The sequence below is a fragment of the Flavobacterium sp. TR2 genome, from assembly GCF_025252405.1.
Lineage (GTDB): Bacteria > Bacteroidota > Bacteroidia > Flavobacteriales > Flavobacteriaceae > Flavobacterium.
Genome location: NZ_CP104307.1, coordinates 2,709,634 through 2,767,304, shown reverse-complemented (window position 1 = coordinate 2,767,304; position 57,671 = coordinate 2,709,634). Strand labels below are relative to the sequence as shown.

At 33.4% G+C, this 57,671-nt stretch carries 49 protein-coding genes and 1 pseudogene (1 of these 50 running past the window's edge); 16 read left to right on the top strand and 34 right to left on the bottom strand.

Going from position 1 to position 57,671, the window contains the following annotated elements; genetic code table 11:
* On the top strand, positions 1-1,069 hold the 3' portion of the coding sequence (locus tag N4T20_RS12150; RefSeq protein WP_260669417.1) for a TonB-dependent receptor. Its footprint begins 392 nt before the window's first position; only the last 1,069 of its 1,461 coding nucleotides appear in the window; its start codon lies off the left edge, out of view; the stop codon is at positions 1,067-1,069.
* A gap of 327 nt (positions 1,070-1,396) precedes the next feature.
* On the opposite strand, the gene bcp is transcribed toward N4T20_RS12150, so the two are convergent.
* Positions 1,397-1,849 (bottom strand): thioredoxin-dependent thiol peroxidase, encoded by a 453-nt coding sequence (gene bcp, locus N4T20_RS12145; RefSeq protein WP_260669416.1) that lies wholly within the window; start codon positions 1,847-1,849, stop codon positions 1,397-1,399.
* 276 nt (positions 1,850-2,125) lie between these two features.
* Here bcp and nth point away from each other — a divergent pair, with 276 nt between their 5' ends.
* Positions 2,126-2,788 carry an endonuclease III domain-containing protein gene (gene nth / locus N4T20_RS12140; RefSeq protein ID WP_260669415.1) on the top strand — a complete coding sequence of 221 codons (663 nt, stop codon included), beginning with the start codon at positions 2,126-2,128 and terminating at the stop codon, positions 2,786-2,788.
* A gap of 139 nt (positions 2,789-2,927) precedes the next feature.
* Here the strand turns inward: nth and N4T20_RS12135 are convergent, their stop codons facing one another.
* The 3 genes from N4T20_RS12135 to N4T20_RS12125 all read right to left on the bottom strand — a co-directional run bounded on the left by N4T20_RS12135 (position 2,928) and on the right by N4T20_RS12125 (position 5,312).
* The gene (locus N4T20_RS12135) at positions 2,928-3,992 is read right to left on the bottom strand and encodes a tetratricopeptide repeat protein (protein WP_260669414.1); all 1,065 of its coding nucleotides are present in this window, start codon (positions 3,990-3,992) and stop codon (positions 2,928-2,930) included.
* Between the two features lie 540 nt (positions 3,993-4,532).
* Positions 4,533-4,676: a hypothetical protein gene (locus tag N4T20_RS12130; RefSeq protein ID WP_204251791.1), complete on the bottom strand. Its 144-nt coding sequence runs from the start codon at positions 4,674-4,676 to the stop codon at positions 4,533-4,535.
* A gap of 51 nt (positions 4,677-4,727) precedes the next feature.
* Positions 4,728-5,312 (bottom strand): RNA polymerase sigma factor, encoded by a 585-nt coding sequence (locus N4T20_RS12125; protein ID WP_260669413.1) that lies wholly within the window; start codon positions 5,310-5,312, stop codon positions 4,728-4,730.
* A 524-nt stretch (positions 5,313-5,836) separates the two neighbouring features.
* Here N4T20_RS12125 and uvrA point away from each other — a divergent pair.
* Positions 5,837-8,632: an excinuclease ABC subunit UvrA gene (gene uvrA / locus N4T20_RS12120; protein WP_260669412.1), complete on the top strand. Its 2,796-nt coding sequence runs from the start codon at positions 5,837-5,839 to the stop codon at positions 8,630-8,632.
* A gap of 183 nt (positions 8,633-8,815) precedes the next feature.
* On the opposite strand, the gene N4T20_RS12115 is transcribed toward uvrA, so the two are convergent.
* The 6 genes from N4T20_RS12115 to N4T20_RS12090 form a co-directional block, all read right to left on the bottom strand.
* Positions 8,816-9,064, bottom strand: a complete 249-nt coding sequence (locus tag N4T20_RS12115) for a hypothetical protein (protein WP_236940403.1) — start codon at positions 9,062-9,064, stop codon at positions 8,816-8,818.
* Between the two features lie 278 nt (positions 9,065-9,342).
* Positions 9,343-10,992 (bottom strand): mechanosensitive ion channel family protein, encoded by a 1,650-nt coding sequence (locus tag N4T20_RS12110; protein ID WP_260669411.1) that lies wholly within the window; start codon positions 10,990-10,992, stop codon positions 9,343-9,345.
* 96 nt (positions 10,993-11,088) lie between these two features.
* A complete protein-coding gene (locus N4T20_RS12105) occupies positions 11,089-12,558 on the bottom strand; it encodes a lipopolysaccharide biosynthesis protein (protein WP_260669410.1) in 1,470 nt (489 codons plus the stop codon).
* A 34-nt stretch (positions 12,559-12,592) separates the two neighbouring features.
* Positions 12,593-13,879 carry a glycosyltransferase family 4 protein gene (locus tag N4T20_RS12100; RefSeq protein ID WP_260669409.1) on the bottom strand — a complete coding sequence of 429 codons (1,287 nt, stop codon included), beginning with the start codon at positions 13,877-13,879 and terminating at the stop codon, positions 12,593-12,595.
* A 50-nt stretch (positions 13,880-13,929) separates the two neighbouring features.
* On the bottom strand, positions 13,930-16,368 hold the full coding sequence (locus N4T20_RS12095; protein WP_260669408.1) for a YfhO family protein: 2,439 nt from the start codon (positions 16,366-16,368) through the stop codon (positions 13,930-13,932).
* A 49-nt stretch (positions 16,369-16,417) separates the two neighbouring features.
* Complete coding sequence (locus N4T20_RS12090) at positions 16,418-16,711, bottom strand: DUF4834 family protein (protein ID WP_111378714.1); 294 nt, start codon at positions 16,709-16,711, stop codon at positions 16,418-16,420.
* 123 nt (positions 16,712-16,834) lie between these two features.
* On the opposite strand from N4T20_RS12090, the gene N4T20_RS12085 reads away from it, so the two are divergent.
* Positions 16,835-17,803, top strand: a complete 969-nt coding sequence (locus tag N4T20_RS12085) for a transporter (RefSeq protein WP_260669407.1) — start codon at positions 16,835-16,837, stop codon at positions 17,801-17,803.
* Between the two features lie 43 nt (positions 17,804-17,846).
* Entirely contained in the window at positions 17,847-18,965 is a 1,119-nt protein-coding gene (locus N4T20_RS12080) for a GTP cyclohydrolase (protein WP_260669406.1), read from the top strand.
* 82 nt (positions 18,966-19,047) lie between these two features.
* Here N4T20_RS12080 and N4T20_RS12075 read toward each other — a convergent pair whose 3' ends face one another.
* The 4 genes from N4T20_RS12075 to N4T20_RS12060 all read right to left on the bottom strand — a co-directional run bounded on the left by N4T20_RS12075 (position 19,048) and on the right by N4T20_RS12060 (position 22,158).
* The gene (locus N4T20_RS12075; protein ID WP_260669405.1) at positions 19,048-19,536 is read right to left on the bottom strand and encodes a hypothetical protein; all 489 of its coding nucleotides are present in this window, start codon (positions 19,534-19,536) and stop codon (positions 19,048-19,050) included.
* 123 nt (positions 19,537-19,659) lie between these two features.
* Positions 19,660-20,919 carry an aminotransferase class I/II-fold pyridoxal phosphate-dependent enzyme gene (locus tag N4T20_RS12070; RefSeq protein WP_008462520.1) on the bottom strand — a complete coding sequence of 420 codons (1,260 nt, stop codon included), beginning with the start codon at positions 20,917-20,919 and terminating at the stop codon, positions 19,660-19,662.
* A 240-nt stretch (positions 20,920-21,159) separates the two neighbouring features.
* Positions 21,160-21,687, bottom strand: coding sequence for an azurin (gene azu / locus N4T20_RS12065; protein WP_260669404.1), 528 nt, complete (start codon positions 21,685-21,687; stop codon positions 21,160-21,162).
* A 21-nt stretch (positions 21,688-21,708) separates the two neighbouring features.
* Positions 21,709-22,158: an RrF2 family transcriptional regulator gene (locus N4T20_RS12060; RefSeq protein ID WP_260669403.1), complete on the bottom strand. Its 450-nt coding sequence runs from the start codon at positions 22,156-22,158 to the stop codon at positions 21,709-21,711.
* A 200-nt stretch (positions 22,159-22,358) separates the two neighbouring features.
* Here N4T20_RS12060 and N4T20_RS12055 point away from each other — a divergent pair, with 200 nt between their 5' ends.
* Both N4T20_RS12055 and N4T20_RS12050 read left to right on the top strand, forming a co-directional pair.
* Positions 22,359-23,138 (top strand): NYN domain-containing protein, encoded by a 780-nt coding sequence (locus tag N4T20_RS12055; RefSeq protein WP_260669402.1) that lies wholly within the window; start codon positions 22,359-22,361, stop codon positions 23,136-23,138.
* Between the two features lie 34 nt (positions 23,139-23,172).
* Positions 23,173-24,687 (top strand): FMN-binding glutamate synthase family protein, encoded by a 1,515-nt coding sequence (locus N4T20_RS12050; protein WP_260669401.1) that lies wholly within the window; start codon positions 23,173-23,175, stop codon positions 24,685-24,687.
* A gap of 46 nt (positions 24,688-24,733) precedes the next feature.
* On the opposite strand, the gene N4T20_RS12045 is transcribed toward N4T20_RS12050, so the two are convergent.
* The 3 genes from N4T20_RS12045 to N4T20_RS12035 all read right to left on the bottom strand — a co-directional run bounded on the left by N4T20_RS12045 (position 24,734) and on the right by N4T20_RS12035 (position 27,023).
* The gene (locus N4T20_RS12045) at positions 24,734-25,162 is read right to left on the bottom strand and encodes a hypothetical protein (RefSeq protein WP_260669400.1); all 429 of its coding nucleotides are present in this window, start codon (positions 25,160-25,162) and stop codon (positions 24,734-24,736) included.
* A 267-nt stretch (positions 25,163-25,429) separates the two neighbouring features.
* Complete coding sequence (locus N4T20_RS12040; RefSeq protein WP_260669399.1) at positions 25,430-25,837, bottom strand: hypothetical protein; 408 nt, start codon at positions 25,835-25,837, stop codon at positions 25,430-25,432.
* Between the two features lie 7 nt (positions 25,838-25,844).
* A complete protein-coding gene (locus N4T20_RS12035; protein WP_260669398.1) occupies positions 25,845-27,023 on the bottom strand; it encodes a glycoside hydrolase family 88 protein in 1,179 nt (392 codons plus the stop codon).
* A gap of 212 nt (positions 27,024-27,235) precedes the next feature.
* Here N4T20_RS12035 and N4T20_RS21815 point away from each other — a divergent pair.
* The 4 genes and pseudogenes from N4T20_RS21815 to N4T20_RS12015 all read left to right on the top strand — a co-directional run bounded on the left by N4T20_RS21815 (position 27,236) and on the right by N4T20_RS12015 (position 31,451).
* A pseudogene (locus tag N4T20_RS21815) lies at positions 27,236-27,603 on the top strand (DUF2809 domain-containing protein).
* A 134-nt stretch (positions 27,604-27,737) separates the two neighbouring features.
* Positions 27,738-28,316 (top strand): non-canonical purine NTP diphosphatase, encoded by a 579-nt coding sequence (locus N4T20_RS12025; protein WP_260669397.1) that lies wholly within the window; start codon positions 27,738-27,740, stop codon positions 28,314-28,316.
* 203 nt (positions 28,317-28,519) lie between these two features.
* Positions 28,520-30,421: a DEAD/DEAH box helicase gene (locus tag N4T20_RS12020; protein ID WP_260669396.1), complete on the top strand. Its 1,902-nt coding sequence runs from the start codon at positions 28,520-28,522 to the stop codon at positions 30,419-30,421.
* Positions 30,422-30,674: 253 nt separating this feature from the next.
* Positions 30,675-31,451, top strand: coding sequence for a carboxypeptidase-like regulatory domain-containing protein (locus N4T20_RS12015; protein ID WP_260669395.1), 777 nt, complete (start codon positions 30,675-30,677; stop codon positions 31,449-31,451).
* 113 nt (positions 31,452-31,564) lie between these two features.
* Here the strand turns inward: N4T20_RS12015 and N4T20_RS12010 are convergent, their stop codons facing one another.
* Positions 31,565-33,028 carry an aminoacyl-histidine dipeptidase gene (locus N4T20_RS12010; protein WP_260669394.1) on the bottom strand — a complete coding sequence of 488 codons (1,464 nt, stop codon included), beginning with the start codon at positions 33,026-33,028 and terminating at the stop codon, positions 31,565-31,567.
* A gap of 178 nt (positions 33,029-33,206) precedes the next feature.
* Here N4T20_RS12010 and N4T20_RS12005 point away from each other — a divergent pair, with 178 nt between their 5' ends.
* From N4T20_RS12005 to N4T20_RS11995, 3 genes are all read left to right on the top strand, one after another.
* The gene (locus N4T20_RS12005; protein WP_260669393.1) at positions 33,207-34,268 is read left to right on the top strand and encodes a DUF3810 domain-containing protein; all 1,062 of its coding nucleotides are present in this window, start codon (positions 33,207-33,209) and stop codon (positions 34,266-34,268) included.
* A gap of 156 nt (positions 34,269-34,424) precedes the next feature.
* Positions 34,425-34,919, top strand: coding sequence for an RNA polymerase sigma factor (locus N4T20_RS12000; RefSeq protein ID WP_008462500.1), 495 nt, complete (start codon positions 34,425-34,427; stop codon positions 34,917-34,919).
* A gap of 8 nt (positions 34,920-34,927) precedes the next feature.
* Entirely contained in the window at positions 34,928-35,560 is a 633-nt protein-coding gene (locus tag N4T20_RS11995; RefSeq protein ID WP_260669392.1) for a hypothetical protein, read from the top strand.
* Between the two features lie 232 nt (positions 35,561-35,792).
* On the opposite strand, the gene N4T20_RS11990 is transcribed toward N4T20_RS11995, so the two are convergent.
* Together N4T20_RS11990 and N4T20_RS11985 are read right to left on the bottom strand one after the other, a co-directional pair.
* Positions 35,793-36,602, bottom strand: coding sequence for a lysophospholipid acyltransferase family protein (locus N4T20_RS11990; protein ID WP_260669391.1), 810 nt, complete (start codon positions 36,600-36,602; stop codon positions 35,793-35,795).
* Positions 36,603-36,728: 126 nt separating this feature from the next.
* Positions 36,729-37,379: an NUDIX hydrolase gene (locus tag N4T20_RS11985; RefSeq protein ID WP_260669390.1), complete on the bottom strand. Its 651-nt coding sequence runs from the start codon at positions 37,377-37,379 to the stop codon at positions 36,729-36,731.
* 93 nt (positions 37,380-37,472) lie between these two features.
* On the opposite strand from N4T20_RS11985, the gene N4T20_RS11980 reads away from it, so the two are divergent.
* Positions 37,473-37,910, top strand: coding sequence for a DUF4268 domain-containing protein (locus N4T20_RS11980; RefSeq protein ID WP_260669389.1), 438 nt, complete (start codon positions 37,473-37,475; stop codon positions 37,908-37,910).
* A gap of 128 nt (positions 37,911-38,038) precedes the next feature.
* Here N4T20_RS11980 and N4T20_RS11975 read toward each other — a convergent pair whose 3' ends face one another.
* The 4 genes from N4T20_RS11975 to mnmA are packed head-to-tail and all read right to left on the bottom strand — an operon-like array spanning position 38,039 to position 42,259.
* On the bottom strand, positions 38,039-38,449 hold the full coding sequence (locus tag N4T20_RS11975) for a hypothetical protein (RefSeq protein WP_260669388.1): 411 nt from the start codon (positions 38,447-38,449) through the stop codon (positions 38,039-38,041).
* Between the two features lie 20 nt (positions 38,450-38,469).
* Complete coding sequence (locus tag N4T20_RS11970; RefSeq protein ID WP_260669387.1) at positions 38,470-39,414, bottom strand: NAD(P)H-dependent flavin oxidoreductase; 945 nt, start codon at positions 39,412-39,414, stop codon at positions 38,470-38,472.
* Between the two features lie 5 nt (positions 39,415-39,419).
* Entirely contained in the window at positions 39,420-41,027 is a 1,608-nt protein-coding gene (locus N4T20_RS11965) for a S8 family serine peptidase (RefSeq protein WP_260669386.1), read from the bottom strand.
* Between the two features lie 44 nt (positions 41,028-41,071).
* A complete protein-coding gene (gene mnmA / locus N4T20_RS11960) occupies positions 41,072-42,259 on the bottom strand; it encodes a tRNA 2-thiouridine(34) synthase MnmA (protein WP_260669385.1) in 1,188 nt (395 codons plus the stop codon).
* Positions 42,260-42,401: 142 nt separating this feature from the next.
* Here mnmA and N4T20_RS11955 point away from each other — a divergent pair, with 142 nt between their 5' ends.
* A complete protein-coding gene (locus N4T20_RS11955; protein ID WP_260669384.1) occupies positions 42,402-44,279 on the top strand; it encodes a PEP/pyruvate-binding domain-containing protein in 1,878 nt (625 codons plus the stop codon).
* A 158-nt stretch (positions 44,280-44,437) separates the two neighbouring features.
* On the opposite strand, the gene N4T20_RS11950 is transcribed toward N4T20_RS11955, so the two are convergent.
* The 10 genes from N4T20_RS11950 to N4T20_RS11905 form a co-directional block, all read right to left on the bottom strand.
* Complete coding sequence (locus N4T20_RS11950; protein ID WP_260669383.1) at positions 44,438-44,995, bottom strand: DUF4956 domain-containing protein; 558 nt, start codon at positions 44,993-44,995, stop codon at positions 44,438-44,440.
* Between the two features lie 87 nt (positions 44,996-45,082).
* Positions 45,083-45,808 carry a toxin-antitoxin system YwqK family antitoxin gene (locus tag N4T20_RS11945; RefSeq protein ID WP_260669382.1) on the bottom strand — a complete coding sequence of 242 codons (726 nt, stop codon included), beginning with the start codon at positions 45,806-45,808 and terminating at the stop codon, positions 45,083-45,085.
* A 92-nt stretch (positions 45,809-45,900) separates the two neighbouring features.
* Positions 45,901-47,823: a membrane protein insertase YidC gene (gene yidC, locus N4T20_RS11940; RefSeq protein ID WP_260669381.1), complete on the bottom strand. Its 1,923-nt coding sequence runs from the start codon at positions 47,821-47,823 to the stop codon at positions 45,901-45,903.
* 81 nt (positions 47,824-47,904) lie between these two features.
* The gene (locus tag N4T20_RS11935) at positions 47,905-49,518 is read right to left on the bottom strand and encodes a CTP synthase (protein ID WP_260669380.1); all 1,614 of its coding nucleotides are present in this window, start codon (positions 49,516-49,518) and stop codon (positions 47,905-47,907) included.
* 253 nt (positions 49,519-49,771) lie between these two features.
* Complete coding sequence (locus N4T20_RS11930; RefSeq protein WP_260669379.1) at positions 49,772-51,097, bottom strand: HlyD family secretion protein; 1,326 nt, start codon at positions 51,095-51,097, stop codon at positions 49,772-49,774.
* Complete coding sequence (locus tag N4T20_RS11925; protein ID WP_260669378.1) at positions 51,090-53,276, bottom strand: peptidase domain-containing ABC transporter; 2,187 nt, start codon at positions 53,274-53,276, stop codon at positions 51,090-51,092. Before N4T20_RS11925 ends, N4T20_RS11930 begins: the two co-directional genes overlap by 8 nt.
* Before the next feature lie 34 nt (positions 53,277-53,310).
* Positions 53,311-53,889, bottom strand: coding sequence for a hypothetical protein (locus N4T20_RS11920; protein ID WP_260669377.1), 579 nt, complete (start codon positions 53,887-53,889; stop codon positions 53,311-53,313).
* A 55-nt stretch (positions 53,890-53,944) separates the two neighbouring features.
* Positions 53,945-55,279, bottom strand: a complete 1,335-nt coding sequence (locus tag N4T20_RS11915) for a glycoside hydrolase family protein (RefSeq protein WP_260669376.1) — start codon at positions 55,277-55,279, stop codon at positions 53,945-53,947.
* Positions 55,280-55,360: 81 nt separating this feature from the next.
* Positions 55,361-56,941 (bottom strand): DUF6734 family protein, encoded by a 1,581-nt coding sequence (locus N4T20_RS11910; RefSeq protein WP_260669375.1) that lies wholly within the window; start codon positions 56,939-56,941, stop codon positions 55,361-55,363.
* Between the two features lie 229 nt (positions 56,942-57,170).
* Positions 57,171-57,404: a DUF3820 family protein gene (locus N4T20_RS11905; RefSeq protein WP_260669374.1), complete on the bottom strand. Its 234-nt coding sequence runs from the start codon at positions 57,402-57,404 to the stop codon at positions 57,171-57,173.
* Between the last annotated feature and the right edge of the window lie 267 nt (positions 57,405-57,671).

Below are 57,671 nucleotides of genomic sequence, written 5' to 3'. Positions count from 1 at the left end.
AGGTCACGGATGGGTTGGAATTAGATACCAAATTGAACCAGACGAAGCTTACAACGAAATTATCCTTCATATTCGTTTTAAAGAAACCGACGCAAGGTTACAGCAAGAAACACTTGGTATTTTAGGAGTTAACTTAATTTACGGTGCTTTTTACAAATACAATGATCCAAAACGATTACTTCGTTATTTATATGATCACTTAGACAAAGATCAATTAGAAATCGATACCATTAACTTTTCTGGACCGCGTTTTGCCGATGTAGACAATCGTTTGATGAGTTTGCAATTGGTTAAAAACGGAATGACAGATGCCGTAATGTTTAACCCAGAGGGAAAAAACATTCTGCCGGCTGCTATCTTATACAAAAAGAACCTTTTAGCTTTAAGAGGAAGTTTTCGTCCTGTTACTAAGGTAAATATGGATATGTACGAGAAATCATTAAAAATGTTCCTTGAAGAGAATAAAGTTGAAAAAAACAATACTCTTGTTATTTTTGAAATTACGCTTTCGAATTTGCGCTCTGATGGCGAAATCGATGAACGCGACTTTATGGACAGAGCCGAATTGCTTTGCTCTCTTGGCCAAACCGTAATGATTTCGAATTTCCAAGAATACTATAAAGTTGTTGAATACTTCGCAAATTATACCAAAGCCCGTATGGGATTGGCTATGGGCGTAAACAACCTTGTTGATATTTTTGACGAGAAATACTATCGCCACTTAAGCGGAGGAATCCTAGAGGCTTTCGGAAAATTATTTTACCGCGACATGAAAGTATTCTTATACCCAATGTTAGATGAAGACGGCACATTAATGAATTCTAATAACTTGAAAGTTCATCCTAGAATGAAAGAATTGTATAAATTCTTTAAATTCAACGGAAAAGTGGTTGACATTGAAGATTATGATCCAAATATCCTAAATGTTTTCTCTCGAGAAATTCTAAAAATGATCAATCAAGGCAAAACAGGATGGGAACCAATGCTTCCTCCTGGTATTCCAGAAATCATAAAAGAACATCATCTTTTTGGCTATCATCCGCAGAAAGAATTAGAACAAAATACGTAATAAGAAAAGTCCCAAAAAAAAGGGGCTTTTTTTGTTTCATGTTTTTTTTTGTTTCAAGTTTTCTTTGTTTCAAGTTTCAAGTTATTATCGAAATCTATAAAAATTTTAACGCAAAGCACGCTAAGTTTTTTTTACCTGTGTTAATGCCTAAAAGCAAAGTTCGCAATGCTTTATATGAATTCAGCTTTGCGAACTTTGCGTTAATCATCATTGTTACTATTCTCTGGGTGGCAACTTGAAACTTGAAACTTGAAACTCGAAACTCGAAACTCGAAACATGAAACTCGAAACATGAAACTCGAAACAAAGAAAACTTTGAATAAAATTTTACTTCAAAATCTGCGAGGCGTGTTCTTTTGTTTTTACTTTTTCGATTACTTCTTCGATGATTCCTTTTTCGTTGATTACAAAAGTTGTTCTGTGGATTCCGTCGTATTCTCTCCCCATGAATTTCTTTGGACCCCAAACTCCAAAAGCATTGATAACCGATTTGTTTTCATCTGCAATTAGCGGGAAAGGCAATTCATATTTTTCTTTAAACTTAATTTGCGCTTTTGCGCTATCAGCACTTACTCCCAAAAGTTCGTAATTATTGGCTTGAAAACGGTGAAAATTATCTCTTAGATCGCAAGCTTCGGCTGTGCATCCTGGCGTACTAGCTTTTGGATAAAAGAAAACAACCAATTTTTTCCCCACATAATCTGCCAGTTTATGTGTTTTACCTTCTTGATCTGTTCCCGAAAAATTTGGCGCTTTATCTCCTGCTTTTAATGTTGTCATATCTTTTATATTTTAGATTGTCGATTTTAGATTTATACACAAAGATAACTCACAACTCTTAACTCATAACTTATAATTCATAACTTTTTTATGCCCCAGATTGCAGTGAAAACCCCGGAATTATGATAGCTTGCATTTTTTGTATTTAAAAAGCGACCGAAGGAAGCTCTTTTAAATACTTAAAAATGCTGCTAGCATAATGAGGAGTTGAAACGGAAAGCTGGATTAGGCACATCATTAAAATTATACTATTTTTACAGCATTAAAAACACGGAAATGAATAAAGAAGCTCGCGTACAATTTGTTATCGACACCTTAAAAGAACTCTACCCTACCATACCTGTTCCGCTTGATCATAAAGATCCATACACGCTTCTGATTGCAGTTTTATTGTCTGCACAATGCACCGATGTTCGCGTGAATCAGATTACGCCTTTATTGTTTGCAAAAGCTGATAATCCGTATGATATGGTTAAAATGTCGATAGAGGAAATCAAAGAAATTATTCGTCCATGCGGTTTATCGCCAATGAAATCAAAAGGAATTCATGGTTTATCTGAAATTTTAATTGAAAAACATAATGGTGAGGTTCCGGAGAGTTTTGAAGCTCTTGAAGCATTACCAGCTGTTGGCCATAAAACAGCTAGCGTGGTAATGTCGCAGGCTTTTGGCGTTCCAGCTTTTCCTGTTGACACACATATCCATCGTCTGATGCACCGATGGAATTTATCGAACGGGAAAAATGTTGCGCAGACTGAAAAAGATGCGAAACGATTATTTCCTAGAGAATTATGGAATGACTTGCATTTGCAGATTATTTGGTACGGCCGAGAATATTCTCCTGCGCGCGGATGGAATTTAGAAAAAGACATCATCACAAAAACTGTCGGAAAGAAGTCTCTTATTGAAGAAATGCAAAAAGCAGCAGCAAAAAAATAAGGCACAGAGATTAAAAAACCTCTGTGCCTTTGCCTCTTTACATTTTTTTAATTAGTCAATTTGCCAACTAGAAATTAGACAATGTTTTAATGTCGTGCATGGCAATTATCTAATTATCACATTTTCTCGTTATTTCATTTTACATTCCTGCTTTTAGAGCATTATATTCTGCTGTCATATCAAGCGATCTGTAAACGCCTAACAATGTTTTTGTCGCATCTGAATTTTTAGGTTCAAGCGTAAGCACTTTTTTCAGATACGGAATCGCACTTCTTGTAATGTCATCCTTTCTTGCATTAAGCTTATCGTATTTCTGCATTTCGGCTGGAGTAGTTCCTAACGAAGATATTTCTTCGGCTAAATCTTTCTTCATTTGCAGTTTTAAATAAGCCAAATTAATGTAGGCGTCTACGTAATTCGGATTCAATTCTAAAACATAATTGTAAACCGATTCGGCTTTAGAATAATCTTTTCTTTCAAGATACGCATAAGCAAGATTATTGTTTACCTCAATTTTTTTAGAAGGTACAGATTCTGTTCTTGGCTTTTCGTAAAATCCCTGCTGAATTGCCGATTCTCTAGCCTTTGGAGAAACAAAAGCATCTTCTTCTTTTGTTTTTTTATTTGTAGCATAGTACAAAACGCCTTTTCCAGAATAATTAATCTTTTTAAGAAGCTCGTAATAAGTCACAGCTGAGTTGTAGTCTTTTGCATTTATAGACGAAGACGCGGCATTGAACAAGTTTAAAGTATCTTTCTTATCAAATAAGTAAACCTTATAACTTTTTTCTGCGCTTTCTTTAAATTTTCCAGCAGTAAAATCAGCCATTGCACCATTTACAAGACTGGCTTTCATATCTTTTAAAGCCATATTGGCCTTAACTGTCCATTTAAATTTTCCTGACTCATTCTCATACAAAAATACGTCTTGGTACGATTGTGATGCCAAGGTAAAATTATTGGCAGCATCAATATTTTTTACCGCCAAATCTTTTAAGACATTGCCTTTCAAATAATAATAATCAGACTTATCTTCATCAGATGCGTTAAGAATAAGGTATTCTGTTTTGGTTAAAATTGCCAAAGCTTCCTGGCTATTTCCTTTATCAAACAAAGACTGGGCTTCTTTAATTTTGTCTTTTTGAGCAAATGCGCCAATACTCATCATCAATAAGCATGACAATACTCTAATATTCTCTTTCATTTTGCGGTTAAGTTTTGGTGATTAAATGATTTTCTTAATTCTTTTGAGGCATAGCAAAAGATAATTAAACTGGTTACAAAACTATCTTCATCGCTATTTTGTGATCAAACATCTGCTGGTACAAATATTTTTCTCAAAAATCAAGCATCTAACTTAACAAAATAAAGCAGGGTAATTTTTCTTCATAAACAATCTGTTTTGGGTTAAATATTTAATTCTTAGTTCTTTATTTTTTAGAATCTTAGGCACAAACTATTTCATAATACGAATAACACTTAACAAAAGCATTTTTAACGACGAAAAAATTAGTTTTTTAACTAAAATAGAATTAAAAACTAAATAAACATATAAAATCTCATCAAAATATTAAATTTTAACAAAACAAGAGAAAAAATGATGTAAAAACCTTATACTTTTTACTAAAAAGAATAAATAAAAAAAACTCACTACTTGTACATGAATATACAAACAGTGAGCTCTTAAACCAAAACGACCATTTGGTTTGTTTTTTATAAACATCCGACAGGAGCAGTGGGCTGTTTAGTTAGCTATTATCTCAAAATTTTTATCGTCAATCTTAACTACTGTCAAGGCTTTTGAATAATTCAATAAAAAAGAAACGACTTCTTTTTTAGGTTTAAGATTTTTAGAAGCTATAGCTTTTTTTGAGTAAATTTTCCCCATACTATCACAATGTTTTTATACTAGTATAACGGGCCAATTATCAAAATAGTATTAGTTAGTTAAAATAATTTGGTGTTTATCTATTATTTTTCGCAAATTCATTAGCGCATAACGCATTCTTCCTAGCGCCGTATTAATGCTTACGCCTGTAATTTCTGAGATTTCTTTAAAACTCATATCCTGATACATACGCATTACCAATACTTCTTTTTGGTCATCTGGAAGCTCTTCAATAAGCTTCTTTAAATCAAGTTCTACCTGATCTACAATCATTTTGCCTTCAATTGTCAGCGCGTCGTCTGACATGATAGAAAAAATAGAAAACTCTTCTGTTTCTCTATACATCGGCATTTTTTTGGTTTTGCGAAAGTGATCTACAATTAAGTTATGAGAAATACGCATAACCCAAGGCAGAAATTTACCTTCTTCGTTATAAGAATTGCTTTTTAAAGTTCTAATAACTTTAATGAAAGTGTCTTGAAAAATATCATTTGAAATATCTCTATCAGCAATCTTAGAATATATAAATCCATATATCTTAGATTCATGCCTTTTTATTAATGTTGCCAGCGCAGCTTCGCTTCCGTCAACATAATTTTTTACTAATAGAGCGTCTGGAGTATGCAGATCAGCCATAATAACTACTTTTTTTAGTTTTATTTTAAAATTTGGAGTATTTTCTAAAAAGTAGTTTTTTTATATAGGCCTATCGTTTTTGAGTTATGTTAATATTGTGACCAAATTTAACAAATTTTAATTTTAAAAAGCAAATAAAATCATTTATTATTGTTAATAAAACTTTTATTAATGTATAATAAACATAAAATTTACGCAAAAAGAGCTAAAAATCCGTAAAACAAAAGCGCTCAAAAAGTGTTAAAAACAAAACATAAACACCTTATAATTAGTAAGATAAAATTTATTTATTGTTTGAAATCGAAATTTAAATTACAATTTTTCTCGAAATAAAACGATAATTCCTCGATATTTTTCTAAAAAAGACTTTAAAATGCATCATTTCACATTCTGAAAATAGTTTTTCTATAGAAAAAAGCTACCTAAAAGCATTTTAATTAGGATGAAAATAGTTAAGATTTGGAACTAAATCCGTAACTAAATCCAATTCAAAATTGATTACTTTTGTAAAAATTGACTTTTTTATGCAAATTGACCTTTCTAAAATAGACCCAAAATCAAATATTATAATTAAAGGAGCGCAGGTACATAATTTAAAAAATGTAGATGTAGTCATTCCAAGAAATAAACTGGTTGTTATTACAGGTCTTTCAGGATCAGGAAAATCGAGTTTAGCTTTTGACACTTTATATGCCGAGGGGCAAAGACGTTACGTAGAAAGTTTATCTTCGTATGCGCGTCAGTTTTTAGGCCGATTAGACAAACCAAAGGTAGAATACATTAAAGGTATTGCTCCTGCAATTGCTATTGAGCAAAAAGTAAATACAACCAATGCTCGTTCGACAGTTGGAACTTCTACAGAAATATACGATTACATCAAACTTCTGTTTGCCAGAATTGGACGCACGTATTCTCCCATTTCTGGGCAGGAAGTCAAAAAAAATACGGTCACAGATGTTATTTCTGACGTTAAGAGCCTTCCTCTTGACAGCAGATGGCTGCTTCTAGCTCCTATTCACCTAGAAGAAGGCAGACAGCTTGAAGACAAACTAAAAGTACTTCTGCAGCAAGGTTTTGCACGTATTTTAGTTGACAACGAAATGGTTCGTTTAGATGAGTTTTCTGCTTCAGATCTACATCAATTTGACAATAAAGATATTCTTCTAATTATTGACCGTATTGTTGTAAAGGAAGAAGAAGAATTTTACAATCGTCTTGCCGATGCAGTTCAGACTGCTTTTTTTGAAGGAAAAGGAATCTGCTTTCTCCAAGAATTAAATGGAGAAAAGAGATTTTCTTACTCCAATAAATTTGAGCTTGACGGAATAACTTTTTTAGAACCAAACGTTCATTTATTCAGTTTCAATAATCCATACGGAGCTTGCCCAGTATGCGAAGGCTACGGAAATATAATAGGCATTGATACCGATCTGGTGGTGCCAAACACTTCATTGTCAATTTTTGAAAGTGCCATTTATCCGTGGCGCGGCGAAAGCATGAGCTGGTATAAAGATGAATTGGTAAAACACGCTTACAAATTTGATTTTCCAATTCATAAACCTTATTTTCAATTAACAGAAGAACAAAAAGATTTAATTTGGACTGGAAATCAGTATTTCCAAGGGTTGAATGATTTCTTCAGAGAATTAGAGGAAAAAAATTATAAGATCCAAAACCGTGTAATGCTGTCACGCTACCGCGGCAAAACCAAATGCCACGCGTGTAAGGGCAAACGCTTACGCGAAGAAGCATCATATGTAAAAATCAACGGAAAAACGGTTTCTGATTTGGTTGATTTACCAATTAAACACTTGGTAACTTTCTTCAAAAACATCGAATTAAACCAATACGAGCAGCAAATAGCCAAACGATTGATGATAGAAATCAATAATCGTTTGTCTTTCTTATCAGAAGTTGGATTAGATTATCTTACTCTGAATAGAAATTCTGCCACTCTTTCTGGTGGAGAATCTCAGCGAATTAACCTGGCCACTTCTCTTGGAAGCAGCTTGGTGGGATCGATGTACATTCTAGACGAACCAAGCATCGGACTTCACCCAAAAGATTCTGAAAGACTGATCAAAGTACTGCTTTCTCTTCGTGATCTTGGCAATACCGTAATTGTGGTTGAACATGATGAAGATATCATGAAAGCCGCCGATATGATTATTGATATTGGTCCGGAAGCTGGAACTTTTGGAGGAAAACTGGTTGCTCAGGGAACTTATGATGAAATTTTAAAATCAGATTCTTTAACGGCAAAATATTTAAATGGCGATTTAGAAATTGCTGTGCCCAAACAAAGAAGAAAATATAAAAATCACATTGACATCATTGGTGCGCGCGAAAACAACTTAAAAAATATTGACGTTACTTTTCCTTTAGACGTTTTAACCGTTGTTACTGGCGTTTCTGGAAGCGGTAAAAGTACTTTAATCAAGAAAATTTTGTTTCCTGCCGTTCAGAAAAAACTAGAAAGCGCTGCCGAAAAAGCAGGACAATTTACAGAAATAGCTGGCTCTTTTTCGCAGATTAAACATATTGAATACGTAGACCAGAATCCGATTGGAAGAAGTTCTAGATCAAATCCTGTTACGTACATCAAAGCATATGACGACATTCGCGATTTGTATGCCAAAGAAAAATTATCAAAAATAAGAGGCTACCAAGCCAAACATTTCTCTTTTAATGTTGACGGAGGGCGTTGCGAAACCTGTAAAGGAGAAGGCTCGATAAATGTCGAAATGGTTTTTATGGCCGATGTTTCATTGCCTTGCGAAACCTGCGGAGGAAAACGATTTAAAAAAGAGATTTTAGAGGTTACTTTTGACAATCAAAATATCAATGATATTCTGACTATGACCATTGATGATGCGATTGCTTTTTTCGAAAAAAACAAGCAGTCTAAAATCACTCAAAAATTGCAGCCATTACAAGATGTTGGTTTAGGATATGTTCAATTAGGGCAATCTTCTTCTACCCTTTCAGGCGGAGAAGCTCAGCGTATCAAACTGGCTTCGTTCTTGGTGAAAGGCGCTACAAAAGACAAAGCTTTATTTGTTTTTGACGAACCTACTACCGGTCTTCACTTTCATGATATTAAAAAGCTTTTAGCATCGTTTGATGCTTTAATTGAAAAAGGACATTCGATCATTGTAATCGAACATAATCTAGATTTAATCAAATGCGCAGACTGGATACTTGATTTAGGACCTGAAGGAGGAGAAAATGGAGGTTATTTACTAGCGTCTGGAACTCCAGAAGATATTGTAAAAGTAAAAGAATCTGTAACAGGAATTTATTTAAAAGATAAGCTTTAAAGAATTGCTTTAAGCAGTAAGCTTTAGGCTTTAGGCTTTAGGCTTTAGGCTTTATCCGATAAACACAAAATAAAAAAAACAGCCTATGGCTGTTTTTTTTATTAGGTTACTGTGCTACTTAAGGCTTACAGCTTACAGCTTACAGCTTAAAGCCTACAGCGTAAAAGCGCAAAGCCTATAGCTCTATGCTACTAGACATCTTTCTTCAAAAGGAAGTCCATCTTCATCAATAGCTACTAAAATCTTTTTTTGTTTTGAAGCTTCAAAAGTAAGATACAGCCACGCAAATGACCATAAACCTAGAGTTAAACAAAAAATCATAAAATTTAAACTGTGATTAACCACTTTTCCTCCTTTAGACAAGACTGCAAAAAGCAGCTCATCATTTCTTTCTTCTAAAGTAAATCCGTTATGAACTTTGTTTGATATCATATTAGAAAATACTTGCATGCTTTGTTCATGGCTGAGATGATTGTACTTCATAATTACTAATCTACAATTAATTCTGGTTACACTTTTATTTGTAATTTCCTGCAAAAGCACTTAATTCTAAAACTAAAAGAATGCCTAATATTTAATCTTTTATTTAAAAAAAACTGCTTTTTAAGAAAAGTACTGTTGCACTTTCATGTTAAAGTTAATTTTTATTCAATTAATTACAAAGTATTCAGGTGTTAAAGTTTTAAATTTAATTACTCGCTATCAATAACTTAACCTTTATTTTTAATATTAAAAACAGGTGATTCGTAGTCTTCTTTCAAATAATTAGGCGGAATTGTAGTGGTGTTTCCGTCTCGCAAAGCGCTGTAATGTGGCGACATAATCTCAATGCCAGCCGCATTAAAGGAATCCTGAATGTTCTGGTGAAGCGAAGAATAAATGCGAGGCTGTTTAGTTGGCTCTTTGGTATAGACGTTAATCTGATACGAAACATAAAAATCATCTAAACTTGTTTGAAGCACAAAAGGTTTAGGCTCTTTTTCAGTCATTTCTGTTTTTGAAGCGGCGTCGATCAAAGCGGCGTGAATATCTTTCCAAGGAACATCATATCCAATTGTCACTGTGGTATGAATTAATAATCCGTTTGTCGAATTTTTAGTATTTGCTGAATAATTAGTAGATGTGCTTGACAAAACAGTCGAATTCGGAATTGTAATATCTTCAAATTTTGGCGTTCTAATTCTGGTCACCAAACCTGTTTTTTCTATCACTTCGCCACTAACATCTCCGATTTTTATATAATCGCCAACTTTAAACGGACGCATATAGGTAATAACCAAACCTGCCACCATATTGGCAATAGCATTGGAAGATCCCAACGAAAACAAAACCCCAACAAACACTGAAACTCCTTTAAAAATAGGAGAATCTGAACCGGGCAGGTACGGAAAAATAACGACTAACATAAAGGCATACATCAGAAGTCGTATTACGTTGAATGTCGGCAAAGCCCAATCGCTGTAGAATCCATCAATTTTAATATTTTCTGATTTTATTTCATCAAAGAAAAATTTAATCACTTTAAGCGAATATTTAAAAATGACGATAATTACGATAATCGTAAACAGACTTGGAAGAAATCCCACAAACCCCATTACTGCAGATTTAGCTGGAGTCAAAATCCATCTAAGCAGCATGGTAGTATAATCTTTGGTAGCCGGAAAGATGCTAAATAAAATAGGGAGCGACAGGTAAACTATTAAAATTAGAGCTACTATTTTTACGAATCCAAAAAAACGAAGGAACAAAATCAGCTGTTTTTCTGGAGATAATATTTTAATTGTATTGTAATTAAATCCTTTAAAATATCTTGCTTTATTTTTGATGATATATTTTTTGATCAGATTAAAAACCTTACCAACTAAAAATAAGACAAAACCAATTATAAGGATTAATAGAATTGTATAACCTATTCGCTTAGGCAATTGCGAATAATTTTCGTTCTGATATAATATTGCACTTTTAATTTTAGCCAGATTTCGGATAGCAATGTTTTTCACAGTGCTATTCTCGGCTTCTGCATCGGCATCCAAAACAGACATTATGACAAAATCGTTTTGATAGACAATATCCATCGAAACATCTGAAGGAACAATCTTAATAGAATCCTTTTCAAAAAAAGATTCATTGTAAAGCCTTTTTATTTTACTGCTAATGTATTCTGCCCGTTCTTTTGCAGAAAAGGAACCTACATTATGATAAACATAAAAAAGAGTGTCTTTGAAAGGTTTTACAGGATAACCTTTTGGCTTTGCTGCAGCAGATTCTTTATCAGCATCTTTATGGTCAGTCTGAGCAAAAACCGAAAAAGAAAATAAAACAAAAAATAAAACTAATAACCTAAGTACTTTTACTCTCATATTCTATTAGAAATAAATTAGCTATCCTTTCTAACAAATATAAAGACAAAAAAGCTACAATTTTACATTATTTGCTTTTTTTCCTACAGCTCCTAATTAAATTCTGATTCCGATCTTTTTCAAAATAGAATCGATAACATTATTAATATCTGATGAAATCTTGAATTTATAATTCAAATACAGATATAAAATAGTGACCAATATCGATTTTAAAGCAATACTAATCAATTGAAAAAATGGGAATTCCCAGAAGTAAAACAGCAGAAACAATGCGAATGTCAAAAGCATTGAATGAATAGTCTGCTTAGTAAACGGATAAAGATGAAGTTTTTTAACCACAAAAAGCAGCTTCGCCAAACTATACAAGGTAATGGATAAAAGTGTTGCAAAAGCAGAACCAAATATTCCATAAATAGGAATAAAAATCATGTTTAAGACTACAGTCAAAACCACTAGCATTAATCCTAAATACAATACCATTCTGTAATATTTTGTATTGAAGATAATAGCGTTATTATTCCCTAAGATTAAATCAAAATATTTTGAAAGTCCAATCATAAACACAACAGCAATTCCGCCGCTGTATTCTTTTGGCACCATTTCATACAATTGATTGATATTAACAAAAATGCAAAGCATTACAAATCCTCCGACAACCTGAAGGTTAATTGACGTTTTTTTATAAAGCAGATTCAGTTCATCATGCTTGTTTTCATGCATTAATTTTGCCGTTATTGGATAAACAATCTGATGCATGGCACGGCTTGGAACAGAAATTACCAAAGCAATATAAGTTGCCACAGAATAAAATGCTATATTATCAATAATCATGTATTGATTCAATATCATTTTATCTCCATCTAAAAGTAAATTTGCTACACTTCCTGACAAAATAATATAAAAAGTGTAAACCAATATCTCTTTGGTGTTTTTGGGTCTTGTAAATTGAAAATGCGGCTTTTGAACGCTAAATGCATAAAACATCGTAACCAAAAATGCGATTAAATACAATATCGCAGTTGCATATACAAATCCTTCGACAGTTAGCACATCATAATAAACCGCTATCAATAAAAATAAAGAAAACAATCGCAAGCCAATTTCTTTAATAAAATTACCAAAAACTGAATGCATATGGACACGCGCCCAAGCATAAAAAATTTCAAAGTAAGCCATTGTCAGCCCTATAAAAGGAATTAGCCAAACATAATCTTTGACAATTGCATTCTTTTTTGATAGGAAGAACAAAATTTCGTCATAGAAACAAAGCCCTATTAACAGCAAAGGAATGATTAATAAAATAGGGAATAAAACCGTAAAAGATAAAAATTGAGATTTTTCTTCTTCAGTTTTGTATTGCGAATAGAATTTGACTAAAGTGTTTTGCATTCCGATAGCAAATAAAGGCATAATAACATTCGCGCTAGATGTTATATAATTGGTTAATCCATAAAAAGTTGCCCCTAGAAAAATCGGATATAAATAAAGTGTATTAATGGCTCCGATACCAAAACCAATGTATGTAATTATAGTGTTTTTAAAAGACTGATTTAAGACAATACCCATTTCTTGAGTTTAGATTGTATGTGATTTTTAATGATTATCCTTTAATCAGCTGTGCCAACTGTTTGGTTAGGTTTTTTCTCGAATATTGCTGCAAACCAATTCCATGCGATTGCAGTTTCCCTTCCAAAAACTGATTAAAAAAGTCCAAAATTACGCTTTTTAATTTCGCTTTTTCAGAATAATCAAAAAATACTCCAGTATTGGTCTGTGTAACGATATCGGCAAAATCAGATCCTTGAGGTCCAATTGCAATAATTGGTCGGTTTGAGACCATATATTCGAATAATTTTCCAGGAATAATGCTTTTCGTATCTTCAGAATTAATCTCTATTAAAAGTAAAACTTGAGATTTTCTCTGGTGCGCCACAGCTTCTTTGTGAGAAACATAGCCAACTAAATTTAAATAATCATTTAAGTGATGTTCTTGAATGGCATCTAAAACTTCTTGACTTACGGCTCCAATTAATTTTATCTCTAAATGAGATTTAAATTCTGGAATTTCTTGCAGTAATTCAACCAAAACTTCCCATAAAAATGGCGGGTTTCTGTCAGATAAAAAAGAACCTATATGCGCCAAAGTAAATTTAGCATCTAAAGTTTGTTTTTCTACTGTTTCAACATCATAACCGTTTGTAATTACAGTAATTGGCTTATTGGTGATCGCTTCAAACTCTGCTTTTGTGGTTTTGCTTGTTACAATAATTTCGTCGGCAGCATTAAGCACTTTATGTTCTAAATTTTTGTGCTTCTTTTCAGCATAAGAAGACAAACGAAGCGCTTTATGATATCCAATTGTTGTCCAAGGATCACGAAAATCGGCAAACCATTTCACTTTTAATTTCTCTTGCAATTCTAAGCCGATTAAATGCAGGCTGTGCGGCGGCCCAGAAGTTACAATTGTATCAATATTATTTTCTTGAATGTATTTTTCTAAATAGGAAACAGATGGTTTTACCCAAAAAACACGCGCGTCTGGAATAAAAAGATTCCCTCGAACCCAAAGAAAAGTCTTGTCCAAAAAAGTCTGCTTTTTCTTTTGCGGAAAAATTCCAGAACTGATTTTCTTGGTTTTATTTTTCGAAAAAATAGAAGCCAATTGATAAGGCTCCCAAATTTTATTCTTTAAAACAATTGCTTTGTCTGATATTTCACTCACCAAACCTTCATCAACAATTGGATAAGTCGGGTTTTCTGGAACGTAAACTATTGGCTGAATGTCAAATTCAGGAAGATATTTCACGAATTTTAGCCAACGCTGTACCCCTGGCCCACCAGCGGGCGGGAAATAATAGGTAATTATTAAAAGTTTTTTTTGTTCCAAGGAAAATGAGTTTAATTTTTTTTAAAGTGCAAATTTAGAATTTTGAAGTACTAGGCTTCTTTTTTCTTATTAGAATTTTTACTTTCAAAATAAACTCCTCCAACCAAAAGCAATAGCATTCCAATTGAACTTATTAAAGTAATTGTTCCTCCTGTTTTAATAATCTGAGGCTCAAATTTAAATTCAATAGTATGTTTTCCTGCTGGAACTTCCATTGCTCTTAAAACATAATCTACAGGGAAATGATCTGTCAGCTTACCGTCAATATAAGCATTCCAACCATTTTTATAATACATTTCAGAGAAAACAGCTAAACCATCTCCTTTATTTTCTGATTTGTATTTGATGTAATTTGGCTTGTACGTAACAACTTTAATCGTGCCATTTGTATCAAAGGCTTTCTTTAATCTTGCGTTTTGGAATTTGCTTTCGTGCTCATGAACATTGAAAACCGCTACTTTTTTAGTATCCAAAGTGTTCAGAGCTTTCATTACATCATCTGGTTTGTTTACCAATTTTACTGTCTCCACAAACCAAGCATTTCCGTTAGCATCTGGATTTACTGCAGGAATTGGGTTTCCGTCTTTATCCACTTGAATAACATACTTAACATTCAACATATTAAGCACTTCAAGATTATTTTTAGCAATTTGATAATCGTACAATTGCTGCATTCTTCTTGGTCTTACCGCGCTATATCCTCCAATTGTTTTATGGAAATAAGAAGATCTTCCTTGCAGTTGCCCCTGAAGATCAAACACACGGTAAATAGAAGTGTCTTTTAAAATCTGAGCATCTGCTTGTGTCTCTTGGAAAGGTGCCGCAATCTGAACTGGGCTTACAAAATCTTTGGCAGAAACGTATTTTTTGTCCACAAAAAATAAATCAAAGATCATTACAATTCCAATCACAATTAAAGTTGTGGTCTGAGAGAATTTGCTTTTGATAAACATCCACAGTACAACAAAAGTAATTACGATTAAAAATCCAGATCGCAATATATCTGCGTAATACATCGTCATTCTGTCCTCTTTTAAAGCATCAACGAATCCTGGTCCGTAGCTCTCTAAAAAATATTGATCACTTGTTCCTGTAAAATGGAAGAAGCTTTTTGCAATCAGTAAAATAACAAGCACTCCTAAACCGAAAACTCCTGTCTGCACAAGTGCTTTCTGCTGCAGTTTTGGCTCATCTTTAGCTTTAAAGAATGATTGCAATCCCATAACAGCTAGAACAGGGAAACATAATTCTAAAATAACCTGAATTGAAGATACTGCTCTAAATTTATCGTAAAGCGGAACATATTCAATAAAAAAGTCAGTCAATAAAGAGAAGTTTTTTCCCCAAGAAAGCACTAAAGTGAAAAGTGCTCCTGCAAGAAAAACATATTTGATTTTTCTTTCGTCTATAAATAAAGCTAAAACTGCCAAAAAGAAAACTACAGCTCCAATATAAGCCGGTGCCGAAACAATTGGCTGGTCTCCCCAATACGTAGGCATACCCGAAACAAAATCCTGAGCTTGAGATGCAGGAACTCCCTGCTCAAGCATAAATGCATACATACTACTGTCTGTACCTACATTTTCATGGCTTGACCCTCCAAAAATTCTAGGAGCAATTAAATTTAAACTCTCTGCTATACCATAACTATACTCCGTGATATAATCTGTAGTCATAGAAGCAGTAGTTTGATTTTTAGATCCATCTGGATTAAAAGTCAGCTCGCTTTTATCTCTAATACTGTATTTGGCATATTCATTTGTGGCCATCAAATTACCAGCATTAGCACCCAAGGCAAAAATACCAGCAACAAGCAAAACTCCGCAAGAAATTAAAAGTCCTTTAAAATCTTTCTCTTTTATAAAATTATAAGCATAATAACCAGAAAGGATTAATAAGAAAATCAATAAATAATAGGTCATTTGAAAGTGGTTGGCACTAATTTCTAATGCCACCGCAAACATGGTCAGCAACCCTCCTTTTATGTATTTTTTCTGAAAGACGAGTATAAATCCAGCAATTACCAAAGGCATATATGCAATGGCGTGCGCTTTTGCATTGTGTCCAACTCCTAAAATAATGATCATGTAAGTTGAAAAGCCAAACGCAATTGAACCGATAAAGGCTTTCAAAGGATCAGTTTTTAAAACCAATAATAAACCGTAAAAACCAAGAAAATATAAGAATAAGTAATCTGCAGGGCGAGGAAGAAAACGTAGCACATCATCAACCTTGCCAATAAAATCGTTCGGATAATTTGCTCCAAGCTGATACGTTGGCATACCTCCAAAAGCAGAGTTTGTCCAATAAGGCTCAGCATTTTCCATCGCTCTAAAGTCATTTTGCTCTTTTGCCATTCCGGTGTATTGCGCAATATCTGACTGGAAAATTTGCTTTCCTTGAAGAACTGGATAAAAATAAATTAACGAAACAAAAATAAAGCCCAAGATAACAAGGGCGTGCGGATAGAACTTATTTACTATTTTCAATTTTGGCTGGTTTGGGTTAAAATGAATCCTAAATTTTCAGGACACAAATCTAATCTATTTCTTCGTAATCAACATACTCTCCCACTTTTTTGGTTTCGCGCGGGTTTTTGGCATTAGCCGTATTAATGATTATTTCATCATTATTATTTGTATTGCGATTGTTCTGATACGTATTGCCTTGATTATACTGCTGCTGCTGTCTTTGAAAATTTTCGCTGGCATTTTCTACCGCTTTTTTAACCAATACTGGCAAAAAGATTCTAGCTAAAAATTTAAAAATGTAATAAAAAGCTATAACCCACATGATGGTCTTAAACAAACCTGAAAATGATGCTTCTTGCATAACTATATATTTTTTTCCAAAATTAATAAATCCAATCCTTAAAAATAAAATATGAATCTTAAATAAATAATAAAATATGTACATTTGAAATGCGTTATTATTTTTTAATCCAAAAAAAATTATATGTTCCAAATTAAAAACTTACTTGCCCCGGTACTTTTTTTTATTCCACAACTATTTTTTGCGCAATACACTGACGTTATCAATTCCAATCGTCCTGGTGAAACCATGTCGGCCTATGCTGTCGGAAAATCTGTAATTCAAGCCGAACTCGGCGTTTATGGCATTAAAGAAAAACACGACTTGCTAAATTATGATGCCAGCGGATTTGGCACAGATTTAACCATACGATTTGGCGCTTTTTTAGAACAATTAGAGTTTATTGCTGATCTGCAGTATCAGGCAGAAAATTTTGACACTCCGTACACCAGCTACAAAAAAAACAATTTTAGACAAACCGTTTTAGGAGCAAAATACCTTATTTACGATCCGTATAAAAATTATAAACGCGAAGTGAATATTTACAGCTACAAAGCCAATCGCAATTTTCAATGGCGCGAGCTGATTCCTGCGGTTTCAGTTTTTGCGGGAGCCAATTTTGTTGGCGCTGACAATCCTTATTATTTTTCTCCAGATGGAGCCATTTCTCCTAAAGTTTCGATCATTACCCAAAACCTTCTTGGAGGCGGATCTTGGGTTTTTGTTACCAATATTATTGCAGATTATATCGGTACAGACTATCCAAGTTACGGATATGTATTAACTTTGACGCACGGATTTAATGACCGTTGGTCTGGTTTTATTGAAAATCAAGGATACAAAAGCGATTTTTACAGCGATTCGATTCTTCGTGGAGGAGCCGCGTACTTACTTTCTTCAAATTTACAGGTTGATGCTTCTATAAGCACCAACTTTAAAAATACGCCTTCTATTTTATATGGCGGGGTTGGAGTATCATGGCGTTATGATGGCTGGTACAAAGAAAAACAGATAGAAAATAAAGCTGCAGCAAGAGCAAAAAAGAATCCTGAAAACGAGAAAGCAATAGATTATCAGGAAAAAGAAAGAAGACGTAAAGCGAAATACGAATAAAACATAAATAACTAGATCCTTTAAGGACTCTTAATACCATCTAATGATTACAATTAAAGAAGCCAAAAGCAAGAAAGAATTAACCGAATACATTAAATTTCCTTTTTCATTGTATAAAGACAATCCGTATTGGGTACCGCCTATTATTTCGGATGAATTGGAATCTTTTGACAAAACTAAAAATCCTGCTTTTGATAATGCTGAAGCTTACTTTTACTTGGCTTATAGAGACAATAAAATTGTGGGGCGCATTACTGCCATTATCAATTGGTCTGAAGTAAACAATCAGCATAAAAGAAAAGTACGCTTTGGATGGTTTGATGTAATCGATGATATTGAAGTTACAAAAGCACTTCTTGAAAAAGTTTATGAATTAGGAAGAAAACACAACTTAGAACACGCTGAAGGCCCAATGGGATTCTCAAATTTAGACAAAGTTGGAGTTCTTACCGAAGGCTATGATCAGGTTGGAACTATGATTACATGGTATAACCACGAATATTATGTGAGACATTTTGAAGAATTGGGTTTTCAAGTTGAAAAACAATATATTGAAAGTATATTTCCTTTTTCTAATGTTAAACCAGAATTCTTTCAAAAGGCTCAAGAATTAATCAAGAAACGCTACGGGTTAAAAGCACTGAATTTTACCAAAACAAAAGACATTATGCCTCACGTAGACAAAATGTTTGATTTGTTTAACGAATCGTATGAAAAACTAGCTTCATTTGTAGCCATTTCTGATGTTCAAAAAGAGTATTTTAAAAAGAAATACATTAGCTTCATTAATCCTGAATACATCAAATTTGTAGTTGATAAAGACGATAATTTAGTCGCTTTTAGTATTGTAATGCCAAGTTTTGTTGAAGCTTTACAAAAAATTAGAGGTAAATTGTTCCCATTTGGTTTTCTGCAATTATTAAAAGCGAAAAAGCACAGTAAAGATGTCGTTTTTTACCTCATCGGAGTTCATCCTGACTATCAAAACAAAGGCGTAACGGCTATTATTTTTGATGAATATTACAAGACTTTTTCAGCAAAAGGAATTCAAACTTGCATTAGAACTCCCGAATTATTGGAGAATAATGCTATCCATTTGCTTTGGAAAAACTTTGATCCAACTATCCACTGTCAGAGAAAAACATATTTAAAAAATCTATAATCGGTTTTCAATTTCAGTAATCAAAATAAAAAAATCCATTCGCCCCCAAACGAATGGATTTTTCATTTTATAGAACACATTATTACTCTACTTTGCAATCTACTTTAACCAAAGTATTTTTTTGATCAAATTTCAGCTTTGATTTATCTTTAAAAGAAACTTTGTCATTTGCTTCTACAACATCGCCGTATCCTTCAATGAAAGCTCCGTCCTTTTGCAGAAAAACAACTTCTCTTACAGAAGAAACGCCTTCAGAAGAAAAAGTATAATCAGCAACCAAAGTATCCCCTTTCATATTCCCTATTAAAGTTCCTTCGTTTTTATCTTTTCCAACCAAATTATAGCTTAGTTTTCCGTTTACTTCTTGATGAGAATTGACATTAAAACTCATTTCTATAACATTTCCATTGGCTTTCCAAGCATAACATTGATCGCCTGCAGGCTCTGCAATTTCAGCTTCTTTTGGTGGACTTGGCGTAATTTGTACTGGCTCTGTTGTCGTCGTTTCTTTTTTACAAGAAGCAAAAACCGACAAGGAAACTACAGTTATTAGTGTTAGTACTTTTTTCATAATTCTTTATTTTTATTTTGTGATTATGATTATAAAGTTACCCTAAATAAAAAAAATCCATTCGTAGAACAAATGGATTTTTTTACATAATTCCCACTTAAGGAAATCTATTTTATGATGAATTTACGAAACGTCAACAGTTGTGCGCTCTGCAATTTCTTTATAAGTTCCGTTAGTCAGTTTCTCGCGGATTGCTTCAAAAGCTGTTAACGTCTCATTGATGTCTTCTAATGTATGAGAAGCTGTAGGAATCATTCTCAATAAGATAATTCCTTTTGGAATAACTGGATATACAACGATAGAAAGGAAAATACCATAGTTTTCTCTTAAATCGTTTACCATCACCATTGCCTCAGGAATACTTCCTTCCAAGTAAACTGGTGTAATGCAAGTATTTGTATCTCCAATATTAAATCCTTTTTCTTTAAGACCGTTTTGCAATGCGTTTACGTTTTCCCAAAGTTTGTCTTTAATTGCAGAAGATTTACGCAACAACTCTAAACGCTTCAAAGATCCAATTGTCTGAATCATTGGCAATGCTTTAGCAAACATTTGAGAACGCAAGTTGTATTTCAAATAATCGATAACTGTTTTATCAGCCGCTACGAAAGCTCCAATATTAGCCATAGATTTTGCAAAAGTAGAGAAGTAAACATCAATCTGATCTTGAACTCCCTGTTCCTCACCTGCTCCAGCACCAGTTTTACCTAATGTACCAAAACCGTGAGCATCATCTACCAATAATCTGAAATTGTATTTTTTCTTTAATTCGGCAATTTCTTTTAATTTTCCTTGCTGCCCGCGCATTCCGAAAACACCTTCAGTAATAAATAAAATACCTCCGCCTGTTTCTTCTGCCATTTTAGTAGCACGCTGCAAGTTTTTCTCCATACTTTCCAAATCATTGTGTTTGTATGTGAAACGTTTACCCATGTGCAAACGAACACCATCAATGATACAAGCGTGTGAATCTACGTCATAAACGATAATGTCATTTTTTGTAACCAAAGCGTCAATGATAGAAACCATTCCTTGGTAACCAAAATTCAGCAAATAAGCAGATTCTTTCATTACGAACTCCGCCAATTCATTTTCCAACTGCTCGTGGTACGTAGTGTGTCCAGACATCATACGAGCTCCCATCGGATATGCTGCACCAAACTGAATAGCTGCATCTGTATCTGCTTGACGAACCTCTGGATGATTAGCTAAACCTAAATAATCATTTAAACTCCAGTTTAAAATATTTTTTCCGTGAAATTGCATTCTAGGACCCAACTCTCCTTCTAACTTTGGGAAAACATAATAACCTTCTGCTTGAGAAGCCCATTTTCCTAAAGGTCCTTTATTGTCCTGAATTCTTTCGAATAAATCTTTTACCATAATATTATGTAGTAATTTTTTTTACTTAATCAGCGAGCAAAAATAATCATTATTAATTTAAAATGAAGAGCCTCAATTATTTTTATTGAAAAATATTATGCTTACATAAAATAATAAGGTTTTACGTATATTTATTTCAATACCAAAGGTTCTTTTGTTATTGCAATAAAAGACATTATTATCTTTTATTGGTTTTAAAAAAACTCCAAACCTATTTTATAGCATTTGGAGTTTTATTATTTACTCAACAATTAACACGCCTTTCATCATGGCTACGTGCCCAGGAAAAGAGCAAATAAAAGGATATGATCCTTTTTTATCAATTGTAAACTCGATTGTGTCTTCTTCTCCGCCACCAATTAATTTTGTGTGAGCAATAATTGAAGCTTTTTCAGATTCTGGAATATAATCTGTTGCTTTAGCATCATTTGCTTTTAAAGCAAAAGCAGCCTGATCTGTTCCTTCTTGCAAGATTACTAAATTGTGCCCCATTGCTTCTTTCGGGATTTTACCAACGTGTTTCAAAGTCAATTTGATTGGTTTTCCTGCAACCGCTTTCAATTCGTTAGTATTAAACTGCATCTGGTCATTTCCTTCGATAACTAAAACATTTTCCTCTGTCGGAGCAGCTGTCGGCGCTTGTTCTCCTTCGGCAGATGCCTCAGTTGCTTCTGCTGGTTCCGCTGGCGCTGTTTCTTTTTTTCCGCAAGAAGTAACGGCTAAAAATCCCATTAGGATTAATACTGACATTTTGGTTTTTGCATTCATTTTTATGATAATTTATTAATGTTATTCGTTTATGTTTAATGTTTTTAAAAAGAAATCACCCGATTTTACATCAGAAGCCAGCTGCTCTAAAGTTGTTTTAGTGAGCATTTCCAACAGCAGTCCTCTTATTTTCTTGAATTCGTAGTGTACAGGACAAGGATGGTCTTCTGAGCATTCTTTTAATCCGATTCCGCAGCCGCTGTAAATTTTGTTTCCGTCAATAGCATCTACGATTTGAATTAATTTCACTGATTTTGATGCCTCAGGCGAGACTTCAAAACCTCCCCCCACTCCTTTTGCTGAATGAATGATGCCGTCTTTGGTCAAAATCTGCATAATTTTGGCTGTAAACGGTTCTGGCGAATCAATTTCTTTTGCAACATCTTTTATTCCAACCCTAATTCCTTTAGAAGATTTGGCTGCAATAAATATTGAAGCTCTTATTCCATATTCACACGCTTTTGAAAACATACGTCCTTGATTAATTCTCTACAAAAATAAAGAGGTTTCATATAAAAGACAAATTTATCTTTAATAGATTTTAAAAGGAGGAAATATTATTTATAATGAAACTAATTAGTGCCCATAACCGCACATATTCATTATTAGATTCTTATAAAAACCAATTTTAATTTTAACTTTGAGAGTATTAAATTTTAAATATTTAACAAATGCCTTTAAGCAATTCAAAAGATTTAAAACTGGCAGTCCTTATTGATGCAGACAATGTGCCTTATAGCAATGTAAAAGGCATGATGGAGGAAATTGCAAAATTAGGAACTCCTACCACAAAAAGGATTTATGCCGACTGGACCAAACCAAATGCGAATGGCTGGAAAGGCGTTTTGTTAGAACACGCTATCACTCCTATTCAGCAATACAGTTATACGGTTGGAAAAAATTCTTCAGATTCTGCTTTGATCATTGATGCAATGGATCTGCTTTATTCTGGCAAATTAGACGGATTCTGCATTGTTTCCAGCGACAGTGATTTTACAAGGCTTGCCGTAAGACTTCGAGAATCGGGCATGAAAGTAATTGGAATTGGAGAGAAGAAAACACCGAATTCGTTTATTGTGGCCTGCGACCGTTTTATTTATATTGAAGTCTTGGACGGCGCAACTCAAAAGAAAAAACCTAAAACAGTTGCTGCAGACACCAAAAAGCCAGTTGAAAAACCAGCGGAAAAAGCCCTTCATAAAATTGACAAACAAACCATTGAATTAATTGAATCTACAATTGAAGATATTGAAGATGACGATGGCTGGGCATTTCTTGGGGATGTGGGCAATCTGATTGTAAAGAAAAAACCTGAATTTGACCCGCGAAATTATGGTTATTCTAAACTTACGCCAATGCTAAAATCTTTAACTGATATTCTAGAAATTGACGAAAGAGAGTCAGACAAAAAAGGAATCAAACACGTTTACGTGCGCTTAAGATTCAACTAAATCATATTTATTACCTAATTAATTTTTTAAAAACATGAGAAAAAAATTCTTTATTTACGGATTCTTATTGTTTCTAATTGTTGCCGCAATTTATTATTATACCGGACGAGGCTATTTACTCGTTTTTCTTATTCCAATTTTACTAATCGTTGGAGTCTATAATGCATCTCAGAAAAAACACGCGATTTTAAGAAACTTTCCTGTTTTAGGGTATTTTAGATATTTATTTGAAATGATCGCACCCGAAATTCAGCAGTATTTTATTGAAAGGTCTACCGATGGAAAACCTTTCTCTAGAAATCAGCGTTCGCTGGTTTACCAAAGAGCCAAAAATATTGATTCGAGCACTCCGTTTGGAACTCAATTGAACCTAAATACCGAAAGCTACGAAGGAATCAAACATTCAATTTTTCCAGCAAAAGTCAATGAAGAGCTTCCGCGCGTATTGGTGGGCGGAAAAGACTGCAAACAGCCGTATTCTGCTTCTTTATTTAATGTTTCGGCAATGAGTTTTGGTTCGTTGAGCGAACACGCCGTACGTGCGATTAACATTGGTGCGCAAAAAGGAAATTTCTACCAAAATACAGGAGAAGGCGGACTGACTGAGTTTCATCTTGCTGGAGGCGGCGATATTACTTGGCAGATTGGTACCGGCTATTTTGGATGCCGCGACGCAGAAGGAAATTTCAGTCCCGAAAATTTTAAAGAAAAAGCCAATCTTCCAAATGTAAAAATGATTGAGATCAAACTTTCGCAAGGTGCGAAACCGGGTCACGGCGGTGTATTGCCTGCTGCAAAAAACACCGAACAGATTGCTAAAATTAGAGGTGTTGTACCGCATACTATGATTCTCTCTCCTCCTGGCCATCATACTTTTTCTGATGCAAAAGGATTGATTGGATTTATCAAACAATTGCGTGATTTATCTAATGGAAAACCAATTGGGTTTAAGTTATGCATTGGCAACACTGCCGAGTTTGAAGCTATTTGCCAAGAAATGATTAACGCAGACACTTACCCAGATTTTATTACTGTTGACGGTGCTGAAGGAGGAACTGGCGCTGCTCCGCTTGAATTTGCTGATGGTGTAGGAATGCCTTTTGAACCTGCATTAATTTTTGTGAATAAAACTTTGGTTCGTTTAGGCATTCGCGATAAAATGCGTATTATAGGCAGCGGAAAAATTATATCTGGCTATTCTATCCTACACGCGATTGCGCTTGGAGCGGATATGTGCAATAGCGCGAGAGGATTTATGTTTTCGTTAGGCTGCATTCAAGCATTACGCTGTCATAATAACGAATGCCCGACTGGAGTGGCTACACAAAATAAGATGCTGATGAAAGGTTTGGTAGTCACCGACAAATCTGAAAGAGTATATCACTTTCATAAAAATACGCTCCATTCTGCCAATGAACTTTTGGCTGCGGCTGGAAAAACATCTTTTGCAGATGTTGACATCAACATTTTTATGCGTGGAGATGAGTTTACAAATTTGTCTGAACTCTATTTCCCAGATAATCTGAAAAACGTTACTCAATTTTCATAAAAAAAACCTCTTCATTACGAAGAGGTTTTTTTATGAAAATTTAAGATCATAATTTTGCTGTTTCTTTTGACTTTTCAGTTCCTTCTAAAGCGGCCAATTCTTCCTGTCCAACCAATTCTTGAGCTAAAATAGCATTATTATAAGCCAAGAAATAAACATCAAACTTTACTCCTTCGGCAATAAGAGAAGGCGAAATCTGATCGTTTTTAATCATTTCTTTCAATAGATCTGGAAAAGATTCTTTGTAGGCTAATTTATTTGCATCATTTTCTTCTAAATTGGTCTCAATCCTAATTTCGATTTTATTGTCATTAAGAAAAGCTTTTGCAGTTGTACTGGTAATACCGTTACCTTTTATAGAAGACGAATTATTGTAATTGCTTACATGATCCTGGATCTTCTGTTTGGTATTTTTACAGCTGACTAAAAATAATGCAAAAGCAAGTGCAAATGCGATTTGGGTAATTTTTTTCATAAATTTTTGGTTTAATAGTTATTTTTTAACTCAAACATAATTAATTCATAACATAAAAACAACATCCAATTATAAAAAGCACACACACAATTCTTTGAAAACAAACCGATTATCGTCCCAAAACGAGGAATATTTGTAAGAATAAAAGTTTTTTTACACTAAAATTTTAGTGCCCAAACACAAAAAAAGTCTCTTCAAAATTTATTTAAAGAGACTTTTAATATGTAAGAATAAAAATGATCTATTTTACTATAAAAATGTATTTTATTATTTCAATAAATATTTAAGAGATTCTCCTGTCAATACTTCCTTACTTAATACGGTATTATCATTTGCCAAAAAATAAACATCAAATTGAACACCCTCTTCGATTAATTGTCTTGGAATCTGATCTTTTTCAATCATCAATTTTATCATTTTTATAAATGATATAGAAGTAGCTAATTTATTTTTTTCATTTTGCTCCAAATCGGTTTCAAAGCGCAATTCAATTTTATTATCATTAATATAACCTCTTGCTGTAGTAAGCGTTACATTATCGGCTCTAAAACTTGGAGCAATGGTTTTGTTGTACGTGACAACATATTCCTGAAGTTTCTGTTTGGTATTTTTACAGCTTACAAGTGTTAATACCATCATTATTGCAAAAGCAATCTGACTTATTTTCTTTAGCATAATTTTTCTATTTTAGTTTTTGAAGTCTTAAAAGTGCTTCAAGATAGTAATAATCTGCGTAATTTATAGAACAATCAATCTCACTTCCTGCTGGTTTGTGACCTGTAGAATGCAGCAAAAAAGCCGAATTCACATCGCGGCTCTGATAGTTATCAGAAAGCGAAACGATCATCTTTTTGGCTTTTGTCAAGTATTCAGCTTTTAAATTCTTGTCTTTTGTGTACGAACTTAATTCTAAAAGTGCAGACGAAACAATAGCAGCAGCAGAAGCATCTCGAGGTTCATTCGGGATATTAGGCGCATTAAAATCCCAATACGGCACCAAATCCTCAGTAGTTAATTTATCCAAATAAACACGCGCTACTTTGTGGGCAAAATCTAAAAACTTAACATCTTTTGTCTCTCTGTAGGTCATCGTAAAACCGTAAATCGCCCACGCCTGTCCTCTCGCCCACATACTGTCGTCACTGTACCCTTGCGCTGTTCTTCCTTTTATCTTTTTCCCAGTTTCAAAATCATATATAACAACATGATACGAAGTATTATCTGGCCTAAAATGATTTGCCATTGTGGTTTCGGCGTGTTTTACCGCAATATCATAAAGCTTTTTATTTCCTCCGTTTTTTGAAGCCCAAAACAAGAGCTCCAAATTCATCATATTATCTATAATCGTATTATGGCCGCCCATTTTGTTGTGAGGCCAAGATTGTATTGTTCCCACTTTCGGATTAAAAAGCGTAGCCAATGTATCGGCTGTTTTTAATATTATTTCTTTGTATTCAGGATTTTTTGTCAATCTGTACCCGTTTCCGAAACTATTAAAAACCTGAAAACCTAAATCGTGATCAGCGGCTTTACTGACTGATAAGGGCGTCAAAAAACGCGTAAATTTATCGGCTTCTGTTTCCCATTTTTTATCTTTCGTTGCTTCGTACAAAAACCATAATTCCCCTGGCCAGAATCCGCTAGTCCAATCTTTATAGCCAACAAATTTCCATTCATTGCTTCCGTTCGGAACTGTTCTAGGAGAAGTTCCATCATTAGGTATCACTTTTAAAGTTTTTGAAGCTTGTTCTGCGCAATAATCTAATTGTTTTTTAATATTAAACGAATTGCCTTTTTGAGAATAGCCTTGGTTTCCTAAAAGAAACAAAGCTGCAATCAGGGTAAAAAATTTTGCCTTCATGTGGTTATTTTTGATCAATAGTTATTTTAACCAATAAATGTATGAAATAAAGTAAACTGATTCGGTTTTTGTACTTTCTGTTACCTAAAAATGGATTATTAATACACTATCTTCTTCCTAGTTTCTTCCTATTCTTTTCCTCTTTGTCAAAGTTTTGAACTTTGACAAAGAGGAATTACATAATTTTACTTTAACTAAAACCTAATCTCAACTTGAACAAAAGCAGAATCATCTATTTCGTAATTTTCCTAAGCATCATTTTCTTTGGAATACTTTCCAGAAAAATATCCTTCATTCCTTTATGGTTTGGCGATTTTCTTTATGCCGTGATGATTTACTTTTTAGTTCGAATATTTCTTCCATTAAAAAATACCCTCGCAATTGCATTTCTTTCGCTATTGATTTGTTATGGAATTGAATTTCTGCAACTGTATCAAGGCGGATGGATGGTTGAGCTTAGAAAACACTTTTGGGAAGATACGTTTTAGGTCAGGGATTTTTATGGTCTGATATTCTGGCTTACACTTTTGGAATTTCAGCAGCATTTGTTGCCGATAAAACTATAGCGGGCCGCAAATGAACCTAAAAAACATAAAACTGCAAGGAGACAATTTATTTTTACAATGCGATAATTGCATTTATTTTATTTTTAGGCTGCATATCAAATGTAAGAATCCTAAATTTGTGTAGAAAATCATTTAAAAACATTATTCTATGAAACTCGTTTTCGCTTCAAACAATAAAAACAAAATAGCCGAAATTCAAAGTATGCTTCCTGAAAGCATTAAAATATTAAGTTTAGAAGATATCAATTGTTTTGAAGACATTCCGGAAACGGCTGATACTATAGAAGGTAATGCAATTTTAAAAGCAGATTATGTGACCCAGAGATATGGTTATGATTGTTTTGCTGACGATACTGGTTTGGAAGTAAATGCTTTAAATGGCGAACCTGGGGTTTATTCTGCACGATATGCAGGCGAGCAAAAAAATGCAGATGATAATATGAATAAGCTTTTGGAGGCTTTAAAAAATGAAAAAAACCGCAGTGCCCAGTTCAAGACCGTTATCACTTTAAACCTTGATGGAAAACAATATTTATTTACCGGAATTGCAAAGGGAGAGATTACTTTAACCAAAACAGGAACAAACGGTTTTGGTTATGATCCGATTTTTAAACCTGAAAATTTTAACGAAACCTTTGCAGAACTGCCTTTAGCAACTAAAAACACTATAGGTCACCGCGGAAAAGCCGTTAAGCAACTCATTGATTTTCTGAACAACACAAAATAATTGTTTAAAATACAACATTTTAGAAGCTAAATTTTACATTTCACGACGTATTTTTTGGCGTGTTTCTGCATTTCTTGCAAAAATTTATTTTAATAAAACTGTAACTTTTTGATAATCAAATCTTAACAAATACATAATTCTTAAAACCGCATTAGTATATCTGAATAATTAACAGTAATTTTGCACCCTATTTTAAAACACATATGAATAAATTTGAACAATTAGGATTGAATGAATCGTTACTGAAGGCGATTTTAGATCTAGGATTTGAAAATCCGTCAGAGGTACAGGAAAAGGCGATTCCCCTATTATTGGAAAAAGACACGGATATGGTTGCGTTGGCTCAAACAGGGACAGGGAAAACGGCAGCTTTCGGTTTTCCGCTAATTCAAAAAATTGATGCCGACAACAGAAATACACAAGCATTAGTTTTATCGCCAACACGCGAGTTATGTTTACAGATTACTAACGAACTTAAAAACTACTCAAAATACGAAAAAGGTATTAATGTGGTAGCAGTTTACGGAGGAGCTAGTATAACAGAACAAGCAAGAGAAATAAAGAGAGGTGCACAAATCATTGTGGCAACTCCAGGAAGAATGCAAGACATGATTAACAGAGGTTTGGTTAACATTAAAAACATAGATTACTGTGTTTTAGATGAGGCTGACGAAATGTTAAACATGGGATTTTATGATGATATCTGCTCTATTTTAGCAGATACTCCAGACGAAAAAAGCACATGGTTATTCTCTGCAACTATGCCGCAAGAAGTGGCTAGAATTGCAAAACAATTTATGCATGACCCAGCAGAAATTACTGTTGGAGCAAAAAACTCAGGTTCATCTACGGTTTCTCACGAATTTTATTTAGTAAATGCTCGTGACCGTTATGAAGCCTTAAAACGTTTAGCAGATGCTAATCCAGACATTTTCTCAGTAGTTTTCTGTCGTACAAAAAGAGACACACAAGCTATTGCAGAGAAGTTAATCGAAGATGGATATAGCGCCGCTGCGTTACACGGAGATTTATCTCAAGCACAGCGTGATGGTGTAATGAAATCATTCCGCGGAAGACAAATTCAGATGCTTGTTGCTACTGACGTTGCTGCGCGTGGTATTGACGTTGACAATGTAACTCACGTTGTAAACTATCAATTGCCTGATGAAATCGAAACGTACAACCACCGTTCTGGACGTACTGGTAGAGCTGGAAAATTAGGAACTTCTATTGTTATTGTAACAAAAAGCGAGTTGCGTAAAATTTCTTCTATCGAAAGAATCATCAAACAAAAATTCGAAGAAAAAACAATTCCATCTGGAATCGAAATCTGCGAAATTCAGTTACTGCACTTAGCAAACAAAATTAAAGACACTGAGGTTGACCACGAAATTGACAACTATTTGCCCGCAATCAACAATGTTCTTGAAGATTTATCTAAAGAAGAATTGATTAAGAAAATGGTTTCAGTAGAATTCAACCGTTTCATCGCTTACTATAAAAAGAACAGAGATATTTCTGTTTCTGGTGGCGAAAGACGTGAAAGAGGTGATTCTGAACCAAGAGAATTCAGCAATAATGGAGCAGTTCGTTATTTCGTGAACATTGGTTCTAGAGACAACTTTGACTGGATGTCATTAAAAGATTACTTAAAAGAAACATTAGATTTAGGTCGTGATGATATCTTTAAAGTAGATGTAAAAGAAGGATTTTCTTTCTTCAACACTGATCCGCAGCATACAGACAAGGTAATGGATGTTTTAAACAACGTTCAATTAGAAGGTCGCCGCATCAATGTTGAGATTTCTAAAAATGACGGAGGAGGAAGACGTGACCACAATAACCGTGGAGGAAGAAGAGACTCTGGAAGAAGAGACGGAAACTTTGCCCCAAGACGCGAAGGCGGATTTAGAAGCGAAAGAAACTCTTCAAGAGACGGAGGTTCACGTGAAGGCGGATTCAGAAGCGACAGAAGCTCATCTTCAAGAAGAGAAGGCGGTTTCAGAAGCTCTGCTCCAAGAAATGAAGGTGGTTCAGATAGAGCTCCAAGACGTTCTGAAAACTTTGGCGATAGCTCAAGACCTAGAAGATCAAGAAGAGATTAATTTTTCAACTTCTTAAAATACAAAATCCCAAATTCCAAATATATCTGGAATTTGGGATTTTTTTTTGCGCTAAGGATTCTATTCTTTTTAAATGAGCATTGCAATCCAAAACAATACAGCCTAACCTTTTCTACCTCTTTTTATTTAACAGAAAAAGCTATGACACAGCCTTTGTTAATTTTCTTATAATTAAATTCCAAGACTGCGAGATATTTAATCCCGATTTACTACTTTTAGAGCTTTAAATCAGGATATGAAATATTTCGCAATTTTCTTTTTTACACTTCTCGCTAACATTGGTTTTGCACAAGATACGCAGCAGCCAACAGTTCCTCAAAGAGTTTCAGGTTATGTTATTAACGACGACAGCAAACAGCCGCTTGCTGGAGTAAATATCATTAACACCAATAAAGTACGTGGTGCAAAATCTGACGAAAAAGGATATTTTGAAATTGACGTGCAAGTCAATGATACGCTTCACTTTTCTATCCTTGGATTCCAATCATTGAGAATTAGAGTTACAAATGACTGGATTAAAAATAAAGTAACCAGAATTCAACTTACCGAAAAAGCAATTGCTTTGGAAGAGGTTGTTATTGCTCCATTCTCTCTGACAGGATATCTTGAAATTGATTCTAAATTAATTCCAACAAAAGAAAATTATCGTTACAGCATTTCTGGACTTACACAAGGCTATGAAGCTGGAGAATATGCTCCCAATGCTTTTGGAAAAGTTCTTGGCTCGATTTTTAACCCCGCCGATATGCTCTATAATTTCTTCGGAAAAAATGGTAAAGAGCTAAAGAAGCTAAAGGAAATGAAAAAGGATGACACCGTCCGAACGCTTTTAGAGTCGAAATACGACCGCGAGACAGTTGCTGTATTATTAGGCATCAGCAAGGACGAAATCCCTGAAATTATGCATCGCTGCAACTATTCTGACTCTTTCATCCAAACTGCAAACGACCTTCAAATTATGGATGCCATCAGCGCTTGTTACGAACAATACAAAGTTTTAAAACGAAACTAAATAAAGCAATCAGTGGTCAGTGTTTTTTTTAGTGATCGTCAGTATACACACAAAAAAAGGAGTGATTTTTATCACTCCTTTTTTTTCTATTAAGTTTTCTAGCGCACTGAACACTATCCTTTAACTGGTATATTAGAAAGAATTTCTAAAACAAATTTCCAATATTTCTGAGCAGAAGAAATACTTGCTCTTTCGTCTGGAGAGTGAGCGCCGTGAATAGTTGGCCCAAAAGAAATCATATCCATATCAGGATAGTTTGTTCCTAAAATTCCGCATTCCAAACCAGCGTGACAGGCTACAACTTTCGGCTGTTCTCCGTTTTGCTTCTCATAAATCCCTTTCAAGACTTCTAATATTTCAGAATTTACATTTGGAGTCCAACCCGGGTAAGAACCAGAAAGCTCCACTTCGCATCCAACCAATTCAAAGGCAGAACGCAATGAATTTGCCAAATCAAATTTTGAAGATTCTACAGAAGAACGTGTTAAACAGCCCACTAAGATTTCGCCATCTTTAATAACGACACGAGCAATATTATTTGAAGTTTCAACCAAATCAGCCATATCAGCACTCATTCTATACACTCCATTCTGAGCAGCATAAATCGCTCTGATAATACCTTCCTGAACCCCTAAATCCATCACTTTTTCAGGCAGCTCGCCTTTTACGATTTCAATAGTCAGGTTCGGCTCAGTTGTTTTATATTCTGCTTTGATATCAGAAATGATTTCCTGCATATCATATACATAAGCTTCGTCAAACATCTGAGAAATAATCACCTTAGCAACACTTTCTCTCGGAATCGCGTTTCTAAGACTTCCTCCATTAATTTCAACAATCTGCAACCCAAAGTTTTCAAATGCATCAAATAATAGACGGTTCATGATTTTATTTGCATTTCCTAAACCTTTGTGAATATCCATTCCCGAATGCCCACCGTTTAGACCTTTTACCGTAATGGTATAGCCAACAGAACCTTCAGGAACTTCTTCTTCATGATACGTTCTTGTAGCGGTTACGTCAATTCCACCAGCGCATCCGATATCAATTTCATCATCTTCTTCAGTATCCAAATTTAATAAAATCTGTCCTTGCAGGATTCCTCCTTTTAAGTTTAAAGCACCAGTCATTCCTGTTTCTTCATCAACTGTAAACAAAGCCTCTATTGCAGGATGCGGAATATCTTTGCTCTCCAGAATAGCCATAATAGTCGCCACTCCTAACCCGTTATCAGCTCCCAGTGTTGTGCCACGAGCACGAACCCAGTCACCGTCAATATACATATCAATTCCTTGTGTATCAAAGTCAAAAACCGTATCGGCATTTTTTTGATGCACCATATCCAAATGCCCTTGCATTACAATTGGCTTACGGTTTTCCATTCCAGGGGTCGCCGGTTTTCTAATGATTACGTTTCTGATTTCATCTTCGAAAGTTTCTAAACCTAAGCTGTTTCCAAAGTTCTTCATAAACTCAATCACGCGCTCCTCTTTCTTCGATGGACGCGGAACAGCATTCAAATCTGCAAATTTGTTCCAAAGCGCTTTTGGTTCCAGATTTCTTACTTCTTGACTCATTATATTTTGTTTGATGTTTAACAATTAAGAGCTTCAAAGTTACAAAGTTTATATTTTTTTTCGCCACAAATTTTACGAATTAGCACTAATTATCCGCTTTAAAATCAAATACTGCAAATACTAATCATTTTTAGTTATAAATAATTGTATTTATATTTACGTATCTAAAAATTACGCTGTGAAATCAAAATACGTTTTACCTTTATTTCTAATAGTTCAGATTATTTTTTATAAAATTCTACCCTTCTTTCCAGATTTTGTGGAGGGTTTTTACAGCAAAAATTTATTCGTTAGAATTTCACAATTTTCAAGAACAGTTTTTGGAAAAATTCCGTTTTCTATAGGCGACATTATTTATGCTCTTCTCATAATTTCTATAATTAGTTGGTTTTGGAAAATCAGAAAAACTTGGAAAACAGATTGGAAAGATCATCTTTTAAAAATCTTAGGCAAGATCTCCGTTTTTTATTTTTTCTTTCATCTGCTTTGGGCTTTCAATTATTACCGAAAACCTCTTTTTGAGAAAATGGAAATAAAAAGAGAATATACAGATGCTGATCTTTTAGCCTTTACTAAAAGATTAATTTCAAAGACAAATGAAGTTCAGTTTCAAATCACAAAAAATGATAGCGCTAAAGTTGTTTTTCCGTATTCTCAAAAAGAATCATTTCGACTGATTTTAAATGGCTATGATAATTTAGCAAAAGAACATCCTTATTTCAAGTATAAAACTTTAAGCGTAAAGAAATCATTATTCAGCGTTCCGTTGACTTATATGGGCTTTGGCGGCTATTTAAACCCTTTTACAAACGAAGCTCAGATTAATTATTTACTGCCAATGTATAATTTCCCTTTGACGACATCTCATGAAATGGCGCATCAGATTGGCTTTGCCAGTGAGAGCGAATGTAATTTTATCGGCGTATTAGCTTCTGTCAAAAACGAAAATCTTTATTATCAATATTCAGGATACAGTTTTACTTTAAGTTATTGTTTGGGAATTTGGAAATATAAAAATGAAAAAATATTTAACCAGCTGAAGAAAACTGTTCACGTCGGAATTTTAAAAAACTATCAGGAGAGTCAGGATTTTTGGAAAAAATATGACACTTTTATAGATGAAGGCTTTCACTTTTTATGGGATAACTTTTTAAAAACAAATAACCAGAAAGATGGAATGGAAAGTTATAGCAAGTTCATCGATTTAACAATTAATTACTACAAAACAAGACAATTATAATGGTTCCCATAAAATGTGCAAATTAGCACGGATTTTTAAAAAGTAGACTTTCAATCTTTCGGTTTTGAGGAGCAATATGGGAAATTTGTGAAACTCGCGACAAAAAAATAAAAGATCAACTGTAACAAAAATGATTTCACAACTACTAATATAAATATGAGCGAAAATCTAGAACAGTCATTTGTTGCGCAGCTGCAGGCAAATCAGAATATAATCCACAAGATTTGTAGATTATATACTGCTGGCGAAGACGCTCATAAAGATCTGTTTCAAGAGATTACCATTCAGCTCTGGAAGGCTTATCCAAAATTTAGAGGCGACAGTAAATTTTCAACTTGGACGTACCGTGTTGCCTTAAACACAGCGATTACCTTATATCGCAAAACCAAAAGAACTATTTCGACAGTAGATTATGAAAACCATCAGCATTTTGTAAAAGATGTTGACTACAATTATGAAGAAGAGGAACAGATTAAGCTGATGTACAAAGCAGTTTATCAATTAAATGACATCGAAAAGGCATTAGTTTTTATGTATTTAGAAGACAAAGATTATCAAGAAATAGCTGAAACCCTAGGAATCAGCGAAGTGAATGCGCGCGTGAAAATGAACAGAATCAAGGGGAAACTTAAAAAAATACTAAATCCTTAAAAATTATTATGAAAGAACTGGATTTATTAAAAAAAGACTGGCAAAAGAACTCTGATTCTTTTCAACAAATTTCTGAAAAAGAAATCTATAAAATGATTCACAAAAAATCATCTTCTATTGTAAAATGGATTTTGATTATTAGCATTTTGGAAATTTCATTTTGGACATTTTCAAATTTATTCATCAATACAGACGATGTGCTGCACAAAATGAATCATCCAGAAATTGTAACCGCTTTAGAACTCCTAACTTACTTTAATTATGTAGTCGTTTTAATTTTTGTCTACATTTTCTATAAAAACTACAAAACAATTTCGACCACAATAGCCACAAAATCACTGATGAGTGCTATTTTAAGAACTAGAAAGACGGTTCAATATTATGTTTGGTACAATCTAGGTATGATTGTGATCACCGCAATTTTAAGCTTTTTTATTGCTTTTGTCTACAATCCAGACATGGAATTTCTTAGAGAAAAATTAGCCATGAACGGAAAAGCGATGTTTGTTACCATAGGCATCTTGTTCTTGGTAATTTTAGGCTTCTTCGGTTTGTTCTGGTGTTTCTACAGAATTATTTACGGCACGCTTTTAAGACGATTGTACGCCAATTATAAAGAGCTGAAGAAGATAGATTTTTAAATAAAGGTGCTAAGGTTCTAAGATGCTAAGTATTTTGAAACTTGAAAACTTGAAACAAAAAATTAGCAAAAGGCTTCGACTTCGCTCAGCCAGACAAAGCAAACCTAAAATCTGAAACTTAAAAACTGTCACCCTGAGCGAAGTCGAAGGGCACAAAGTTAGGCTTCGACTTCACTCAGCCTGACAGAAATTTAAACAAAATCTACAATCTAAAATCAGAAATCTAAAATTTCTAATAGTCCCATTGTCTCATTTTATTGAGTTCTTCTTGCGCTTTAATTTCTTCAGCTGGAATAACTTTTAAAAATGAAGGATGCTGTTCGATTGCGTATTCTACTTTTTCTACGATTTGTTCGATGGTGTCATTTTCATAATCAATATCAAGAGGTTCTTTGATAATGAAAGATTGCAGGATTCCTTTTTTCTTCATTCGAAGTCCTTTTTTGTCGAACGATCTTCTGAAACCATCAATTACAATAGGAATAACGATTGGTTTGTGCTGTTTGATAATATGAGCAGTTCCTTTACGAACTGGTTTGAAGGATTTAGTTGTTCCTTGTGGGAAAGTAATCACCCAACCATCTTCAAGAGCAATTCTGATATTTTCTGTGTCGTTTGGATTTACATCGCGTTTTTCGGTTACGTCAACACCTTTAGAACGCCATGTTCGCTCTACTGTAATTGCGCCTACATAAGCCAAAATTCTTGGCAATAATCCTGCTTGCATAGTCTCTTTGGCTGCCACATAATAAATATTCATTTTTGGTTGCCACAAATAACCAATGTTCTTAATCGTGTCTTGGCGTCCAGATAAACTTGCATTAAAGACATGAAACATTGCTACAACGTCCGCAAAATAAGTCTGGTGATTGGAGATAAATAAAACATTAGTATCTGGAAGCGTTTTAATAATTTCAGATCCTTCAATCTGCAATTCATTAAAACCTCTATATCTCTTATGAGTCATTGCACCTAGAACTCGGATTAACCATTTCTTGATGAATAATATATGCCCAAAAGGATTTCGTTTAAACAATCCCATAACTAATTTATCTTATTTTTTTGTTAGGTCGCAAACATACAAAAATTATTCTTTTAGCAACACTATAAAACAATTTCTCCAGTTGAGAGTTATCCAAATGAATATCAAATCATTAAATAAACTTTATCAAATTTCTTTTACAATTGCTTCTTTTAAGACATCTCGCAATTCACTCAAGATCATTGCCGTGGCTCCCCAAACAATATGATTCTGGATATTAAAGGCAGGCACTAAAATGTTTGCTCCATAAGAAGTTGATAATCTGGCTTCGATAATAATATCGTCATTTAAAAAAACAGACAAAGGCAATTCAATAATGCCAGCAACTTCTCTTATATCGGGATAAAAGGAAAGTTCTTCTGTAGCAATTCCTAAGAACGGGTGCACCAAAAAGTTGCTTGGCGGAATATACATTGGAGAAAAATGCTTAACTATATTTATTTTATCTCTTGTAATTCCAACCTCTTCATGGGTTTCTCTTAGCGCTGTAGTTTCAAAATTTAAATCTTCCTTTTCATACTTGCCCCCCGGAAATGCAATCTGAGCTGAATGGACTCCATCATAAGCATTTCTAACAATCAAAACCAGATGTGTTTTTTCCTGTTTGGGATAAAACAGCATCATCACTCCTGCCATCCTGGCGTTTAATGCTTCAATATCAAGATTTTTTAATCCCTCTATGCGCTCTTTAGGAGCCATTTTTAAATGTGAAGCCACCGCTGGCAGCTCTAGTGGAATTATATGCGGAACATATTTCAAAAAGTCTTGAAAATTCATAATCAAAGCTTATTTTTGTACTTTCAAATAAAACATAAATATACTCCAGAAAACGCAGTACCACAAGTTTTCTACTATTAAAGCCTAAAAAAAATGTACAGCAAAGAAGAATCGCAAAGAATAAAAAGAGAATTTTGGGTAGCATTTGCCGAAAAATATCCGCGCAAATGGGTGCTTTATGATACAAAAATTAAAGATTTCTCTTTTAAGTTTTATGTTGACAATAAAAAGGCTCAGGTTTTAATTGACATTGAACAGCGAAGCGATGAAAAACGCATTGCTTATTTTGAAAAATTAGAAGCTTTAAAAAATATTCTAGAAGAAGAATTTATTAAAGATTTGGTTTTCGAAAAAAATTATACTCTTGAAAGCGGTAAAACCATCAGCAGAATTTGGGTTGAGAAACTTGGCGTTGGTTTCAGCAATAAAAACACCTGGGATGCTATTTTCGATTTTTTTCACGAAAATATGCACGCACTAGAAATGTTCTATTTAGAATATGATGAGTTTATTAAGGATGTGGAGAATTGAGGTTCTAAGATGCTAAGGTACTGAGGTACTAAGCTCTGAGTTTATATAGCAAACCCGACAAGTTTTAAAACTGTCGGGTTTATTATTTTATCTAAATCCTAGAAAAACTTAGCATCTTAGAACGTTACCTAAACAGTAATAATATTATACACGATAATATGATCGTCGTAATTGATATACAACTGTTTTCTGTAGTCTTGTTTTTTTCGGGTGATAATAGAGAGTTTGCATTCTCTTCCATCATTGTCTTTACACATGAAAGAATACACAATATCAGTATCGTTTTCTTCGCGCTCGATATAATCCAAAATATTGTAAAGCTGGATTTCTTGAGAATAAACTACAATTCTATGTTTATTAGTATCTAAAACCACTGAAAGATTTACCAGATCAAGATTAGACCATTCACCCCATTTTCCTCTTTCATTTTTTTCTAGAACACTAAAACCCGAAGTTTTAAAATGATAAGACTGACTCTGAATCTGTTGCAAGCCAAAAACTAAAAATAGCAACAATATGTAGGGGCGTAGGGAATTCATAAAATATTTCTTGCAGGTAATTAAAACTCAAATGTAGTCTTTTCTTTGGATGCAGTTTCAAATTCGGCTATCATTTGTTGAATAATTTCTTCAACTGGCAAAATTTTGTGAATCAGACCTGCGACTTGTCCAATTTCTAATTCTCCCTCATCCAAATCTCCTTCAAACATTCCTTTTTTTGCTCTCGCTCTTCCTAAAAGCTGTATTAATTCTTCTTTAGAAGGACATTTTTCATACAAATTCTGAACATCCTGATAAAACTTATTCTTTATCAATCGAACAGGCGCTAATTCTTTCAAGGTCAATTGCGTACCGCCTTCTATAGTATTAACTATTGTTTCTTTAAAATTATTGTGTGCAGAAGATTCAATAGATGCTGCAAAACGGCTTCCGACCTGAACTCCATCTGCCCCTAGCACCATCGCCGCCAGCATTCCTCTTCCTGTAGCAATTCCGCCAGCTGCGATTAAAGGAATTTGTATTTTTTCTTTAACCATAGGAATCAAAGTCAAAGTAGTTGTTTCTTCGCGCCCATTGTGCCCTCCCGCTTCAAATCCTTCAGCTACAACAGCATCTACACCAGTGTCTTGCGCCTTTAAAGCAAAAACACTGCTGCTTACCACATGAACAACGGTAATTCCTCTTTCTTTCAAAAAAGAAGTCCAAGTTTTTGGGTTGCCAGCCGACGTGAAGACAATTTTTACGCCTTCTTCGACTACAATATTCATAATTTCTTCGATATTTGGATACAACATCGGAATATTGACTCCAAAAGGCTTATCGGTGGCTTTTTTGCATTTTTGAATGTGTTCTCTTAAAACCTCTGGATACATCGAACCCGCGCCAATAAGTCCTAAACCTCCTGCATTGCTTACAGCCGAAGCCAATTTGTAACCGCTGTTCCAGATCATTCCGCCTTGAATGATTGGATATTTAATATTGAAAAGCTGAGTGATTTTATTCATTAAAATTATTGCTTGATTATTTTTCCTGTTTTGTGCAACTTATCAGCATCAAAACTATAAAGATACAATCCGTTTTGAAGCGATTGCAAGGAAAGAACTGGATTTGAATTATTAATTTTTTCTTCTATTAATTTTTGCCCCAATATAGAATAGATCGTTACTGATGCTGTGCTATTTTCATTTGCAAAAGAAAACGAAACCTCATTTTTAGCAGGATTTGGATATACTACAAATGAAGCTTCTGCAATAAAACTATCAACGCTTAATGCTGTGCCAAAATTTGGAATTCCATATCCGTAATTATTATCCGGATTGGCATATCTATCAGCAGACGCTACGATCATCTGTCTGATCTCTTTATTGGTTTTATTTGGAAATGCCTGCCATAAAGAGGCTGCCATTCCTGCCATTATCGGACAGGAAAACGAAGTTCCGTTTGCTGTAACAATATTCCCATTTGGATCAGAAACTGTTGCAGCAACTCCTTGCGCCATAACATCAGGTTTTACTCTGCCGTCATAACTTGGCCCAATTGAACTTGAACCAGCTTTTACTTTTGATGCATTAACAGAGCCAACTGCCAGCACCGAAACAGCGTCTGCAGGTGAACCAATATGTTTTTCTACTTGAGTTCCTTCATTTCCTGCAGAAGCCAAAACCAATATTCCCTTGCTAAAAGCAATCTCTGCACCACGAGAAATAAAAGTCGTAATTCCATTCATTTCACTATACGTGTGATTGTAATTTGGATTGTCCCGCTGCATAAAATAACCTAATGACGTAGTGATAATATCAACACCTAAAGCATCTGCTTTTTCAGCGGCTTCAACCCAAAGCGATTCTTCTAATGGAATTTCCTGTGCATCGATTTCTGTGATGAAAAGATAGTAGGATGCATTTGGAGCCGTTCCAATCAATGAATTTTCTTTATAACCTCCCATTGTCGAAAGCACTAAAGTTCCATGATCATCTCCTGCATAAAAATTGGCATTTCTTGTAGTATAATCGTAACCGCCTAAAATTTTATTTTTATTCCTAAGATTTTCAAATGGCTGAGCTGTGTTCACACCCGGAAAGCCTGCATCCAAAACGGCTATAATTTTTCCTTCTCCAGTATAATTCTGCTGATGCAAAACCTGTCCGTTCAGCATCTGAATTTGATTTGCAGAATTCCCGTACGAATAATCAATTGTCGTTTTTAACTTATCATGAGTCTGATTAATAGACGTTTCAAAAACTCTTTTTCCTGTAGTATTTAAAGTCTTATTGGCAAACTCAATTCTAGATACGAAAGCTAATGATTTTAAAGCATTAATATTGGCCTGAGTTCCTTGAATATGGAGTGCATTCAGCCATTTTGATTGCGCTTTTACGGAGATTCCTGCACTTGAAGCAACTTGATTGACGTACGAAGTTTCTAGAGGAGCATCTGTAATATCTAAAGCGATATTTTGGTTCGTTCTTCGATCCAAAGCCTTTTGCGAAAGTTCAGTTAACGGATTGTCATAAAAAGCTTTTGCATTAGGCTTTCCATTAAAATAGACCCAAGCATCTTCTTGCGCAAATACCGCAACTGAAAGAAGCAATAAAAGAAAAGTAAAGTGACATCTCATCGTTTTATACCTTTTAGGGATTTGCTCCCAAATAAAGTATAAAGCTAAGAAATTACTCCCGAACCAACTAATTCATTTTCTAAATACCAAGCAACAAATTGTCCTTCTGTAATGGCAGACTGCGGTTCTTCAAACTCAACATACATTCCGTCTTCAAATTGATATAAAACAGCTTTTTGCAAAGGCTGACGGTAACGAATTCTTGCCATCACTTCCATTTTTTCTCCTGCTTTCAGCGTCATGTCTTCTCTAATCCAATGCACTTCAGATTTTTCAACAAAAAGTGCTTTTTTAAATAGACCTGGATGCTGGCTCGATAAACCGGTATAAATTGTATTGGTTTCTACATCTGTCGCAATTACAAACAAAGGATCTGTTGTTCCTCCTACATTCAGACCTTTTCTTTGTCCAACTGTAAAATAATGAGCGCCTTGATGTTTTCCAACTACTTTCCCCATTGTTGGAAGATATTCTAATTTTTGAGATTCTAACTTTAATTTTTCCTCCAAAGAAAGCGCTGTTGATTGGTCAGCATTATAGATTGGATCATTTTTATCAACCTGAACAATTTTCCCTTCTTTAGGCTGTAATTTTTGCTGCAAAAACTCTGGAAGACGAACTTTCCCAATAAAACACAAACCCTGAGAATCTTTTTTCTCTGCCGTAACCAATTCCATTTCGGCAGCGATTTCGCGTACTTCTGGTTTTGTTAAGGCTCCAATTGGAAACAAAGCTTTAGACAATTGCTCTTGCGACAATTGGCATAAGAAATACGATTGGTCTTTGTTGACGTCATTCCCGGCAATCAATTGATAAACCGTTTTCCCATCCACTTCAATTTCGCTTTTTTGGCAGTAATGCCCTGTTGCTACGTAATCTGCACCAAGACTTAAAGCGATTTTCATAAACACATCAAATTTGATTTCGCGGTTACAAAGCACGTCCGGATTTGGAGTTCTTCCTTTTTCGTACTCGTTGAACATATAATCAACGATTTTTTCTTTGTATTCTTCGCTCAAATCAACAGTTTGAAACGGAATTCCAAGTTTTTCAGCAACAAGCAAAGCATCGTTACTGTCTTCAAGCCAAGGACATTCGTTAGAAATAGTAACCGAATCATCGTGCCAGTTCTTCATAAAAAGGCCAATAACTTCGTATCCTTGTTGCTGCAATAAATATGCTGCAACACTAGAATCTACTCCACCTGAAAGTCCAACAACTACTCGTTTCATTTTGAAATGTTTAATTTTTTAAGGTTGCAAAGGTACGCCAAATAATAGAAAAATTCACCATGGTTTTTATTAGTTTAAGCAATCCCACGGTAGATAAAACTTATTACTTTTTTAAGTACATTTAATCATCCATTTTTATTGTATGAAAAAATTCTTTTACAGCTTATTTTTCCTTTTCGTCTTAACTTCGTTAAGTGCGCAGCGATTTAGCGCGTCTTTGCCTAATTACGAAGCGTATAAAGCATTTAGAGGAAAGCCATTATCTGATAAATTTTCAAATATAGAATCTGTAAAAGTCATTTACGATCTTCGGAAACAGAAAATGTATTATTTCAACAGCAGCGTTATTTTGCTTCATTACGATTTCGTTGTCAACTATTTGGGATACAGCCAAGATCTTGAAGTTTTTAATAATAAAAATTACAGCGATACGGAGAAAAACAGAGACTTCCTTCTCGGAAATTTAAACCATATCAAGGGAACCGATAAATGGATTTTTGAACTCGCTGCGTCAGACCATATGCCTGTTCCGCTAATTGAACGTTTTTTCAATTTGGTCAAAAATTCCACATTTATTGGCGAAAAGCTTAAGTTTTATTTGAATAATCCTGATATGATGAAGTGGCATCAGGAGCAAAAATTCAAAATTCCGTGCGTTAAATCAGATTATATTTTTGGAGAAGTCAAATATCAGGAAGTTGTTCGAGGCACCAATATTGGAATTCTGCAACAATACAAAATCAAAGAATTAGGAACTATAAAACCTAACTCTGATGAAATCATTATTTTGGATGGAACGCCAGATATCCTTCCAAACGTTCGAGGAATTATTGTAAACGAACTCCAAACACCTTTAAGCCATTTGGTGCTATTAGGAAAAAACCGAAAGATTCCGATCATGGCTTATACCGATGTTGGAAAAGACAACAACATCAAGAAACTGCTTTCAAAAAAAGTAGAATTAAAAATAGAAGTTGATACTTTTTTCTTAAAAGAAACATCCAAAAAAATCCCAGTAAAAGCAGTAGGAAAAAAGAAAAAGCTAACAATTGACAATTCTGTAACAGATTTGGTCAGCTTATCTGAAATCCCGAAAAAAGGCGTGAATTATATTGGCTCGAAAGCACAAAATATGGCATATCTGATTGCAATCTCGAAAGAAATTCCATTTAGAACTCCAGAAGATGCACACGCTATTCCGTTTTATTTTTACACGAAACACATTCAGAAATCTTCTATCTCTCCTTTAATCAACGAACTTTTGGCTTATCCGCATAAAGATTCGACGATTTGGATTAACAAACAATTGAAAAAAATTAGAGATGCCATTAAAAAAGAAAATGTTGATCCAGCCTTAATAGCCAAACTCAATGAAACTTTTAAAAATGCAAAATTTAAAAATTTCAGATTTCGTTCCTCTACAAATGCAGAAGATTTGGATGATTTTAATGGCGCTGGACTATACGATTCTAAAACCGGAATTTTAGGAGACAGCATTAAAACTTTTGAAAAAGCTATAAAACAAGTCTGGGCAAGCGTCTGGAATGAAGCTTCGTATAACGAAAGAGAGCTTTTTGGAATTGACCAGCAAAATATTGCCATGGGCGTTTTAGTGCATCGCTCATTTCCTGACGAATTAGCAAATGGCGTTATTATCACTAAAAACATATTTAGAGAAAACTTTCCAGGAATTACGGTCAATGTTCAAAAAGGAGAAAACTCTGTCGTAAAACCCGAAAAAGGAGAAATCTGCGAGCAGTTTGTTGCCTATCATTTTAATGATGGAAAAGATGAAACCGATTTTGACATCGATTATACTTCCAATTCAAATTTGAATAACAATGAGCCTTTATTGACTAGAAAAGAAATGAGCAATCTGTATGATGTCAGCAAAAAAATTGAAAGCAAAATGTATCGATATTGGCGCAAAAACCTATTTCATCCTGTTGACATCGAATTTAAAATTGTGGGAGAAAAAAGAGATTTATATATCAAACAAGTTCGTCCGTTCAACGATTAATAAAAGATAACTTCTATTATCCTAACAGGTTTGGAAACCTGTTAGGTATCCTACGATATAAGCAAAATGATTGGCGTTTTCTTATCAGACAAAGTTTTTAAAACTTGCAAGCATTTGATTTCAGATAATACTTAACAGGTTTGGAACCTGTTAGGATATTAATAAAAAACCAATAAATCTATTTCGTTATTTGCAGTATTGATTAAGACAATTCTAAAATCAAAATCTTCAATCTTAATTTTTTCTTGAATTGATTTTCTGATTACTTCTGTATTCAAAGAAAAATTTTCATCTAACGGAATTTTCACATCAACAGAATTAAGGTATTTTGAAGCTTTTTTATTGACAATAATCGACGCGGCGATATAGAATCCTATTATGATTAATTGGAAAAACAAAAGCAATTCGATTTTCTCAAACGGATACATAATATCCAAAATAGACAGCGTAATTGTTGCAAAGAGAAAAATGATCGCGTTTACAGTAAAACTCTGCGTTCTAAAACGGAGAATTGAAAAAATGGCGAAAAGACCAAAACCAATTCCGACTCCAATTTCAATTTTGGTAAAAAGATAACAAAGCGAAAAAGTGCAGAGACCGACAATGACCATCAACGGATTTATGGTCGCATTATCTTTTCTGTTGGAGAAAAAATACAATACCAAAATTGAGAAAAACAACAATAAAAATCGTCCTAAAAGCTCTTTTAAATCCATCGGTTAGCATAATTGGTTAATCAAATGTAAACATTTTACAATTAACCTTTTATTATTTTAAGCAATGAATTCTGAGATTTAAAATTCTTATTTTTTTGGCGTTCCTCCTTTTTCAGAAGCTTTATTCGTATTTTTAGGATCGCTCATATTAACTTCTTTCACCAATTTTCCTTTTTGATAAAATTGCCAGATTCCAGCTTTTTTCCCATTTACAAATTTTCCTTTGGAAGCCACCGATTTATCTGAATCATAAAAAACAGTTTCTCCATTGTATTCGTTATTTTTAAAAATCGATTCTTCTAGAAGCGTTCCATCCTGCCCTATTTTCTTATAAGGCCCTTCTTTTAAACCATTTTTATACGTCATCTCTTCTGCAATTTGGGCATTTGGATAATAAATAGTTCTTGGACCGTCTAGTTTTCCGTTTTTATAATTCTCAACCGTCATCAAAACTTTAGAAGCTTTATGATAATATTTCCACTCGCCTTCGCGCGCTTTTCCAATCTCTTTTCCTTCGCTTACTATATTTTTACCCTGATCATAAAAAATGGTGTACGAACTTCCATCATTTGCGCTAAAATCTCTTGTAGCTATAACATCGCCTTTTTTTGTATCATCAAAAAATTTAAAAATACCTGTCTCTTTTCCATGATCAAAAGTTCCTTCATAGCGAGGGCGTTTAGATTCGGCATAAGTTCCTTTCCAAAGTCCATCTTTTTTTCCAGCCGCATCAACTTTATTAATATCAGTTTGCGCATTCGAAAATAATGCAGTTAGGAACAACAATACAAGTATGATTTTTTTTGAGATCATGGTAATTTATTTTTTAAGCTTAACGAAAATCTTAATTATAAAGTATAACGGTATAAAAAAATCCCGATAAATCGAGATTTTTTTATTGAGAATTATTTTTTCTTTTTGTTTGCTTGAGCTGCTTTTGCCGCTTCCTGCTGTTCCATTACTTCTTGAAGACGCTGTTGGAACTTGCTTGGTTTCTTAGGTTCTCTTTGTTTGTTTTCTTGAATTTGAGCGTGAATTTTATCACTGTCTACAATATAATTCTTGATCACAAACATAATTCCGATCGTAATTAAGTTCGAAATGAAGTTGTATAAAGACAATCCAGAACCGTAGTTGTTAAAGAAAATTAACATCATTAATGGCGAAACATAAATCATGATTTTCATCATTTTTGCCATATCTGGCATACCTTCTTGCTGAGGAGCAGCCATCTGCTGATCTCCAGAAGTCATCTTCATGTAGAAGAAAATCGCAATTGCCGCCAAAATTGGGAACAAACTGATATGATCTCCATACATAGGAATATTGAACGGTAATTTTACAATCGAGTCAAAAGAAGATAAATCGTCTGCCCAAAGGAAGCTTTTTTGTCTTAATTCAAATGCTGCAGGGAAAAACTGGAACGATGCATACATGAAAGGCAACTGAATCAATGCAGGGATACATCCGGCCATTGGGTTTACACCTGCTTTGTTGTACAGTTTCATAGTTTCCTGTTGTTTCTTCATTGGGTCTTTTTTGAATTTCTCTCCCAACTCAGCAATATCAGGTCTTAAAACTTTCATTTTAGCCTGAGACAAGAATGACTTATAAGTAATTGGCGACATGGCCAATTTGATGATAATCGTAAAAATAATGATTGCAATTCCTAATGACAATCCTATTGTTGAACTTAAGAATCCGAATAATGGAATGAAAATCCATTTGTTGATCCATCCGAAGATTCCCCATCCAAGCGGAATAATCTTTTCGAAGTTTTTATCGTAAGCTTTTAATGTTTTGTAATCTGCAGGACCCATATACAAATTCATTTTGTAATCGATCTCTCCATTTGAAAACGCTAAAGGCAAATTAGCTCTAAACTGTTTAGTGAAAACTGTATCAATTTTATCGTCTTTAACTAAATCGTCAGATTGTAATTTTGAAGTTTCAAAAGGTTTTTCTGTAGATAAAATTGTAGTAAAGAAATGCTGTTTAAACGCAACATAACTCACTTTAGTAGGAGTTTCTTCTTTTCCTTGCCCGTGTGAACTTACGTTATTGTATTTTGATTCTTCGTATTTGTAATCAATTTGCGCATAACGATTTTCATAAGCAACACTTTTCTCGTTTCTGTATGTTTTTAAATCCCATTGCAAATCAACTGGTTTAGCAGAATTTAAAACTCTGTTTAATCCTTGAGAACGAATATCAAAACCAACTAAGTAATCGTTTGGCTTAAGAATATATTTGTATTCTAAAAATTCATTAGCTCCAGCTTTCAAACGCATAGAAAGAACTTGGTCTGCACCAATTTTTTCTAATGTTGGCTCAAAATACAAATCTTTAGAATTTAATGTTCTATTATCTGTAGTAAGAAGCTGTAAATTTAAGTTTGAGTTGTTGTTTTTGATTAACTCAACTAATTGACCAGAACCTTTTTTTAATCTTTCGAATTCTTTTAAAGTAGCTTCAACAATATACCCACCTTTATTAGCAATCTTTAATCTTAATTTTTCGTTTTCGATTGTAGTAAAAGCTTCTTTTGCAGAAGGAAGTGTTGCAGAATAAGCAAATCCTCCTAAAGTTTTTTGCAATTGAGCCAATTGAACTGTATCTCCAGGAGTTACAGCTGCAGCTGGTAATGACGCAGTTTTAGCTTTGTCTGCTTTTGCTTGTGCTTCTTGTTTAGCAACTAATTCTTTCTTGGCTTTCTCAGCAGCAATTTCTTTTTCAGAAGGCTGATTTTGATACATTATCCAAATCAAAATTCCGAATATCAATACAAAACCAATGATCGAATTGAGGTCTAATTTTTTTTCTTCCATTATTAATTTAAAAAAGTTATTCGTTGAAGGTTATTAGTAATGAGTTTAACTCAAATGTTACATCTTCACAGAATATAATTATTATTTTTTATGTGCATTTACAGCAGCTGCCACAAAGTTCACAAAAATAGGGTGCGGATTTGCAACGGTACTCTTGTATTCTGGGTGGTATTGTACACCAATGAAGAATGGGTGATTTTCAAGCTCTACAATTTCTACTAATCCTGTATCAGGATTAACTCCAGACGCTTTTAAACCAGCTTTTTGCAATTCATCAGCATATTTATTATTGTACTCATAACGGTGGCGGTGACGCTCCGAAATAGTTTTTTCTCCGTAAATTTTGTACGCTAAAGTGTCTGGTTTAATATCACATTTCCAAGCACCTAAACGCATTGTTCCTCCTTTATCGGTTACATTTTTCTGCTCTTCCATTAAACTCACAACTGGATGAGGCGTTTTATCGTTCATCTCAGTAGAGTTGGCCTCAGCATAACCTAAAATATTTCTAGAATATTCGATAACAGACATTTGCATTCCTAAACAAATTCCGAAGAAAGGAATGTTGTTTTCACGCACAAAACGAACTGCTTCAATTTTTCCTTCAATACCTCTTTCACCGAAACCTGGAGCAACTAAAACTCCGTCCAAAGAACCTAATTTTTCTTCCACATTATCTGAATTGATATGCTCAGAGTGAATTGAAATTACGTTTACTTTTGTTTCGTTTGCAGCTCCTGCATGAATGAACGCCTCTAAAATAGATTTGTAACAATCCTGCATTTCTACATATTTACCAACCAAACCAATGTTTACAGTTTGTTTTGGGCTTTTTAATCTTTTTAAGAAAGTATTCCAGTTTTTAAGATCTGGAGATGCTTTTTTAGGCAAATCTAATTTCTTTAAAGCCACAACGTCTAATCCTTCTTCAAGCATTAAATTTGGAACTTCATATATAGTAGAAGCATCAATTGATTGAATAACCGCTTCTTTCTTCACATTACAGAATAAAGCTAATTTTTGACGCAATTCCTGAGATAATTCGTGCTCAGTTCTACAAACCAAAATATCGGCTTTAATACCGCTTTCCATTAAAGTTTTAACAGAGTGCTGTGTTGGTTTTGTTTTCAACTCTCCTGCTGCTGCCAAATAAGGAACTAATGTCAAGTGAATAACAATTCCGTTATTTTCACCTAACTCCCAAACTAGTTGACGAACAGATTCTATATAAGGTAGAGATTCGATATCACCAACTGTACCTCCAATTTCAGTAATTACAATGTCATAATCGCCAGATTTACCTAGCAATTGCATTCTGTCTTTGATTTCGTTTGTGATATGAGGAACAACCTGAACCGTTTTTCCTAAAAATTCTCCTCTTCTTTCTTTTTCAATAACCGAAAGATAAACTCTTCCTGTAGTAACGTTATTAGCCTGAGAAGTAGGAACGTTTAAGAAACGCTCGTAGTGTCCTAAGTCTAAGTCAGTTTCAGCACCATCATCTGTCACATAACATTCTCCGTGCTCGTACGGGTTTAGTGTCCCCGGGTCAACGTTAATGTATGGATCAAATTTCTGAATAGTTGTGCGGTATCCTCTTCCTTGTAACAATTTTGCCAAAGATGCCGCGATAATTCCTTTTCCTAATGAAGAGGTCACACCTCCTGTAACAAAAATATATTTTGTTTGATTCATTCTGTTGTCGTTTGTAAGTAGTTGTGTAAAAAACTTGGCAAAAGTACAAATTTAATTAGACAATTTATCAATTCCAGAATGAGATAATTTTTAATTTTTTAAAGCTCTTTCGAATTAAATAAAGGTTTAAAGATCTACCATAAGAAAACCAAAGGTTTTTCTGCTTTTAACTAAAAATTCGCAAATAATAAACAACAATCTTAATGATTTAAAAATCCGATTCCAAGGTTCTAAATTTAGTTTTTTATTGAATCTATTTTAGCTTGTAACGTAAATTATCAAAGAAACGTTCAATTAACCTTCGATCTTCTGTAATAATTTCAGCTGTTCCTTTTGATTCTGCATGAAAATTAAGTTCTACACCATAATTCGTTTTCAATCCAAATGGCAAAGTGACATCAACTAAATAGGAATTAATTTTATTCTGATTATCTGAAAGAGCTTGTTGATTTGTCACTAGCGAAATTCTTTTAACTTTCCCTTTTATTGAGCCATACTCATTGTAGGGATAATTATTAAGTTTAATAATAACACCTTGTCCAATTTTTACTTTTCCTGCTCCATTTTCTGGCAGATTGACTTGACCAATCAATTCATTATTATCAGGCATTATTTTAAATAACTCCTGCCCAGACTGTATATAATCATTTGTTTTAATAAAATTTAAGAAATCAACTTTTCCATCAATTGGCGAAACAAAAACATAAGTACGTTCCCATTTTTTTATTGAATCTATCAAATCATAGTAGCTGTTGAATAAATTAACAACAAGTTCTCTTTCTTTTACTGCTTTTTCAATTGCAATTATTTGCGCTTTATTTTGAGTTTCCTTTATTTGATAATTTGTATTATTTATTTCTTTATCAATTGCATTATAATCAAGAATGCTATTTGCTTTTGCAATAATTGACTTCTCTATATCAGCTTTAGAAGTTACTTCTTTTTCAAATAAAATAGAATCTTTCTTAAAAAGGCTTTGCGATATTCTGTATTTAATTTCCTGATTCTTAAAATCGTTTTGTAACTGGGAAAATTTGCTTTGTTGCAATTCTAATAACTTTTGATTTATTTGTTTTTGAAATTCATACGGCTGCTGGACTGAATAATCTAAGTATTGATATAATGAATTTAAAAAATTAAAATACTTATTATTTATTTCACCCAAAGATAAATTTTCAGGAAACAAATGTCGATGCTCATTATAAACAACTTCATGTATGTTAGTTTTATAAAGTAAATCATTCAACAATTGAACATCTTTTAAATTAGCTTCATTCTTTATATAAGCTAAATATGTTCCATTATTTACTTTTACGCCAGATTTATTCTTTAATAAAATTATGTTCCCCGAAGTTGAAGCAACCAATCTAACTGGAGCTTGCTGTGTGTTCACAACAATCTGGCCAGACAAAATTGATGGGTATTTAATTAACCAGCCAAATAGCAGCAAAAGTAAAACCAGCCCAATAGCAATTCCGCTTATTGTTGCACCGAATTTAGTTGGCATTCTTTCAATTATTGAAGCAACCTCTTCAGTTCTATTTTCATTCAATGTTTTATGAAATCTTTTATTAGCCATTTACCGTATCTCCTATTTGTGTTTTAACTAATTGATAGTAATGTCCATTTTCGCGAGCCATCAGCATATCATGATTTCCAATTTCGGTAATATAACCGTTTTTTAACACTATAATCTGGTCTGCTTTACGAATTGTACTTAATCTATGCGCTACAACAATTACAGTTTTATCCTTAAATATTTCCTCTAATGCCACTACAATTTTCTGTTCATTTATTACATCTAATGAATTTGTTGCTTCATCAAAGAACAGATAATCAGGATCTTTATACAAGGCTCTAGCAATAAGAACACGCTGTTTTTGTCCTCCGCTTAAACCTCTTCCATTTTCTCCCATCATCGTTTGATATCCTTTTGGCATTGATTCAATTTCAGAAGCTATATTTGCTGCTGTTACTGCTTTTTTTAACCTTTCATAATCTATATTTTCATCGTCTAAAACAATATTATTTTGAATTGTATCGCTAAATATTTTACCATCTTGCATTACAGCTCCACAGCTTTCTCGCCATTGTCTTAAATTAATATTCTGAATATTTAAATTTCCCATTGACAATTCGCCATGAGTAGGCTTATACAATCTCAGTATTAATTTCAGCAAAGTAGTTTTCCCGCTTCCACTATCACCAACGATTGCTGTAACTTTACCTTCAGGAATCACCAGAGAGATGTTACTCAAAATATAATCACCATTACGGCTATACTGAAAACTCACATTTCTTAAAAGCAAACTTTTATCTTCTGGAAGCTTTATATTATTAGTACTATCATTTTCTTCCTCATTCTCCAACTCATGTATTTCATTCAATCTTAAAAAACTAATCTTAGCATATTGCCCTGATTGAATAAAAGATATAAACTGCATAATAGGGCCATTTAACATTCCTATTATAAATTGAGTAGAAATCATTACCCCGAAAGTAATATCACCTTTTATTACTGACTTCGCACAGTAAAAAGTAATAATCAAATTGGTTAACTGATTAATAAACTGTGCTCCTAAATTTAAAGCATTATTGATTCTTAGTATTTTTTGATCAATTTTGAATAATTGAACCTGCAAAGCTTCCCATTTCCATCTTTTGTGCTTCTCGTAATTATTGATTTTGATATCTTGAATACTTCCAATGGTTTCTACCCAATAACTTTGGTTTTTAGTATGTATGTCAAAATACTCCCAATCTAGTTTCTTTCGAAACTGAAGAAAAAATAAAACCCAGCCAATAAATAATATGCTCCCTATAACATAAATCAAACATAAAACGGGGCTGTATATCATCAAAATTATTCCAAAAATGAAAAATGTTAAAATCGAAAAAAGAAAATTAAGAGAGTTATTCATTACAAAATCCCGAATGCGTTCATGATCCTGCGCTCGCTGTAAAATATCTCCAATTAATTTGTTTTCAAAAAAAGTAATGGGCAGTTTCATTAATTTGATCAGATAATCTGAAATTAATGAGATATTGATTCTAGATGTTAGATGAAGGAGAATCCAATCCCGAACCATATTACTCAATAAAATGCTGACTATAATGGTTATATTGGCAATTAAAACCAGGTCAATAAAATCTAAATCGTTTGTTTGGATTCCAACATCAATAACAGCTTTTGAAATAAAAGGCAAAAATGCCTGCAAAACTGTTACTATTAGCATGACCACAAACAAGTTTACAAAACTCTTTTTATAAGGTGTAAAATAACCTAAGAAATTTTCAAAAGTCTTACGTCTTTCTAGTTTGTCATTTATAGATCGCTGCTTAAAATCCGCCATTGGCTCTATGGCTAAAACTGCTCCAGTTTTAGTTTCTTTTAACCATCCATTTTGAAAATTTTTATGAGAATATTTCAATAAGCCTTTTGCAGGATCTGAAACAAATACTTGTTTATGAGTTATTTTATAAACTACTATAAAATGATTATCCTGCCAGTGTACAATACATGGCAACGGAATAGTCCTAAAAGTCTCAAAATCTATTTTAATGCTTTTAGTGCGTAAACTTATTTTTTCGCAGGCATCGCTAATGTCTAAAAAACTAACCCCTTCTCTTGTAATGCCACATAGATCTCGTAAAAAAGGCAGGCTGTAAAACCTGCCATAATATTTAGCAATTATTTTAATACAAGCTGGACCACAATCTTTAGCATCAAGCTGATATTCATGAGGAAAATTGAACATTACATTTTATTTTTAATTTAAAAGACTATAAGAGCTAGTTATACCCACTAATTTTTTTGATTTCTTCTATTCTTTTTAAAACAAACTTGATTTCTGCACTGCTCACAATACCTGAACATCCAGTACCACCCTCACATCCAATCTGAATATTTTGTGAATTCAATTCTCTTAATTCCTGCCATTTTTTTTGATATTTTATAAAGTTTTCTTTTGACGCAATATTCATTTTCAAAGAATTTACAAAATATGTATTATCCTTAGCTTTTAAGACTCCTTCTTTATTTCTGGCAATTTCTAAGTCAAATTCTTTAAGATTTGATTTGACCAATACATTCAATAAACTATCGACAAAATGTAATCTTTCACTCAAACAAAGATTTATCTCGTAACTCCCATATTTAGAATCACATGGAAATTTTTTTGAATTATATATGAACACAGGATCTGTTTTCTCTTTATCTGATAATATTCGTTTTCGCAGACTTAAATATTGAGTGTTTTTCTTACTAATTTTGCAATTATTTCTTGTTTTATAATGGCTATACAATAAAGAGGTTATAATCAAAATCAGCAATACATTTAATATTATTGAAAAATTTAAAATCTTTTTCATACTTTTTTTATTTTATTAGAAAATGTAGTTTCTTTAATAACAAAGAATTTATAACTTATTTAAGCCCTAATTTTATTAATTCTGCATTCGCCTGCTCAGGGGTTAACAAACGTCCATTGATAAATGCCTGCGCTTCAAAATATCTTCTATCTTGAATCCCTCCGACTTCCTTATTAAGATAGGAATTTTCCATTATTTTATTTGCTGCTTCTACTCCTCCTGATTGCATTGCTGAAAGAACTTGATGAACGATATTTTGATTTTTATCAGAACCAGGACCTACGTTGTAAGTCATATCAACTAATGCAGAATATTGGTTTCTAGTCAGTTTATTAGTAAGATCGAAATTTTCAATTTTTTGATTTAATGCATTTTCGGCTGCTATTATATCTTGTGCTAAATATGTAACAGCCTGATCGAATGTTATAGATTTTACATCTGTTGATTTTATTGCTCCATCATGCAACTTATGCCCAAAGCCAACAGTTGCGTGTTTCGCATAATTACCATCTTTATCATAAGTTGTCAGAGATAGTTTTTCATATAAGGCAATCATGTAAGCACCTTCAGAATTTAATTTCATGTCTGGCTGGAAAGTAACGCTATAATTATAGTCTTTTTTCAATGGGTCATAATCTGTAATAACTTTATGCATCATTTCAGAAAACTTAATTTTGTTAAGTCCATCGGTCACTTGCTGCTTTGTAAATGGGGTTATTACAGCTCTAGTGCCATTTGTAGCTCCTCCCTGTCCACTATTTGTTGGATTAATATGAAGTATTCCATTATCATAAACCACTCCTTGCGGAATTGTGCTTGGACCTTTGTAATTATTAACAACAGGAACTTCATTTAAAACTATGCCTGGCAAATTACTATTATTTATTTCTCGTCCTCCAGCGCTGACTTCTCTATTCAAAAAGTCATACATCTGGTTGCTTGTTACATTACCATTGTTTGCACTTAAAAAACCTAAATAACGACTAATAGCAGTAGGGTCATTTGTAGTTCTACTTCCATCGCTATTAAACACCCAACCGCCAGTACCGCTGTAATTGTAACTAGATGTAGAAGAATTTAAATTATTTATTCCTGTAGAACCACTATAATATAGCGACCCTGGATAACTACTTTCACCAGATCCCGTTATAGAACCACTACCATAAACTCCTCCTCCAGAAGCATTACTTCCGCCAAATCCGCCATAATTGCTTCCTGAGAAACTCGAATTAAAAGGATTACTACTTAACGCTGGTGTACCTCCTCCACCGCCATAAAGATTACTACCTGAACCAGTACTACTACCCGATCCTCCAATGATTTCTCTCATTCCATCTCTCTTCAACATTCCTTTAATGTCGCTAAATTTAATTTTCTTAGTTGTTTTCATGATAAAAGGTTTTATTAATAAGTAAAAACATCAAATAACTATTTAATTAACATTATTTAGTGTGTCAAATTTTAAAATAGATTATACTTTTATATATTTTATAGATTTAGTATGCAGCCCTAACTTTATTCTACCAAAAATTAGCTCTTCAAACTCTTTAATATTATTTTTCAATTCATTTGTGTCGAAATAAACTTTAAGCTCTTCCAATAGTTCTCCAACTCTTTTTTTCTTTTTTAAAATATCTAGAATAAGCAAATCAAGAGAATCAACATATACTAATGAAAATCTGTATTGATCGCATTCGGGAATAATAATGGTAGAAAAACTTGTTTCAGATTCTTCTAAATCAACTATTTCATTTTCATCTTTAACTTTTTGTTTTTCAATAAAAGAGCTCCAATTATATCTGCTTTCAATTATACGGTAATCTTTATCGCTCACTAGCACTTGAGAGTAAACCTCAACATTATTTTCAAACAAACTTTGAAAATAAAAGTTCGCCTTACAATCTCTTGCGTACAAATAATCTATAGAAAAAAACACAAAATCTTTTTTTACTATGGCATCAATTTTTGAATTAAATATTTCAAAATCTATAAACTGATCTTTATTTAACTTAAAACTTCCTAATTCTTTTTTGAGATTTCTTTTAAAATCAAAATTCAATGACTTAGCAGATGATTCTCTTTTATTTTTCAAATCTTTATCTAGTAGTTTTTTATATCTCTCCAACAGATAATTTTCGGTCGCATTTTCTATTTTATAATAGTCTTTATAGAGCGGTAATTTATTTTTCTTAAACAAATCAATTATTCTATAATAGTATTCTGGATAATCCTGCCGAAGTCTATTAGCCATCTGCTTACAAACAAAATCATTACGCTTATAGCTTCCTAATAGATGTATGTAATCATTATTATATGGAACTTTCTCAAAATCACCAAAACCTCTATATTGGTTATCACCAATTATCTTTGATATTAATACACTCACTTTTTTCTTATACTTCTTTGCTAAACAATAAAAAAGATATTGTTCAAAAAATATATTGAAATTTGAAACATTTATTTTGGAAAGATTTAATGTGTTTTTCCCAACAAAATCAAAAGCTTTTTCAGTATACTCTTTAAAAAAACAAATATCACTTCCTCCAAATATTCCAGCATTGTATGCTAAAATCTGTTCTTTTGACTTTCTTTCTTTTAGAATTTCATCGGGAAAAAAATTCAATTCAGATTCTAGTGAAATCATTATTTTCTCATAATAATCTGTAGCTGCTTCTATATTTTGAGCTATTAAACCACCCTTCAAAAGAGAATCTTCAAATTCTTTCCAGATAAAAACATCCCCATCAACATGTAAAAAAGGTTTTTCTTGCTGTGAATATGCCGATATCTTAGGCAATGCCCAAAGTTGCGGATGGTAAATATTTAAAGAATCCAGATTACATACTACTTCACTGTAAGGGAGCCTCAAAGTATCAATCAACATTTTAGCTGAAACAGTATCAGCATATAAAATTAATTCCGGATAATATTGCTTTAATTGCAAACAGCTTAATGCCCAAGACATTAGATTGTATTCAGGAGATAACCATCCCGAATTAGAAGTCAGTAAATTTGATTTATTACATGCCCAAACACTTTGAATGATTCTCATTATTTAAAAAAATCAAAAGAAATTGGCTAAATCAAAAAGAGGGAATAAAAAAAAGGCAAATTTTAGCATAAAAAAAATATTATAATTTAAAAAACACTGACTTGTACACATTTACGAATTCAGTCTTGAACTCTGTGGTATCATTTTGTTTTTGGAAATTATAATATTTTGTATTTTCAAACGTATATAAAAAAAATCAAATCACAAAAGATTTTTCTTACTTTTTTTTTTAGATAGGCTTTGGATATTGCTTTTTAATATTTCGGATCAATTCTTCCAGACCATTTAGTTTTAACTCATATATAAGCTGCAATTGCTGACCAAGCTCTCCTTTTGGAAATCCTTTGTTATGATACCAAACGACGTAATATTCAGGCAAATCAATTAAATATCTTCCTTCGTATTTTCCGAAAGGCATTTTGGTGTGGGCTAATTTTATGAGCTGTTTTTTGTCTTGATCCATATTTTTTAAGAAGAAAGAAGCAAGAGGAAAGACTTATGCTTTCTTCTTGCTTCAATTCTATGCAAAGCTATTATTTATTTGCCACAGATTAAAAGGATTCTCACAGATTATTAAATCAAAGATTAAAAACTTAGAATCTTAGAACCTTATCAACTTTAAAAAAAAAGAAGCAAGAAAAAAGAACCAATTGTCGTTCCTCCTTCCTGCTTCAAAAATATTATTTGAGATTATAATTCGTCTAAAAGTTAAAGATTTACACAAAGATCA

Bases quoted from the DNA above. Each gene is read 5' to 3' on its own strand.
- bcp (WP_260669416.1), bottom strand. From the start codon at position 1,849: ATGACAACATTAAAAGCAGGAGATAAAGCGCCAAATTTTTCGGGAACA.
- nth (WP_260669415.1), top strand. From the start codon at position 2,126: ATGAATAAAGAAGCTCGCGTACAATTTGTTATCGACACCTTAAAAGAA.
- N4T20_RS12135 (WP_260669414.1), bottom strand. From the start codon at position 3,992: ATGAAAGAGAATATTAGAGTATTGTCATGCTTATTGATGATGAGTATT.
- N4T20_RS12130 (WP_204251791.1), bottom strand. From the start codon at position 4,676: ATGGGGAAAATTTACTCAAAAAAAGCTATAGCTTCTAAAAATCTTAAA.
- N4T20_RS12125 (WP_260669413.1), bottom strand. From the start codon at position 5,312: ATGGCTGATCTGCATACTCCAGACGCTCTATTAGTAAAAAATTATGTT.
- uvrA (WP_260669412.1), top strand. From the start codon at position 5,837: ATGCAAATTGACCTTTCTAAAATAGACCCAAAATCAAATATTATAATT.
- N4T20_RS12115 (WP_236940403.1), bottom strand. From the start codon at position 9,064: ATGATATCAAACAAAGTTCATAACGGATTTACTTTAGAAGAAAGAAAT.
- N4T20_RS12110 (WP_260669411.1), bottom strand. From the start codon at position 10,992: ATGAGAGTAAAAGTACTTAGGTTATTAGTTTTATTTTTTGTTTTATTT.
- N4T20_RS12105 (WP_260669410.1), bottom strand. From the start codon at position 12,558: ATGGGTATTGTCTTAAATCAGTCTTTTAAAAACACTATAATTACATAC.
- N4T20_RS12090 (WP_111378714.1), bottom strand. From the start codon at position 16,711: ATGCAAGAAGCATCATTTTCAGGTTTGTTTAAGACCATCATGTGGGTT.
- N4T20_RS12085 (WP_260669407.1), top strand. From the start codon at position 16,835: ATGTTCCAAATTAAAAACTTACTTGCCCCGGTACTTTTTTTTATTCCA.
- N4T20_RS12080 (WP_260669406.1), top strand. From the start codon at position 17,847: ATGATTACAATTAAAGAAGCCAAAAGCAAGAAAGAATTAACCGAATAC.
- N4T20_RS12075 (WP_260669405.1), bottom strand. From the start codon at position 19,536: ATGAAAAAAGTACTAACACTAATAACTGTAGTTTCCTTGTCGGTTTTT.
- N4T20_RS12070 (WP_008462520.1), bottom strand. From the start codon at position 20,919: ATGGTAAAAGATTTATTCGAAAGAATTCAGGACAATAAAGGACCTTTA.
- azu (WP_260669404.1), bottom strand. From the start codon at position 21,687: ATGAATGCAAAAACCAAAATGTCAGTATTAATCCTAATGGGATTTTTA.
- N4T20_RS12060 (WP_260669403.1), bottom strand. From the start codon at position 22,158: ATGTTTTCAAAAGCGTGTGAATATGGAATAAGAGCTTCAATATTTATT.
- N4T20_RS12055 (WP_260669402.1), top strand. From the start codon at position 22,359: ATGCCTTTAAGCAATTCAAAAGATTTAAAACTGGCAGTCCTTATTGAT.
- N4T20_RS12050 (WP_260669401.1), top strand. From the start codon at position 23,173: ATGAGAAAAAAATTCTTTATTTACGGATTCTTATTGTTTCTAATTGTT.
- N4T20_RS12045 (WP_260669400.1), bottom strand. From the start codon at position 25,162: ATGAAAAAAATTACCCAAATCGCATTTGCACTTGCTTTTGCATTATTT.
- N4T20_RS12040 (WP_260669399.1), bottom strand. From the start codon at position 25,837: ATGCTAAAGAAAATAAGTCAGATTGCTTTTGCAATAATGATGGTATTA.
- N4T20_RS12035 (WP_260669398.1), bottom strand. From the start codon at position 27,023: ATGAAGGCAAAATTTTTTACCCTGATTGCAGCTTTGTTTCTTTTAGGA.
- N4T20_RS12025 (WP_260669397.1), top strand. From the start codon at position 27,738: ATGAAACTCGTTTTCGCTTCAAACAATAAAAACAAAATAGCCGAAATT.
- N4T20_RS12020 (WP_260669396.1), top strand. From the start codon at position 28,520: ATGAATAAATTTGAACAATTAGGATTGAATGAATCGTTACTGAAGGCG.
- N4T20_RS12015 (WP_260669395.1), top strand. From the start codon at position 30,675: ATGAAATATTTCGCAATTTTCTTTTTTACACTTCTCGCTAACATTGGT.
- N4T20_RS12010 (WP_260669394.1), bottom strand. From the start codon at position 33,028: ATGAGTCAAGAAGTAAGAAATCTGGAACCAAAAGCGCTTTGGAACAAA.
- N4T20_RS12000 (WP_008462500.1), top strand. From the start codon at position 34,425: ATGAGCGAAAATCTAGAACAGTCATTTGTTGCGCAGCTGCAGGCAAAT.
- N4T20_RS11995 (WP_260669392.1), top strand. From the start codon at position 34,928: ATGAAAGAACTGGATTTATTAAAAAAAGACTGGCAAAAGAACTCTGAT.
- N4T20_RS11990 (WP_260669391.1), bottom strand. From the start codon at position 36,602: ATGGGATTGTTTAAACGAAATCCTTTTGGGCATATATTATTCATCAAG.
- N4T20_RS11985 (WP_260669390.1), bottom strand. From the start codon at position 37,379: ATGAATTTTCAAGACTTTTTGAAATATGTTCCGCATATAATTCCACTA.
- N4T20_RS11980 (WP_260669389.1), top strand. From the start codon at position 37,473: ATGTACAGCAAAGAAGAATCGCAAAGAATAAAAAGAGAATTTTGGGTA.
- N4T20_RS11975 (WP_260669388.1), bottom strand. From the start codon at position 38,449: ATGAATTCCCTACGCCCCTACATATTGTTGCTATTTTTAGTTTTTGGC.
- N4T20_RS11970 (WP_260669387.1), bottom strand. From the start codon at position 39,414: ATGAATAAAATCACTCAGCTTTTCAATATTAAATATCCAATCATTCAA.
- N4T20_RS11965 (WP_260669386.1), bottom strand. From the start codon at position 41,027: ATGAGATGTCACTTTACTTTTCTTTTATTGCTTCTTTCAGTTGCGGTA.
- mnmA (WP_260669385.1), bottom strand. From the start codon at position 42,259: ATGAAACGAGTAGTTGTTGGACTTTCAGGTGGAGTAGATTCTAGTGTT.
- N4T20_RS11955 (WP_260669384.1), top strand. From the start codon at position 42,402: ATGAAAAAATTCTTTTACAGCTTATTTTTCCTTTTCGTCTTAACTTCG.
- N4T20_RS11950 (WP_260669383.1), bottom strand. From the start codon at position 44,995: ATGGATTTAAAAGAGCTTTTAGGACGATTTTTATTGTTGTTTTTCTCA.
- N4T20_RS11945 (WP_260669382.1), bottom strand. From the start codon at position 45,808: ATGATCTCAAAAAAAATCATACTTGTATTGTTGTTCCTAACTGCATTA.
- yidC (WP_260669381.1), bottom strand. From the start codon at position 47,823: ATGGAAGAAAAAAAATTAGACCTCAATTCGATCATTGGTTTTGTATTG.
- N4T20_RS11935 (WP_260669380.1), bottom strand. From the start codon at position 49,518: ATGAATCAAACAAAATATATTTTTGTTACAGGAGGTGTGACCTCTTCA.
- N4T20_RS11930 (WP_260669379.1), bottom strand. From the start codon at position 51,097: ATGGCTAATAAAAGATTTCATAAAACATTGAATGAAAATAGAACTGAA.
- N4T20_RS11925 (WP_260669378.1), bottom strand. From the start codon at position 53,276: ATGTTCAATTTTCCTCATGAATATCAGCTTGATGCTAAAGATTGTGGT.
- N4T20_RS11920 (WP_260669377.1), bottom strand. From the start codon at position 53,889: ATGAAAAAGATTTTAAATTTTTCAATAATATTAAATGTATTGCTGATT.
- N4T20_RS11915 (WP_260669376.1), bottom strand. From the start codon at position 55,279: ATGAAAACAACTAAGAAAATTAAATTTAGCGACATTAAAGGAATGTTG.
- N4T20_RS11910 (WP_260669375.1), bottom strand. From the start codon at position 56,941: ATGAGAATCATTCAAAGTGTTTGGGCATGTAATAAATCAAATTTACTG.
- N4T20_RS11905 (WP_260669374.1), bottom strand. From the start codon at position 57,404: ATGGATCAAGACAAAAAACAGCTCATAAAATTAGCCCACACCAAAATG.